Origin of the sequence: Streptomyces sp. NPDC050625 (assembly GCF_040654755.1) — a bacterium.
In the GTDB taxonomy this organism is placed as follows: domain Bacteria; phylum Actinomycetota; class Actinomycetes; order Streptomycetales; family Streptomycetaceae; genus Streptomyces.
Genome location: NZ_JBFAIQ010000002.1, coordinates 305,559 through 361,152, shown reverse-complemented (window position 1 = coordinate 361,152; position 55,594 = coordinate 305,559). Strand labels below are relative to the sequence as shown.

The 55,594-nt window shown below is 71.9% G+C and carries 52 protein-coding genes and 2 pseudogenes (1 of these 54 running past the window's edge); 12 read left to right on the top strand and 42 right to left on the bottom strand.

Going from position 1 to position 55,594, the window contains the following annotated elements; genetic code table 11:
* The 9 genes from AB0I54_RS05895 to AB0I54_RS05855 form a co-directional block, all read right to left on the bottom strand.
* On the bottom strand, positions 1 to 885 hold the 5' portion of the coding sequence (locus tag AB0I54_RS05895) for a lanthionine synthetase C family protein (protein ID WP_363294653.1). 453 nt of this gene lie to the left of the window's left edge; 885 of the gene's 1,338 nt are visible here — the first part of the coding sequence; it begins with the start codon at positions 883 to 885; the stop codon falls past the left edge of the window.
* Positions 886 to 1,020: 135 nt separating this feature from the next.
* Positions 1,021 to 1,206 carry an FDLD family class I lanthipeptide gene (locus AB0I54_RS05890; RefSeq protein WP_363294652.1) on the bottom strand — a complete coding sequence of 62 codons (186 nt, stop codon included), beginning with the start codon at positions 1,204 to 1,206 and terminating at the stop codon, positions 1,021 to 1,023.
* Between the two features lie 69 nt (positions 1,207 to 1,275).
* Entirely contained in the window at positions 1,276 to 1,584 is a 309-nt protein-coding gene (locus AB0I54_RS05885) for a LuxR C-terminal-related transcriptional regulator (RefSeq protein WP_363294651.1), read from the bottom strand.
* Positions 1,581 to 3,368, bottom strand: a complete 1,788-nt coding sequence (locus AB0I54_RS05880) for an ABC transporter ATP-binding protein (protein ID WP_363294650.1) — start codon at positions 3,366 to 3,368, stop codon at positions 1,581 to 1,583. The genes AB0I54_RS05885 and AB0I54_RS05880 overlap by 4 nt, the downstream gene beginning before the upstream one ends.
* Positions 3,346 to 3,813 carry a lasso peptide biosynthesis B2 protein gene (locus AB0I54_RS05875; protein WP_363294649.1) on the bottom strand — a complete coding sequence of 156 codons (468 nt, stop codon included), beginning with the start codon at positions 3,811 to 3,813 and terminating at the stop codon, positions 3,346 to 3,348. Before AB0I54_RS05875 ends, AB0I54_RS05880 begins: the two co-directional genes overlap by 23 nt.
* Positions 3,810 to 4,061 carry a lasso peptide biosynthesis PqqD family chaperone gene (locus tag AB0I54_RS05870; RefSeq protein ID WP_363294648.1) on the bottom strand — a complete coding sequence of 84 codons (252 nt, stop codon included), beginning with the start codon at positions 4,059 to 4,061 and terminating at the stop codon, positions 3,810 to 3,812. The genes AB0I54_RS05875 and AB0I54_RS05870 overlap by 4 nt, the downstream gene beginning before the upstream one ends.
* A gap of 62 nt (positions 4,062 to 4,123) precedes the next feature.
* Positions 4,124 to 5,854 (bottom strand): asparagine synthase-related protein, encoded by a 1,731-nt coding sequence (locus AB0I54_RS05865; protein WP_363294647.1) that lies wholly within the window; start codon positions 5,852 to 5,854, stop codon positions 4,124 to 4,126.
* 90 nt (positions 5,855 to 5,944) lie between these two features.
* Positions 5,945 to 6,064 (bottom strand): keywimysin-related RiPP, encoded by a 120-nt coding sequence (locus AB0I54_RS05860; RefSeq protein WP_363294646.1) that lies wholly within the window; start codon positions 6,062 to 6,064, stop codon positions 5,945 to 5,947.
* Between the two features lie 269 nt (positions 6,065 to 6,333).
* On the bottom strand, positions 6,334 to 6,777 hold the full coding sequence (locus AB0I54_RS05855) for a GntR family transcriptional regulator (protein WP_363294645.1): 444 nt from the start codon (positions 6,775 to 6,777) through the stop codon (positions 6,334 to 6,336).
* Between the two features lie 278 nt (positions 6,778 to 7,055).
* Here AB0I54_RS05855 and AB0I54_RS05850 point away from each other — a divergent pair, with 278 nt between their 5' ends.
* The 3 genes from AB0I54_RS05850 (at position 7,056) to AB0I54_RS05840 (ending at position 9,208) form a co-directional block, all read left to right on the top strand.
* On the top strand, positions 7,056 to 7,508 hold the full coding sequence (locus tag AB0I54_RS05850) for a hypothetical protein (protein WP_363294644.1): 453 nt from the start codon (positions 7,056 to 7,058) through the stop codon (positions 7,506 to 7,508).
* A gap of 115 nt (positions 7,509 to 7,623) precedes the next feature.
* Positions 7,624 to 8,079, top strand: coding sequence for a regulator component (locus AB0I54_RS05845; RefSeq protein ID WP_363294643.1), 456 nt, complete (start codon positions 7,624 to 7,626; stop codon positions 8,077 to 8,079).
* Positions 8,072 to 9,208: an MAB_1171c family putative transporter gene (locus AB0I54_RS05840; protein ID WP_363294642.1), complete on the top strand. Its 1,137-nt coding sequence runs from the start codon at positions 8,072 to 8,074 to the stop codon at positions 9,206 to 9,208. The genes AB0I54_RS05845 and AB0I54_RS05840 overlap by 8 nt, the downstream gene beginning before the upstream one ends.
* Here AB0I54_RS05840 and AB0I54_RS05835 read toward each other — a convergent pair.
* From AB0I54_RS05835 to AB0I54_RS05825, 3 genes are all read right to left on the bottom strand, one after another.
* The gene (locus AB0I54_RS05835) at positions 9,205 to 10,011 is read right to left on the bottom strand and encodes an SDR family oxidoreductase (RefSeq protein WP_363294641.1); all 807 of its coding nucleotides are present in this window, start codon (positions 10,009 to 10,011) and stop codon (positions 9,205 to 9,207) included. The genes AB0I54_RS05840 and AB0I54_RS05835 overlap by 4 nt on opposite strands.
* A gap of 89 nt (positions 10,012 to 10,100) precedes the next feature.
* The gene (locus AB0I54_RS05830) at positions 10,101 to 10,766 is read right to left on the bottom strand and encodes a response regulator transcription factor (RefSeq protein WP_363294983.1); all 666 of its coding nucleotides are present in this window, start codon (positions 10,764 to 10,766) and stop codon (positions 10,101 to 10,103) included.
* 5 nt (positions 10,767 to 10,771) lie between these two features.
* The gene (locus tag AB0I54_RS05825) at positions 10,772 to 11,878 is read right to left on the bottom strand and encodes a sensor histidine kinase (protein WP_363294640.1); all 1,107 of its coding nucleotides are present in this window, start codon (positions 11,876 to 11,878) and stop codon (positions 10,772 to 10,774) included.
* 167 nt (positions 11,879 to 12,045) lie between these two features.
* Between AB0I54_RS05825 and AB0I54_RS05820 the strand changes: the two genes are divergently transcribed.
* Together AB0I54_RS05820 and AB0I54_RS05815 are read left to right on the top strand one after the other, a co-directional pair.
* The gene (locus AB0I54_RS05820) at positions 12,046 to 13,038 is read left to right on the top strand and encodes a carboxymuconolactone decarboxylase family protein (protein ID WP_363294639.1); all 993 of its coding nucleotides are present in this window, start codon (positions 12,046 to 12,048) and stop codon (positions 13,036 to 13,038) included.
* A 160-nt stretch (positions 13,039 to 13,198) separates the two neighbouring features.
* Positions 13,199 to 13,867 (top strand): hypothetical protein, encoded by a 669-nt coding sequence (locus AB0I54_RS05815; RefSeq protein WP_363294638.1) that lies wholly within the window; start codon positions 13,199 to 13,201, stop codon positions 13,865 to 13,867.
* Positions 13,868 to 13,894: 27 nt separating this feature from the next.
* Here the strand turns inward: AB0I54_RS05815 and AB0I54_RS05810 are convergent, their stop codons facing one another.
* The 9 genes from AB0I54_RS05810 to AB0I54_RS05770 all read right to left on the bottom strand — a co-directional run bounded on the left by AB0I54_RS05810 (position 13,895) and on the right by AB0I54_RS05770 (position 25,051).
* The gene (locus AB0I54_RS05810; RefSeq protein ID WP_363294637.1) at positions 13,895 to 15,427 is read right to left on the bottom strand and encodes an NCS1 family nucleobase:cation symporter-1; all 1,533 of its coding nucleotides are present in this window, start codon (positions 15,425 to 15,427) and stop codon (positions 13,895 to 13,897) included.
* Positions 15,428 to 15,588: 161 nt separating this feature from the next.
* On the bottom strand, positions 15,589 to 16,608 hold the full coding sequence (locus AB0I54_RS05805) for a TIGR03842 family LLM class F420-dependent oxidoreductase (protein WP_363294636.1): 1,020 nt from the start codon (positions 16,606 to 16,608) through the stop codon (positions 15,589 to 15,591).
* Between the two features lie 11 nt (positions 16,609 to 16,619).
* The gene (gene hydA / locus AB0I54_RS05800) at positions 16,620 to 18,023 is read right to left on the bottom strand and encodes a dihydropyrimidinase (RefSeq protein WP_363294635.1); all 1,404 of its coding nucleotides are present in this window, start codon (positions 18,021 to 18,023) and stop codon (positions 16,620 to 16,622) included.
* 94 nt (positions 18,024 to 18,117) lie between these two features.
* On the bottom strand, positions 18,118 to 18,960 hold the full coding sequence (locus tag AB0I54_RS05795) for a nitrilase-related carbon-nitrogen hydrolase (protein ID WP_363294634.1): 843 nt from the start codon (positions 18,958 to 18,960) through the stop codon (positions 18,118 to 18,120).
* Positions 18,961 to 19,115: 155 nt separating this feature from the next.
* On the bottom strand, positions 19,116 to 20,699 hold the full coding sequence (locus tag AB0I54_RS05790; RefSeq protein WP_363294633.1) for a PucR family transcriptional regulator: 1,584 nt from the start codon (positions 20,697 to 20,699) through the stop codon (positions 19,116 to 19,118).
* Positions 20,700 to 20,725: 26 nt separating this feature from the next.
* On the bottom strand, positions 20,726 to 22,009 hold the full coding sequence (locus AB0I54_RS05785; protein WP_363294632.1) for an aspartate aminotransferase family protein: 1,284 nt from the start codon (positions 22,007 to 22,009) through the stop codon (positions 20,726 to 20,728).
* On the bottom strand, positions 22,006 to 22,848 hold the full coding sequence (locus tag AB0I54_RS05780; RefSeq protein ID WP_363294631.1) for a nitrilase-related carbon-nitrogen hydrolase: 843 nt from the start codon (positions 22,846 to 22,848) through the stop codon (positions 22,006 to 22,008). Before AB0I54_RS05780 ends, AB0I54_RS05785 begins: the two co-directional genes overlap by 4 nt.
* A gap of 157 nt (positions 22,849 to 23,005) precedes the next feature.
* On the bottom strand, positions 23,006 to 24,367 hold the full coding sequence (locus tag AB0I54_RS05775) for a hypothetical protein (protein WP_363294630.1): 1,362 nt from the start codon (positions 24,365 to 24,367) through the stop codon (positions 23,006 to 23,008).
* Between the two features lie 432 nt (positions 24,368 to 24,799).
* Positions 24,800 to 25,051: a helix-turn-helix transcriptional regulator gene (locus tag AB0I54_RS05770; RefSeq protein WP_363294629.1), complete on the bottom strand. Its 252-nt coding sequence runs from the start codon at positions 25,049 to 25,051 to the stop codon at positions 24,800 to 24,802.
* A gap of 32 nt (positions 25,052 to 25,083) precedes the next feature.
* Between AB0I54_RS05770 and map the strand changes: the two genes are divergently transcribed.
* A complete protein-coding gene (gene map, locus AB0I54_RS05765) occupies positions 25,084 to 25,875 on the top strand; it encodes a type I methionyl aminopeptidase (RefSeq protein WP_363294628.1) in 792 nt (263 codons plus the stop codon).
* Between the two features lie 62 nt (positions 25,876 to 25,937).
* Complete coding sequence (locus AB0I54_RS05760) at positions 25,938 to 28,607, top strand: ATP-dependent Clp protease ATP-binding subunit (RefSeq protein ID WP_363294627.1); 2,670 nt, start codon at positions 25,938 to 25,940, stop codon at positions 28,605 to 28,607.
* A gap of 296 nt (positions 28,608 to 28,903) precedes the next feature.
* Here AB0I54_RS05760 and ggt read toward each other — a convergent pair whose 3' ends face one another.
* The gene (ggt, locus tag AB0I54_RS05755) at positions 28,904 to 30,703 is read right to left on the bottom strand and encodes a gamma-glutamyltransferase (protein ID WP_363294626.1); all 1,800 of its coding nucleotides are present in this window, start codon (positions 30,701 to 30,703) and stop codon (positions 28,904 to 28,906) included.
* 144 nt (positions 30,704 to 30,847) lie between these two features.
* On the opposite strand from ggt, the gene AB0I54_RS05750 reads away from it, so the two are divergent.
* Together AB0I54_RS05750 and AB0I54_RS05745 are read left to right on the top strand one after the other, a co-directional pair.
* A complete protein-coding gene (locus AB0I54_RS05750) occupies positions 30,848 to 31,606 on the top strand; it encodes a hypothetical protein (protein WP_363294625.1) in 759 nt (252 codons plus the stop codon).
* Between the two features lie 117 nt (positions 31,607 to 31,723).
* Complete coding sequence (locus tag AB0I54_RS05745; protein ID WP_363294624.1) at positions 31,724 to 33,289, top strand: alpha/beta fold hydrolase; 1,566 nt, start codon at positions 31,724 to 31,726, stop codon at positions 33,287 to 33,289.
* Between the two features lie 76 nt (positions 33,290 to 33,365).
* Here the strand turns inward: AB0I54_RS05745 and AB0I54_RS05740 are convergent.
* The 11 genes and pseudogenes from AB0I54_RS05740 to AB0I54_RS05690 form a co-directional block, all read right to left on the bottom strand.
* Positions 33,366 to 33,485, bottom strand: a pseudogene (locus AB0I54_RS05740) (amino acid ABC transporter permease); the annotation flags it as partial.
* A 33-nt stretch (positions 33,486 to 33,518) separates the two neighbouring features.
* Positions 33,519 to 33,719 carry a hypothetical protein gene (locus AB0I54_RS05735; protein WP_363294623.1) on the bottom strand — a complete coding sequence of 67 codons (201 nt, stop codon included), beginning with the start codon at positions 33,717 to 33,719 and terminating at the stop codon, positions 33,519 to 33,521.
* Positions 33,720 to 33,930: 211 nt separating this feature from the next.
* The gene (locus AB0I54_RS05730) at positions 33,931 to 34,350 is read right to left on the bottom strand and encodes a DUF6278 family protein (protein ID WP_363294622.1); all 420 of its coding nucleotides are present in this window, start codon (positions 34,348 to 34,350) and stop codon (positions 33,931 to 33,933) included.
* Positions 34,351 to 34,410: 60 nt separating this feature from the next.
* Positions 34,411 to 35,190: an exodeoxyribonuclease III gene (locus tag AB0I54_RS05725; protein ID WP_363294621.1), complete on the bottom strand. Its 780-nt coding sequence runs from the start codon at positions 35,188 to 35,190 to the stop codon at positions 34,411 to 34,413.
* A 52-nt stretch (positions 35,191 to 35,242) separates the two neighbouring features.
* Positions 35,243 to 35,878 (bottom strand): MBL fold metallo-hydrolase, encoded by a 636-nt coding sequence (locus AB0I54_RS05720; RefSeq protein WP_363294620.1) that lies wholly within the window; start codon positions 35,876 to 35,878, stop codon positions 35,243 to 35,245.
* Between the two features lie 54 nt (positions 35,879 to 35,932).
* Entirely contained in the window at positions 35,933 to 37,240 is a 1,308-nt protein-coding gene (gene pcaC, locus AB0I54_RS05715) for a 4-carboxymuconolactone decarboxylase (protein ID WP_363294619.1), read from the bottom strand.
* Between the two features lie 147 nt (positions 37,241 to 37,387).
* Positions 37,388 to 39,340 (bottom strand): SWIM zinc finger family protein, encoded by a 1,953-nt coding sequence (locus AB0I54_RS05710; RefSeq protein WP_363294618.1) that lies wholly within the window; start codon positions 39,338 to 39,340, stop codon positions 37,388 to 37,390.
* On the bottom strand, positions 39,337 to 42,198 hold the full coding sequence (locus tag AB0I54_RS05705; protein WP_363294617.1) for a DEAD/DEAH box helicase: 2,862 nt from the start codon (positions 42,196 to 42,198) through the stop codon (positions 39,337 to 39,339). Before AB0I54_RS05705 ends, AB0I54_RS05710 begins: the two co-directional genes overlap by 4 nt.
* A gap of 97 nt (positions 42,199 to 42,295) precedes the next feature.
* Positions 42,296 to 42,877 (bottom strand): sugar kinase, encoded by a 582-nt coding sequence (locus AB0I54_RS05700; RefSeq protein WP_363294616.1) that lies wholly within the window; start codon positions 42,875 to 42,877, stop codon positions 42,296 to 42,298.
* A complete protein-coding gene (locus tag AB0I54_RS05695; protein WP_363294615.1) occupies positions 42,874 to 44,019 on the bottom strand; it encodes an ROK family glucokinase in 1,146 nt (381 codons plus the stop codon). Before AB0I54_RS05695 ends, AB0I54_RS05700 begins: the two co-directional genes overlap by 4 nt.
* Positions 44,020 to 44,139: 120 nt before the next feature.
* Positions 44,140 to 44,877, bottom strand: coding sequence for a GntR family transcriptional regulator (locus AB0I54_RS05690; protein WP_363294982.1), 738 nt, complete (start codon positions 44,875 to 44,877; stop codon positions 44,140 to 44,142).
* A 48-nt stretch (positions 44,878 to 44,925) separates the two neighbouring features.
* On the opposite strand from AB0I54_RS05690, the gene AB0I54_RS05685 reads away from it, so the two are divergent.
* Entirely contained in the window at positions 44,926 to 46,029 is a 1,104-nt protein-coding gene (locus AB0I54_RS05685; protein WP_363294614.1) for a Gfo/Idh/MocA family oxidoreductase, read from the top strand.
* A gap of 37 nt (positions 46,030 to 46,066) precedes the next feature.
* On the opposite strand, the pseudogene AB0I54_RS05680 reads toward AB0I54_RS05685, so the two are convergent.
* The 4 genes and pseudogenes from AB0I54_RS05680 to AB0I54_RS05665 form a co-directional block, all read right to left on the bottom strand.
* Positions 46,067 to 46,255: pseudogene (locus tag AB0I54_RS05680) on the bottom strand (cytochrome P450); the annotation flags it as partial.
* Positions 46,256 to 46,306: 51 nt separating this feature from the next.
* On the bottom strand, positions 46,307 to 47,491 hold the full coding sequence (locus AB0I54_RS05675; RefSeq protein WP_363294613.1) for a cytochrome P450: 1,185 nt from the start codon (positions 47,489 to 47,491) through the stop codon (positions 46,307 to 46,309).
* Positions 47,492 to 47,587: 96 nt separating this feature from the next.
* Entirely contained in the window at positions 47,588 to 48,295 is a 708-nt protein-coding gene (locus AB0I54_RS05670; protein ID WP_363294612.1) for a response regulator transcription factor, read from the bottom strand.
* 91 nt (positions 48,296 to 48,386) lie between these two features.
* Entirely contained in the window at positions 48,387 to 49,652 is a 1,266-nt protein-coding gene (locus AB0I54_RS05665) for a histidine kinase (protein ID WP_363294611.1), read from the bottom strand.
* 170 nt (positions 49,653 to 49,822) lie between these two features.
* Between AB0I54_RS05665 and AB0I54_RS05660 the strand changes: the two genes are divergently transcribed.
* Entirely contained in the window at positions 49,823 to 50,023 is a 201-nt protein-coding gene (locus AB0I54_RS05660) for a hypothetical protein (protein ID WP_363294610.1), read from the top strand.
* Positions 50,024 to 50,091: 68 nt separating this feature from the next.
* Here the strand turns inward: AB0I54_RS05660 and AB0I54_RS05655 are convergent, their stop codons facing one another.
* The 4 genes from AB0I54_RS05655 to allB all read right to left on the bottom strand — a co-directional run bounded on the left by AB0I54_RS05655 (position 50,092) and on the right by allB (position 53,853).
* Positions 50,092 to 50,487 (bottom strand): ribonuclease domain-containing protein, encoded by a 396-nt coding sequence (locus AB0I54_RS05655; RefSeq protein ID WP_363294609.1) that lies wholly within the window; start codon positions 50,485 to 50,487, stop codon positions 50,092 to 50,094.
* 128 nt (positions 50,488 to 50,615) lie between these two features.
* On the bottom strand, positions 50,616 to 51,242 hold the full coding sequence (locus tag AB0I54_RS05650) for a dihydrofolate reductase family protein (RefSeq protein WP_363294608.1): 627 nt from the start codon (positions 51,240 to 51,242) through the stop codon (positions 50,616 to 50,618).
* Between the two features lie 94 nt (positions 51,243 to 51,336).
* Positions 51,337 to 52,467 carry an allantoicase gene (gene alc, locus AB0I54_RS05645; RefSeq protein WP_363294607.1) on the bottom strand — a complete coding sequence of 377 codons (1,131 nt, stop codon included), beginning with the start codon at positions 52,465 to 52,467 and terminating at the stop codon, positions 51,337 to 51,339.
* A gap of 48 nt (positions 52,468 to 52,515) precedes the next feature.
* Positions 52,516 to 53,853, bottom strand: a complete 1,338-nt coding sequence (gene allB, locus AB0I54_RS05640) for an allantoinase AllB (protein ID WP_363294606.1) — start codon at positions 53,851 to 53,853, stop codon at positions 52,516 to 52,518.
* 275 nt (positions 53,854 to 54,128) lie between these two features.
* Here allB and AB0I54_RS05635 point away from each other — a divergent pair, with 275 nt between their 5' ends.
* Positions 54,129 to 54,911 carry an IclR family transcriptional regulator gene (locus tag AB0I54_RS05635; protein WP_363294605.1) on the top strand — a complete coding sequence of 261 codons (783 nt, stop codon included), beginning with the start codon at positions 54,129 to 54,131 and terminating at the stop codon, positions 54,909 to 54,911.
* 296 nt (positions 54,912 to 55,207) lie between these two features.
* Here AB0I54_RS05635 and AB0I54_RS05630 read toward each other — a convergent pair whose 3' ends face one another.
* A complete protein-coding gene (locus tag AB0I54_RS05630) occupies positions 55,208 to 55,339 on the bottom strand; it encodes a hypothetical protein (RefSeq protein ID WP_363294604.1) in 132 nt (43 codons plus the stop codon).
* Positions 55,340 to 55,594 lie beyond the last annotated feature (255 nt).

Sequence of the window (55,594 nt, the reverse complement as noted above, 5' to 3'; positions counted from 1 at the left end):
GCCGTGTTCGTCGACCGCCACGCCGTCGTGCCACAGCGGGCCGAACTCGTCGGCGGCCCGGTGCCTGAGGATCCAGGAGGTGAGGGTGGTCACGGCCGATTCGAGTCCCGGGTGCCGGTGGCCCGAGGCGGCGGCCGCCGCGAGCGCCGCGGCGACTGCGGGAACGCCGTGCGAGAAGCCCAGGTTGAGGTACCCGTGGGGATATTTGGCGTGGTAGTCGCCGACGGGTGGGTAGACGTCGGGGACGAGCAGCCAGCGGCGCGGGGTGCGCTCGGTGCGTGCCGGTTCGCTCAGCCACACCAGGTAGTCGAGGAGTCGGCGCACGGCCTCGCGGACGGCGGGGCTCGGGTCCTCGACCGTGGCGAGGTACGCGAGTACGCCGGCCGCGCCGCCGATCCAGTCGTAGTCGGCGTCGCTCAGGACGCGTTCGACGGCCGGGTAGTCGGTGTCGAGGACCTGGGCGGCGAGCTGCTCGTGCATGCGGTGCAGGCTCGGCAAGAAGCGCGGTTCGTCGGCGGCGCAGTCGGCCAGTGCCAGGGCAAGTCCACTGGTTCCGCCGAAGATCCCGGGGCTCTCCAGCGGTACGACCCGGGTGCTGAGCACGGCTTCCCGGATGTGTGCGAAGGCGGTCTCCCGGTCGCCGAGCCCGGCGCGGGCGGCGTACAGGTGCAGCAGCGCGGTTCCGGCCTGACCGTGACTGAGGCTCGGCGGGTACCAGCCCACGGGGTGCACCGCCTGTTCCGCGGCGGTCAGGGCCAGTTCGGCCACCTGGTCGGTGGTCGAGGTCCGTTCGGCGACGAGACGGACCGCGCGGTGTGCGCGTTCGGTGAGTGAGTCGTCGTCGCCCCGAACCGGCCCGCCGGCCGTCTCCCGGTTCTCCAGCATGTCCATCCCTCGTGTCGCGGCCGTTCGGCGTCGCGGTGGAAACGGGTGTTGCCGTGCTGAGCCCACGGCAACACCCGTTGTCGAACGTGGGCCCGTTCAGAGCGCCGGGCCCGGCCCGTTCAGGGCTTCGTCACGTCAGGGCTTCTTCACGCAGCCCGAGGTGCAGATGCTGGTGCAGACGCAGGTGCAGGTGCCTCGGCAGGTCACGCGCGTGCAGACCGAGCGCGTGAGAAGCGACGAGATGGACGCCGGTGCGCGGTCCACGCCGGCCGCGGACGGCGAGGTGACCCGGACGTCCAGATCGAATTCGTTGCCGGCCATGTCATTTCCTTTCCGGTGATGAATTCCACCCGAGGGCGGAATGACGCAGAAACGGCCTCTGCGTGATTCCTATTCTCCTCGCCGGCCGCACCGGCACATATTGTCGTCGGCGACAGTATTCCGAAAGACGTAGGACGCCAGACAGAGACTCAGACGTGAATGCAGTTCCAGCTTTTCGGTAATGGCCGACAGATGGGCGCGCACGGTCCGTTCGGTCAGATGGAGCCGGTTCGCCATTTCCTCGTTGGACAGCCCTTCCGCCATCATGACGAAGACCTCCGACTCCCGCGGAGTCAGCCGGTCCAGTCGCTGCAGGGCGGCCGTCCACCGGGGTTCGTTCCGACGGGCTTCCTGAAGGTCGCGGGCGGGTGAGGTCACAGCGCCCGCTCCTGCAAGGACCTCTGCGCCGACTCCTGCGCGGACTTCTCCGACTGGATCAGATGGCTTTCGACCAACTGCCCGTACATACGGTCACGAACGAGGAGTTCTTCATGGGTGCCCACTGAGCTGACCCGGCCGCCGTCCATGACGACGATCCGCGGCGCGGCACGGACCGTCGACAGCCGGTGGGCGATGACCAGCAGGGCACAGCGTTCGGACACCTTCAGCAGGGCTTCGGCGAGTTCGGCCTCGCTGATGGTGTCGAGGTGCGAGGTGGGCTCGTCGAGCACCAGCAGATCGGGCTCGGCGAGCAGGGCGCGGGCGATGGCCACGCGCTGGCGCTCGCCGCCCGACAGCCGCAGCCCCCGCTCCCCCACCTCGGTGTCGAGCCCGTCCGGCAGGCGCCGTACGAGCGGGCCCAGGTCGACGGTGTCGAGCACGTCGCGGACGGCGTCCTCGGACGCGTCCGGCGCGGCGTAGGTGAGGTTGTGGCGCAGTGATCCATAGAGCAGCGGCGTGTGCTGTTCCACGAGCGCCACGTGCCGCCGGTAGGCCCGGTGTTCCAGTCGTGCGAGGTCGGTGCCCCGGAAGAGCACCGTTCCCTCGTCCGGGTCGTGGAAGCGCTCGATGAGGGAGGTCACGGTGGTCTTGCCCGCGCCGGACCTGCCCACCATGGCGAGGTAGCCGCGCTCGGGGATCTGCAGCGACACCCCGCTCAGGACCTGGCGGTCGCCGTACGCGAAGGAGACGTCCCGCAGTTGGAGCAGCGGGCCGGAGCCCGGGGCGGGGACCTCGCAGGGGTCCGGGGTGGTCTCCACGGGCAGCTTCAGGGTTTCCTGAATGCGTTTCAGGGATCCGAGGCCGCGCTGGATGAGGCTGATCGCGCTGAAGAGGCCGGCCAACGGCATGACCAGGTAGGTCGCGTAGAGCAGGAAGGCGACCAGCTCGCTGATCGTCATGTCGCCGTTCGAGACCCGTACGGCGCCGATGAGCAGGACGAGCAGGAACGAGCCGTTGACCGCGACCTCCATCATCGGCGACACGAGGGAGCCGAGGCGCGCGGAGCGCACCCCGCTCGCACAGGCGGCCTCCGCGTCCGCCCCGATGCGTTCGGCCTCGCGGAGTTCGGCTCCGCAGGCGCGCACGGTGCGGATGTTGCCCAGCGCCTGTTCGAGATCGGCCGTCATGGTGCCGACGTCCGTGAGGGACTGCTCGGTGGCCCCGCGGATGCCGGTCATGACACCGGCGACGACGATCGCCGCGGCGACGATCGTGGCGATGACGACGGCGAACATGATGGGGTCGAGCCACAGCATCAGTCCCGCCGTTCCGACGGCGGTGAGCGCCACGGTGACGAGCTGGACGAAGCTGCCCGCCACCATGTCGCGCAGCACGGTCGTGTCCGTGCCCACGCGGGAGAGCAGATCGCCGACCCGGTGGCGGTCGAAGGCGTCGATACGGACGAGCAGCAGCCGGTTCGTCAGGTTCTTGCGCAGCCGCAGTACGACGCCCTCGCCGGCCACGTCGAGCAGGAACTGGCCCACGCCCTCGATGCAGGCCTGGGCGGCGAACAGCCCCGCGAGCAACAGGGCCGGGCCGAGCAGCGACTGCCCGGTCCCCACCCGGTCGATCAGCCGCATCGTCATCAGCGGCTGCAGCAGCCCGAGCGCGGTGCCGACGACCGTCAGCGCGAGCGCCCAGGCGACGGTCGTCCGACGCTGCAGGAGCAGCGCGAACAGGTCGCGGATGCCGACGCGTTCATCCTCGGCCGTGCCGGCCATCGGTTGCCTCCCTCGTGTGGTGCGGTGCCTGCGGTGGCACGCTGATCAGCACCCGGAAATAGCCCTCGGGGACGCCCTCGCCCACCATGCGTCCGTCGGCCTCCACCCAGGCGTGCGCGGCGAACGGCGGGGCGGTACGGACCCCGACGCACCAGGTCGGCCAGCTGCCCCGGGCGCGGCACAGCAGCGCGGTCGCGATCGACCGTTGCAGGCATCCCTCGCGTCCGGCGCACACCAGGCTGACGGTGGTCACCGCGTCCCGCGCGGCCGCCGCCCGCTCGAAGCCGGCCGGCCGGGCGCCACGGGCGAGCGCGGTCAGCAGCCGGCGGATGCGGTCCGGCGGAAGACGGGTGAGCGGCTTGGCGACCGCCACGGCCAGGCGCGCGGCGATCCGCGCCCGCCGGGGGACCTCGGAGCGGGCGCGCAGTACGGTCTGGAAGCTCACAGGTCGACCAGCCTCGCCTCGACCAGCGCCGCGACGAGCGCCTCGGCGTCGGACCGCGCCTGCTCCGCGCCGACCTCAAACTCGGCGGTGAGCCGGGTGATCACCGCGTCGAGGTCGCCGCCCGACATCAGTTCGTCCAGCACCAGGCTGCCGGTGGGGTTGAGCTCCCAGTACTTTCCGCTGCGCCCGTCCAGCAGGATCTTTCCGTAGTCGGTCTCCACCAGTGACACGTCGGCTCTCAGCCGCATGAGTTCCCCCTTCGGATGGCGCTCATGGCGCTCATGGCGCTTTCGGATGGCGCTCATGGCGCTCAGGTGGTGCGCAGCCAGATCTCGCAGGCGAGCGTCGAGTCGAGGCCCGCGTACCGGAGTTCGGGCGAGGAGGGCTGCAGTGTGGTTCTGACGAGCCGGTCCGCGTCGACCAGCCCCAGCCGGGCGAGACGGGAGTCGTGCCACAGCTCGGCGATCCGGGCGCGGTTCTCCCGCAGTCCGTTGGCCGCGTCGGTGGACGCCTCTCCCTTGGTCTCGCGTGCGAGTACGGCGGCCGGTACGACGCCGCGCAGCGCGGCCTTGAGCAGTGGCTTGTACCGCCAGGGCGACGACCGCTCCTCCGCCCGCACCGACCAGCACGCCTCGATGACGCGGTCGTCGAAGAACGGGCTGGCCATGGGCAGTCCGCCGTGCTCGGCCACCTGGTGCAGGATGCGCGTCACCCGCGTTCCGTGGCGCAGGACGTTCAGCTCGTTGTGCCGGGCACGGGTCCTGCCCAGCGGAACGGCCGACTGCGCCGCCCGCCGCATCCTGTCGCGCACCGCGGCGACGGCGTCCGGTGTCGCCCAGCCGGGCATCCGGGGCGGGACGTCCCAGGCGAGGACGTCCGCGCTGTGCGGCGCGGCCCGCGCGGCGGTGAGCCGGTCGGCGCTGTCGGCCAGCCACTGCCCGTAGGGCCTGCGGTCGGCGACCACCGACAGGGCGTCCCGCAACGGCCATCTGTTGTGCGCCCGGTAGCCGCGCAGGTGGCGCAGGGCACCGAGCGGGTCGGTGGTCAGCCGTTCCAGTGCATGCGCCGGGTGGCCCCACAGGACGTGGTCGCCGCCCATCCCGGTGAGGTGCAGCGCGGAGCCGCGGGCCAGCATCTCGTCGTGGCCGGCGAGTTGCCGGGGCTGGTCGAGGACGGTCGGCGCCGGTTCGTCGACCGGCCCGGTGACCTCCAGCAGGCCGCTGTAGAACAGCGGGATGCGGTCGACGGGAAGCACGACGTGCTCCGCGTGGTCGAGGTCTGCCGCGGCCAGCTTCGCCCAGTGGAGGTCGTCGTCCCCCGGATCGCGGCTGGACATGGTGAGGGCGACCGGGGCGGCCCCCGCGGCGGCGGCGAGGGCGCAGACGGCGGTGGAGTCGAGTCCTCCGGAGAGGTCGGAGCTGACGGTGGCCGCGGCCCGCGTACGCACCCGGACCGCCGCGTCGAGCTCTGTCCGCAGCAGTGCCGCGCCCTCCTCCAGCCCCAGCCGGGGCTCGGGGGGACTCCACCAGCGTGTGCGGAAGGCGCCGACCGGGCCCGCCTCCAGCTGGAAACCCGGGGGGACGGCGTGCACGCCCTGCCACAACGGCATGTCCCCGAGCGGATGGGGGACGGAGTCCAGCAGGCGGACGGCGAGGAGTTCCTCGTCGAGGGGCGCGTCGAGCAGCCGGGCGACGACGTCCGCGCGGTTGCTCGCCACCGTTGTGCCCTCGGTGTCGCCGTAAAAGACGCGCCTCATCCCCGACGCGGTGCCCCGGACCCGCAACCGCCCGCCCGCCGCGACGACGAGATGGAACTCGCCGTGCAGCGAGCGTGCGACGCGGGCGGCGGACTCGATGTCGCGCTGCTCGGCGAGGTGTTGCGCGACCTCGTGCTCGTCGGCGCAACCGCCCCCGATGAGCGCGATCCGCAGACCGTGCCGGGTGGTGGTGACGAACGCGGGGCCCCAGGAGCCGATCAGGAAGGGGCGACCGGAGGCGTGGAGCACCCGCTTGTCCGCCGTGCTCTTCAGTCGTGTTTCCACATGCGAGGCCACGGCGAGGCCGGCTTCGCAATCGGGCAGTACCACAAACCAGCTTTCGCCGTGGCTCGACATCGTTCTCCCAGAGATTCCCTAGGCTGCAAGCGGCAGACGGACCCTGGGCTCGTGCGGACCGCGCCGCAGGAATCCGGTGTCCAATCGGAAATCACCGGCAATGAACATCGCCGGCGCCTCATAGATCTTCCGACCCATGCTTGTCACCTCCTTTCCGTAAGGAGTGGAAGCGGTGACTCGACCGGTCGTCCGCTCACCGGCGAATCTAGGCGGAGGCGATTACGGCGATCAATGAAGGAACACTCCCGATACGCTGCGTGGCCGCCGGTCAGATCCACGTCCGCGCGACGCCGAGGCTCACCGCGACCTGGCCTTTCGACCGCGCGCGGAAGAGTCGGACCTAACCGTGGACGGGGCGGGAACACATGGCTTCCCTGGCTCCATCCTGACCCTGCGTATTAGCCTCATCAGGCGGCACCTCGGCCGCGCGGCCCGTACGAGCCGTGGGCCGCGGTTCCCCGTCGAATCGGCCCGGCGGGTCCGCCCATCGGGGTACGTGTGGCAGGCACCGGGGGAATCCGCTGTACGGCGGCCACGACGGCCGCCCGGGAGATCCCCGAGGCATCGGCACGGTTGACGACATGCCGGAGTTGCTCCGCTATCTCGGCGAGGTCCGCTTTTCCGGCGGAGTGCATCACGACCGTGCCGCGGCCCCGGCCGAAGTCGATCAGTCCTTCCGCGCGTAACATACGCAGCGCCCGCAGGACCGTGTTCTTGTTGGCGCCGTATCTTTTTCCGAGTTCGCCCGCCGAGGGCAGATACTCGCCCTCGGCGTAGACGCCTGTCAGTATCTCCTGCTTCAGTTTCCGCCTTATCCGGGCGTAGAGCGCCGATCCGGCACCACTGGTCATTCCTGCGATTCCCCCTTGTGCTTCTCCTTCACCGCACCGCCACGTCCGCCGGAGGTCAGCCGGCGTGAAGTTCGGACTACCGTGCGATTGCGCAAGCAATCGGGACCGTACTGAGCGGATGAAAGCGTGTCAACTGATCCGCTGGCGCCCGCCGATGCCGTCCTTTGGCCTGAATACATTGCCTCGGACGTGTTCAAGGTGGCGGTCGGCGGCTTAGGTTGACACCACACCCTGTCCGCTGGGGGCAGGAAGCGTTCTCTCGCCCGGGAGTTGGAGACTTGACGAGCAGCGGCAGCGCCGACAGCGGCACGACAGGCCCGTCGTCCCTGGCCCGACGGCTGGAGGACATCGTCAACGCGTACTACCGCGGCAACCGGCCTCCGTACAGCAAGATCGCGGAGGAGATCCGCGAGAGCACGGGGCGTACGTTCTCGGCCACCTACCTCTGGGAACTGGCGACGGGCCGGAAGCGGAACGTGACGCGCGACCATCTTCGGGTCCTGGCAGAGCATTTCGGGGTCACCCCGGACTACTTCACCGACGAGGAGGTCTCCGAGCGGGTGAGACGCCAGATGGAGTTCGCCGTTGCTCTGGGGAACAGCAAGGTGCGCACGCTGGCCTTCCGTGCCGACGGACTGTCGGAAGCGGGGCTGGACGCCCTGCTCGCCGTGGTGAACGCGATGTCCCCGGAGTCCGACCCGGGGGGACGTCCCCACCGTTCCGGCCGATAGGAACACCGCGGAAGCCGAGCGGCAACGACCAGTGAGAGTGACACAGCACGTGCGGCGAACGGGCGAGTATGCCGAGTTACAGCGGCGATGTACGGGGATTCTGCGCGATCTCGCAGTGCCCCGGTCGCTTTCCTTCGACGCGGTCTGCGAGCGGGTGGAGGCACTCAGAGGCCGCCCGCTCGTTCTGAAGGAGCTGCCGGAGCAGGCGGCGATCGCCGGTGCCTGCGGTCTCTGGCTGGGTACGGACGACGCCGACTACGTCTTCTACGAGGCCCGGACCGCGCCCCTGCACCGGGAGCACATCATCCTCCACGAGATCGGCCACGTGCTGTGCGACCACCACCGTGGGGTCACCGCCGGGGGCGACGAGCCGATCGCCGGGCTCCTCAGCGGTCTGCAGCCGCATCTCGTCAAACGGCTGATGGCCCGGACCAGTTACACGACCGCCGAGGAGCAGGAGGCCGAGATGATCGCCAGCCTGATACAGAGCGCCGGGACGGCCGGCCGGGCGGGCGGACGACTGGGCCGACTCGGCGCGTTCCTGGGAGTGACGGTCGATGTCGGTGAGTGAGCTGGCGGCCCTGGTCGGACTGTGGAGCGTCCTCACCCTGTGGTTCGCCCTGCTCTGGCGGGCCCGGCCCGCGCTGCTCCAGCCGCACCAACGGGGGCTGTGGCTCACGGTCCTGGCCGCGACCCTCGCCATCACCCTCTTTCAGCCCAGGGTCGCCGGATGGCTCACCGACGCCGGCGTCGAACTCCACACGGTTTCCCTGGCCCGCAATCTGATCGGCGTCCTCAGTGCCGGGCTGGTCCTGCTCTTCATGGTCGACCCCACCCGGACGCGCCGCCTGCGGCTGTCCGTGACGGTGGGGCTGCCGACGGCCCTGGCCGCGTTGCTCGTCCTGGACTTGTTGCAGCTCGAACCGCGTGCGGGAACGGCGTCCGTACAGGGCCCTGCCGATCCGGCGTCCGCCTACTGGCTGATCCTCATCGGCGCCCACCTCGTCGGCGACGCCGTCGCGCTCGTGGTCTGCTGGCTGTACAGCATGCGCACGGCGGACCGCGATCTCGTGTGGTCGCTACGGCTGTTCGCGGTGGGAAGCGTCCTCGCCGTCGTCTTCTGGTTCGGCTATCTCTGGCACCTCTACGGCCGCACACCGCGCATGCTCCCCTACCTGTCGGTGATCATCGGCGTCCACGGCTTCTTCCGGGCGGCATCACTGCTGGTCCCCACCGCGACCGCCCTCGTCCGGTCGGCGAACGCCCTGCGGACCACCTGGCGGTTGTGGCCGCTGTGGCGCGACCTGATGACGGCGGTGCCCCACGTCGCCCTCGCCAGACCGCAGCGCACCAGGCTGCGGGAGGTACTGCGGCCGCGCTCCCCGCTGGCGCTCCAGGCACACCGGCAGACCATCGAGACCTACGACGCGCTCCTGGATCTGCAGCGATGGGTCCGGCCGGACGCCTACGAGAAGGCGCACCGGCACGCCCGCCGGTCAGGGGTGCGGGAGGACCGCCTCACGTCGGCCGCACTCGCCGGCGCACTGGACCAGGCCCGGCGCGCCAAACTGGCCGGCGCACCGCCCGCCGACCCCTGCCCGCTGCCCGGTGTGGTCCATGGCAGCCCGGCGACACTGCTGGGGATCGCCCGGATGTGGCCCACGACGACGGAAGCGCTCACGGGGTCGGACCGGTCCTAGCCGCGCCGGGTGATCCGGAAGTCGAAGCCGAGGGTCCCCGGGTCGAGGGCCGTCGTGCCGCCGTCGACGGTGAGCACCGAGCCGTTGACGTAGGACGCCGCCGGGGACAGCAACCAGTCGATCGCCTCGGCGACTTCACGCGGTTCGCCCGGCCGGCCCATGGGCAGGAGCGCGGTCGCCGCGGCGTAGGCGGCGTCCACACCACCCTCAAGGCCCGCTTCCTCCGCGAAACGCGTCATGCGCCGGTCGGCCATCTCGGTGCGTACCCAGCCGGGGCACACGACGTTGGCCCGGACGCCCTGTCGCCCGTAGTCGACGGCGACGGAGCGGCAGAGCTGGAGCAGCGCCGCCTTGGAGGTGGCGTACGGGGCGTTGCTCGTGCCGTTGCGCAGCGCGGACACCGAAGCGACGGCGACCACGGCCCCGCCCGCCGCCAGCAGGTGCGGGAGCGCCGCGCGCAGGAGCATCAGCGGGCCGGTGAGGTTGGTGCGCATCACCTCGTCCCAGTCCGCCAACGACAGGTCGCCCACGGCTCCGCCGCGCCCGATGCCCGCGTTGAGCACCAGTCCGTCGAGTCGTCCATGGGCGGCCAGGGCTGCCTGGACGAGACCCTCGGCCGCCTCGGGGTCCCCCACGTCGGACGGATGGGCCAGTACCCCGGTCTCGGCTTCCAGGCGTCGCAGGGGCTCGCCGCGCCGACCGGAGACGACCACGTGGTGGCCGCCCTCGCTCAGCAGGCGGGCCGTCGCCTCCCCGATGCCCGAACCTCCGCCGGTCACGATGACCACTCGCTTGTCCGTCACTGCTGTTCAGCGCCCTCCGCCGGGATCACAAAGCACGTCCGAGCCTAGATCCCGGTGATCCGTCCCTGACGACTTTGAGACAGCGCCGGTCAGGTCCGGCCGCGTGCCGTCACCAGGCCCGACTCGTAGGCGAACACGACCAGTTGGGCCCGGTCCCGGGCGCCCAGCTTTGTCATCGCGCGGCTGATGTGGGTCTTCGCGGTGAAGGGGCTGATGACCATGTGGGCGGCGATCTCCTCGTTGCTGAGGCCGCGGGCGGCCAGCGCGGTGACCTCGCGTTCCCGGCGGGTGAGGTGTTCCAGGCCGGGGGCACTGGCGCGGTCCGGCGGACGGGAGACGAACTCGCCGATAAGGGTGCGGGTGATCGACGGGGAGAGCAGCGCCTCGCCGCGGGCGACCACCTCGATGGCCTGGAGCAGGTCCGCCGGTTCGGTGTCCTTGAGGAGGAAGCCGCCGGCGCCCGCGCGCAGGGCCTCGAAGACGTACTCGTCGAGGCCGTAGTTGGTGAGGATGATCACCCGGACGGCGGACAGCGCCGGGTCGGCGGCGATGTGCCGGGTCGCCTCGATGCCCGTCATCACCGGCATCTGGACGTCGATCAGGGCGACGTCGGGCACCTGTGCCCGGATCAGCTCCAGGCCCTGGTGTCCGTCGGCCGCCTCGCCCACCACCTCGATGCCCTCCTCGGCGTCCAGGAGGGCCCGGAATCCGGCGCGCATCAGTGCCTGGTCGTCCACCAGGGCCACTCTGATCATCGGGTTCATCCCGGCTCCCCCAGCGGCAGACGCGCGCACACCGAGAAGCCGCCCTCCGCGCGCGGGGCGGCGTGCAGGGTGCCGCCGAGGGCCGTGACACGTTCCCGCATGCCCGTGAGACCGGTGCCCGGTGGAGGTGGGCCGGCCGGGTCGCAGTTCTTGCCGTCGTCGTCCACGCGCACCGTCAACTCCCGCTCCCCGTGGTCGAGTCCGACCCGGATCCGGGCCGGTCCGGCGTGCCGTGCCGCGTTGGTGAGGGCCTCCTGGACGATCCGGTACACGGCGCGGTCGACGGCCGTCGGCAGGGGGCGTTCGTCGCCGGTCACCGTCAGGTCGACGGCGAGGCCGGCCGCCCGGGCGCGCTCCACGAGCAGCGCGGGCGTGCCGGTCGGCTCGTCGGTGCGCAGCACCTCCAGCGTGGCGCGCAGCTCGCGCATGGCCTCACCGCTCGCCTCCTGGATGGCGAGCAGCGCGGGCGGCACCTCCTCGCCGCGCTTGCGTGCCAGGTGCACCGCGACGCCCGCCTGGAGCTTGACGATGGAGATGCTGTGGGTGAGCGAGTCGTGCAACTCCCGTGCGATGCGCAGGCGTTCCTCTCCGGCCCGACGCAGCGCCACTTCCTCCCTGGTGCGCTCGGCCTCCTGGGCGCGCTGTTCCGTCTGGCGCAGATAGGCCTGCCAGTTGCGGTCGGCCAGGCCCGTCACCACCGCGCACAGGAACCAGCCGGTGAGCAGCGCGGCCCGCTCGACGACGGCCCGGGTCCCGGGCTCCGTCGCCACGTACCCGGCGAGGAACACCGCGCTGGCCACTCCGGCGAGGCCCCGGTGCCCGGCCCGTGCGGCCGTGTGCACGGCGCCGAGGACGGGCAGGGCCGCGAGCGGCCCCGGGTGGGCGTGCAGGACGTACGCCGTGCCGGTCGCCGTCGTCACGGCCAGCACCGCGCGCGGTGCGGCGCGATAGCAGGCCAGAGCGGCGCAACCGACCGCGAGCAGCGCGTAGTCGACGGCCGTCGTGCCCGGGTCGAAGGCGGCCGTGGTCACGACGAGAACGCCGACCACGACCGCGAGGGCCGCGTCGGCGAGACGCCTGCGTGTGACCAGTGGCCCGCCCATGTCCGCACCCTAGACGTCCCCGCCGACAGCCGCGTCGGCCCTGTGGACGGAACCCGGACTACTCCCCCGGCAGTAGTCCACCGCGCGACCGCGCCCCGGTGGCGCAGCGCAGGCTGTCTTCGGACGTACGACGACTTCAGCCGCCCCCGCGTCGCACTCTGCTGCCCATGTCCACAGCCTTCCGTTTCACCCAGCCGCCACCGCCCAGGTCCGCCACCGGCCGCGTCGCCGAGGTGTACGCGCAACTCGCCTTGGAGTTCGGCATCGACAAACCGGTCACCTTCGTCGTCCTGTCCTCCGCACCCGAACTCCTCGCCCCGGCCTGGGCGCTGTTGCGCGAGTCGCTCATCGCCGGTCCCGGCAGCCGTACCGGCAAGGAGCTGGCCGCCCTCGGGGTGTCGCTCGCCAACCGCTGCCCCTTCTGCGTGGACGCGCACACCGTGCTGCTGCACGCCACCGGCGACCACGCGCTCGCCGAGCAACTGGCGCGCGGGCGGACACCGGAGAACGAGGAGCACGCGCGTGTGCTGGACTGGGGGCAGCGCAGCCGTGTCCCGGGCGCCGACCTGGAGCCGTTCCCGTTCCCGCGCGAGCACGCCCCCGCCTATCTGGGCACGGCGCTGGCGTTCCACTTCATCAATCGCATCGTGTCGGCCCTGCTGACCGAGAATCTGCTGCCGGCCGGCGCCCAACGGCTGCGCCCGGTACGGAGTCTGGCGGGCCGCACGATGGCCAGGACCGTGCGCCGCACCGCGCGTCCCGGTGCTGCGCTCCCGCTGCTCGACGACCCCGGCCCCGGCCCCGACTGGGCGGCGGGGACGGCCGTGGGCCCCGCCTACTCCGCCCTGCGCACGGCCGCCGCCGCGGGCGCGGGCCTGCTCGACGCCGAGGACCGGGCCCTCGTACGTGACACCGTGCGCGCCTGGGACGGCTCGCACCCATCGCCGGCCTGGCCCGCCCTGCCGGACCGTGCCGAGCGTCCGGCCGCGCGCCTGGCGCTGCTTGCGGCCCTGGCGCCGTACCGGGTCACGGGCGAGGACGTGGCGGCCTGGCGCCGTCCGGAGCACACCGACCACTGTCTGGTGCATCTCGTCGCATACGGCGCGTTCGCCGCCGTCGACCGCATCGAGAGCGCCCTTGCTCTCGAACGCCATCCATGAACTCGCCGGCGCTCGGTCACACGGCCCGTCAACACTCCAGCGTCACCACGCAGGCACGGAGCGAGTTTTCACTACCGCCTCACAGAGAGTCGTGTGACACTGGCGTCCCGTCCGCAGTGTGGACTCCCTCCGCACCCCCTCCCCCACGAGAAGTGCGCCCGTGCGTGATCTTCCTCTGCCGCTCGCTCTGACCGCACGTCTGTCGCCGGTCGCCGTGCTCGCCACGGCGGGCTGGGCGCTGGCATCCGGTCCGTTCGCCGCGACACCGGCGGCCGAGCACCGGTCGGACCAGCAGACGGCCACCCAGTCGCCCACCGCCCCGTCGTCGAAGGCGGTGTCGAAGAGCTTCGCCGGGGCGCCGGCGCCCTGCACCAGCGTGGCGGTCAAGACCATCACCTCCCTGGTGCCGGGCGCCAAGACGGCCGGCAAGGAGATCCCGTCGACGGACACGAAGCTGCGCCGCACCTGCTCCTGGAACGCGCTCAAGGGGTACGACTACCGCTGGCTCGATGTCTCCTACGAGATAGCCGACTCCGATGAAACAGCACAGAAGCAGTACAAGAATCGCATCGGGGAGAAAAGCGGCGGAGGAGATGTTCCGGGCCTGGGCGACTCCGCCTACTCCGTGGTGAACGTGACGACGGAGGACAAACAGCAGACGCGCGAGGGCGTGGTGATCGCCCGTGTCTCCAACGCGCTCGTCGTCGTCACGTACAACGGCAGTGACTTCGAGACGAAGAAGGCACCCGACTCGGACGTGATCAACAAGGGCGCCATCAAGGCCGCCAAGGACGCGGTCGCGGCACTGGAGGGCGGCCAGAAGAACTGACCGCCCTCCGCGCCCGAGCGTCCGCCGTCAGACGGCGGCCTCCTCCTTCCGGCCGCCGGTCAGCAGCATCAGCGTCAGATACAGCACGAGTGACGTGCCGAGGCCGACCGCCCAGCCGTAGTCGGCCAGGGAGGAGAGCGCCGGAATGGGTCTGCCGTCGATCAGCGGCTTGAAGCTGGCGCCACCGACGGCCAGCACGCCACCGGCCAGGAAGGCCACGACCGCCCGCCAGTTCCAGCCGCTCGCGTACCAGTAGCGCCCGCCGGATCGGTACAGGTCGGTGAGGTCGAGGCGGGTGCGGCGCAGGATCCAGTAGTCGGCGACCAGGATGCCCGCGACCGTGCCGAGCAGACCGCCCACCAGTCCGAGCCAGGTGAAGATGTAGCCCTGCGGGTCGGAGTACAGCTTCCAGGGGAAGATCAGCACACCGAGGACACAGGTGGCGAGGGCGCCGGTGCGGAAACTGATCCTGCGGGGCGCGATGTTGGAGAAGTCGAAGGCGGGCGAGACCAGGTTGGCCGCGACGTTCACGGACAGCGTCGCCACCAGGACGGTGACCAGGGCGTACAGCAGACCCACCACGTTGTCGGTCTTGGCGGCCAGCTGGACCGGGTCCCACACCGGCTTGCCGTACACGGCCTGCGAGCCGGACGTGACCAGCACGGAGAGGAAGGCGAACAGGGTCATCGTCGTCGGCAGACCGAGGGCCTGACCCCATGTCTGCGCCTTCTGGCTCTTGCCGTAGCGGGTGAAGTCCGGGATGTTCAGGGACAGGGTGGACCAGAAGCCGATCATGCCCATCAGGGACGGCCAGAACAGCTTCCAGAAGTCCCCGCCCCAGCCGAGCCGGGAGGGCTGGTCGAAGAGGGGGCCGACGCCGCCCGCCTTGTTGCTCATCCAGACCAGCATCACGAGCGCGCCGACCAGCACGAAGGGCGCGGCCCAGTTCTCGAAGCGGCGGATCGTCTCCATGCCCCGGTAGATGATCGCGACCTGGATCACCCAGAAGATCGCGAACGACAGCCACATGGTCCAGGCGTAGCCGCCGACCGTCGAGGCGCCCGTCCAGCTGTCGCCGATCAGCTTCCCGGCCAGGAAGTAGATCGCCTCGCCGCCGATCCAGGTCTGGATGCCGAACCAGCCGCACGCCACCAACGCCCTTACGACAGCGGGGAGGTTGGCGCCGCGGACGCCGAAGCTGGCGCGGGCGAAGACCGGGAAGGGGATGCCGTACTTCGGCCCCGCGTGCCCGGTCAGCAGCATCGGGACCAGCACGATCACATTGGCCAGGGCGATGGTGAACACGGCCTGCTTCCAGTCCATGCCCACCGCGATGAGCCCGGAGGCCAGGGTCCAGGAGGCCGTGTTGTGGGCCATGCCGACCCACAGCGCGGAGAAGTTGTACGTGGTCCAGGTGCGCCCCGAGACGGGGACCGGGAGCAGGTCCTCGTTGGCGTACGGGCCGCTGGGCTGCGGCGCATCGGGGGCGATCTCCACCCGGCCGTCGGCGAGGGTGACTTGAGCGGTCAACGGTATCGCTGTGGGAGCGGTGTCGGTCATGGGCAGGCCAATCGGAGAAGGTGGGACGGGAGAGGCCGTGCGGGTCCGAGGGGGGTGCGCGCCCGATGACGCAGGAACAGGGAGCGCCCTTGGCCCCCTTCCCGGGAGAGCGAGAAGGGGGAGATCGCGGGGAAGGGGGACGGTCGGCCGCTGAGGGCCGGTCAGCCGTTGAGGGCCGGGATCACCTGCGCGCCGTAGGCGTCGATGGTGGTTTCCTGTGCGTCGTGCATGTCGTACACCGCGAACTGGTCGACGCCCAGCTCGCGCAGTGCCTCAAGCTTCTCGATGTGCTTCTCGGCCGGCCCGATCAGGCAGAACCGGTCGACGATCTCGTCGGGCACGAACTCCGTGTCGGGGTTGCCGCTGCGCCCGTGGTGCGCGTAGTCGTACCCCTCGCGTGACTTGATGTAGTCGGTGAGTTCGTCGGGCACCTGGGCGGAGTGCTCGCCGTACTTGGAGACCAGGTCGGCCACGTGGTTGCCGACCATTCCGCCGAACCAGCGGCACTGGTCGCGGGCGTGGGCGAGCGCCTCGGGCGAGTCGTCCTCGGTGACGTACGCCGGGGCGGCGACGCAGATCCTCACCTCGGACGGGTCGCGCCCGGCGGCCGCCGCCGCGTCCTTCACGGCCTTGACCATGTACTCGGTCAGATAGAGGTCCGCCAGCTGGAGGATGAACCCGTCGGCCTCCTCACCGGTCATCTTCAGCGCCTTGGGGCCGTACGCGGCCATCCACACGGGGACTTCGGCGCCCGGCTTGATCCACGGGAACCTCACCACCGCGCCGCCGAGGTCGGCCTCGTCGCCGCGGCCCAGCGCCCGGATGACCTTCATGGCCTCGCTGATCCGGGCCAGGGTGTTGGGCTTGCGGCCCGCGACCCGCATCGCCGAGTCGCCGCGGCCGATGCCGCAGACCGTGCGGTTGCCGAACATGTCGTTGAGCGTGGCGAAGGTGGAGGCGGTGACCTCCCAGGTCCGGGTGCCCGGGTTGGTGACCATCGGGCCGACCGTCAGCTTCGAGGTGCTGGAGAGGATCTGGCTGTAGATCACGAACGGCTCCTGCCACAGCACGGCGGAGTCGAAGGTCCAGCCGTAGGTGAAGCCGTTGCGCTCGGCCCGCTGCATCAGGCTGATGACACGGGAGGCCGGCGGGTCGGTCTGCAGGACGAGTCCGAAGTCCATGGGCGCCACTCCTAGTTGAGGTACTGACAGGTGGAGCGGGGCGTGTAGACGCCGTGACCGGCGTGACCGGTGTACTCCCGCTCGGTGATGACGAGTTCGCCGCGCGAGAGCACGCTCTCCACTCGGCCGGTGAGGCGCCTGCCCTCGTAGGCCGAGTAGTCGACGTTCATGTGGTGCGTCTCGGCGGACACGATCTGCTCGGCGTGCGGGTCGTAGATGACGACGTCGGCGTCGGCGCCCGGCGTGATGGTGCCCTTCTTCGGATACATGCCGAACATCCGGGCCGGGGCGGCACAGGCGATCTCGATCCAGCGGCGGCGCGAGATGTGCCCGTCGACGACGGCCTGGTGGAGCAGGTCCATACGGTTCTCCACGCCCGGAAGACCGTTGGGGATCTTGGAGAAGTCGCCGCGGCCCAGCTCCTTCTGGCCCACGAAGCAGAAGGGGCAGTGGTCGGTGGAGACCACCTGCAGATCGTTGGTGCGCAGGCCCTTCCAGAGCTGGGCCTGGTGCTCCTTGGGCCGCAGCGGGGTGCTGCACACGTACTTGGCGCCCTCGAAGTCGGGCTCGGCCAGGTTGTCCGTGGACAGGAACAGATACTGCGGGCAGGTCTCGCCGAAGACGTTCAGCCCCTCGTCACGCGCCCGCGCCAGCTCGGCGACCGCCTCCGTCGCCGAGACGTGCACGACGTACAGGGGCGCTCCGGCGACCTGGGCGAGCCGGATCGCACGGTGGGTGGCCTCCGCCTCCAGCAGCGCCTTGCGCACCTCGCCGTGGTAGCGCGGGTCGGTCTCGCCCCGGGCCAGGGCCTGTTCGACCAGGACGTCGATCGCGATGCCGTTCTCGGCGTGCATCATGATCAGTCCGCCGTTCTCGGCGGAGCGCTGCATGGCGCGCAGGATCTGGCCGTCGTCGGAGTAGAAGACGCCCGGGTAGGCCATGAACTGCTTGAAGCTGGTCACCCCCTCCTCGACGAGGAGGTCCAACTCCTTGAGCGTGTCCTGGTTCACATCGGAGACGATCATGTGGAAGCCGTAGTCGATCGCGCAGTTGCCCTCGGCCTTGGCGTGCCAGGTGTCGAGGCCCTCGCGCAGGGTGTGGCCGACGCTCTGCACGGCGAAGTCGACGATCGTGGTCGTACCGCCCCAGGCGGCCGCCCGGGTGCCGGTCTCGAAGGTGTCGGAGGCGAAGGTGCCGCCGAACGGCAGCTCCATATGGGTGTGGGCGTCGACACCGCCCGGGATCACATACTTCCCGGTGGCGTCGATGACCCTCTCGGCGCCGAACGCCTCGGCGGCCGGGGTGCCGGAGGCGGCGAGGGCGGCGATGCGGCCGTCCTCGATCAGGACGTCGGCGTGGATCTCGTCGGACGCGGTGATGACGAGACCGCCTCGGATGACGGTACGGCTGCTCATACTCCCTCTCCCTGCCGTGTTCAACACTGGTGTGGTGCAGGTCGGTGCCGCCGGTCCGGCCCCCGTGCACCGGACCGACGGCCGTGCGGGCCGGTTACGGAGCGGTCAGCGGGCCGTACGCGTCGGGACGGCGGTCCCGGTAGAACTGCCAGCGGTCGCGGACCTCGCGGAGTTTGGCCAGGTCCAGGTCGCGGACGACGAGTTCGGTCTCCTTGTCGCTCGCCACCTCGCCGACGAACTGGGCCTCCGGGTCGACGAAGTAGGTCGTGCCGTAGAAGTCGTTGTCGCCCAGGTCCTCCACACCGACCCGGTTGATCGCGCCGACGAAGTACTCGTTGGCGACGGCCGCCGCCGGCTGCTCCAGCTGCCACAGATAGCGGGAGAGTCCGCGCGAGGTGGCCGACGGGTTGAAGACGATCTCGGCGCCCGCGAGGCCCAGGGCGCGCCAGCCCTCCGGGAAGTGGCGGTCGTAGCAGATGTAGACGCCGATCCGGCCGACGGCGGTGTCGAAGACGGGCCAGCCGCTGTTGCCGGGACGGAAGTAGAACTTCTCCCAGAAGCCGGGGACCTGCGGGATGTGGTGCTTGCGGTACTTGCCGAGGTACGAGCCGTCCGCGTCGATCACGGCCGCGGTGTTGTAGAGGACGCCCGGCTGCTCCTCCTCGTACATGGGCAGGACGAGGACGATGCCCAGTTCCCTGGCCAGTGCCTGGAAACGCTTGACGATCGGCCCGTCGGGGATCTGCTCGGCGTACTCGTAGAAGGCCTTGTCCTGCACCTGGCAGAAGTACGGTCCGTAGAACAGCTCCTGGAAGCACAGGACCTGGGCACCCTGCGCGGCCGCGTCGCGGGCCGCCTGCTCGTGTACCTGGATCATCGATTCCTTGTCGCCGGTCCAGGCGGTCTGGAAGAGGGCGGCACGGATCACTCTGCTCATCGGGACCTCCGGTCGCTCGGTGTCTGAGGAGCGTAGAAAGACCGGAAGCAGGCTTTGAGTTGCAGCGTGTCACGTCTGCGGGCGTTCGGCGTGTCACGGTGTCACGACTTCGTCGACCCATGTTTCACCGCCGTTTTCCCAGGTCATCGTTTGTTTCAGCCCTGTTGCGCATCATGCGCGAGCAGCGCGATGTGCACCGACGCCGCCTGCTCGAAGTCGTCGAGGTCGACGCCCAGCCGCGTCTGTATCGCCTCAAGGCGGCGGTAGAGCGCCGGCCGGGAGACATGGTGGAGCTGGGCGGTGCGGGACTTGTTGCGGCCCGTGGCGAGGTACGTCCGCAGCACGTCGAGCAGATCCTGGCCGGGATCGCACAGCAGCCCGTCCAGCTCCCGCTCGGCGAAGGACTGCACATGCGGGTCGTCGCGCAGCAGCCGGATCAGACCGCGCAGATGGACGTCCCTGAGGCGTACGACGGCCGGGAGGTCCAGGGCGTCCGAGGAGTCGGCGACGGCGTCGGCGACGTGCTGGGCCTCGCGCAGCCCGGCGGGGACGTCGTCCCAGACGGTGCGCGGGCCGGCCGCGGCGACGACCGTACGGGCCGCCGCGGACTCGGTGCGCAGCCGCGCCGCGAAGTGCGCCGCGAGGGCCTGGGCGTCCTGGTCCCGGGCGAGGCTGAGCAGCACGGCGGTGACGCCGTCGGCGAGTTCGGCGACGAGCCCCGGAAGACCCAGCATCCGCAGCACGCGGTCGAGTTGGGCCGGTTCGCAGTCCCGTACGACCAGGGGCACGAAGGCCCGCCGGTTGACCGGCAGTCCGGCGGCGCGGGCCCGGGGCAGCAGCTGCCGGGCCGGTACGACACCGGAGACCAGGTCGGTCAGCAGGCTCTGCGCCGACTGCTCCTCCCAGGTGTGGGCGGAACCGTCGCCGAGCATGCGGTGCAGGACGAGCGCCTCGGCGGCCCGGTCGGCGAGCAGCCGCCCGGTGGCCGTGTCGCCCCGGTACCCGCACAGCACGATCCACCCCCAGCGTTCCCCGCGTCCGCCCAGCTCGGCGCGGATCCAGCCGTCGCCCTCGCTGCCGCCCGCCTGCCGGGCGATGCGTTCCCAGTCGCGCAGCACATCGTCCACCGCGGACCGCTCGCCCGCGGTGGCCAGGACCCGATGGGCGAGGTTGGTGGCGACGACGGGACAGCCGCTGTGCTGGACCACCTCGTCGAGGAGGTGCTGCAGCGGGGCGCCCGCGGTGATGAGCCCGGTCAGGGCCGTCCGTACGGACTCCGAGAGGCTGACGGCCGCGAACTTCCGGCGGACCAGCCGGGACTGGACCTCCTCCGTCAGCTCGGCGAAGGGGAAGGGCCGGTGCAGGACGATCATGGGCAGCCCGCACCGCTCGGCGGCCCGGCGCATCACGTCCGGCGGGGCCGGGAACGCCCGGCCGAGGCCCAGCACCACGGCCGCGGCCTCCGCGCGGTACAGCGACTGGATGTACTCGGCCTGCTTGGCCTCGTCACCGGCGAGCAGCACCCCGGTGGTGAGCACCATCTCGCCACCGGTGAGCATCACGCCGACATCGGCGGCCTCGGCCACGTGCACCCAGCGCACGGGCCGGTCCAGCTGACCGGCGCCGGCCACCACCTCGGGCTCTCCGGCCAGTACCCGTTCCAGGCCGAGGACCTGACGGACCGACAGGGCGGGTTCGGGGGCCTCTGCGATTCCCCAGGGCTCCAAGGTGGTGGTCATGCCGGTCTTCCCTTGTCCTGGTCGGGCTAGAAGGTGCTCCTCAGAGCGCGTTCGAGGATCGTGGCGCCCTCCTCGGCCTCCGCGACGGTCAGCGACAGCGGCGGTGCGATGCGCAGCGCGCTGGTGTTGTGCCCACCGCCCTTGCCGATGAGCAGCCCTCCCTCACGGGCGGCCTCCAGGACCGTGGAGGCGGCCCGCGGGTCGGCCTCGTCGGTACCCGGCCGCACCAGCTCGACGCCGATCATCAGTCCTCGTCCGCGCACCTCCCGTACGCCGGGGAGCTGCGCGGCGACGCCCCGCAGCCGCTCGATGAGCAGTCCGCCGACGCGCCGGGCGTTGCCCTGGAGGTCGTGTTCCAGGAGGTAGTTGAGGTTGGCGAGCCCGGCGGCCATGGTGATCTGGGTGCCGCCGAAGGTGGAGATGCTGTTGGCGTCGAGGCAGTTCATGATCTCGGCGCGGGCGACGACCCCGCCGATGGAAGCGCCGTTGCCGATGCCCTTGGCGAAGGTGAGCATGTCCGGCGGGCCGCTCTGGCCGTGTGCCTGCCAGCCCCAGAAGTGCTCGCCGGTGCGTCCCCAGCCGGTCTGCACCTCATCGGCGATCCACAGGATGCCCTGCTCCTGGAGCACCTGCCGGAAGGCCGCGTACAGCCCGTCGGGCGGTGAGGTGAAGCCGCCGACGCCCTGGATGGGCTCGGCGATCAGCGCCGCCGGCGCACGGGTGTGGCCGAGCAGGTCCTTGAGGTCCGCCACACAGGCCGCGACGAACTCCGGGTCGCTCAGCTCGGCGAACGGGCCGCGCGTGCGCACGCCCCCGTGGACGTACAGCGTCTGGAGCGGGGACAGCGAGGTCGGGGACCAGCCGCGGTTGCCGGTGATGCCGACCGCGCTGAAGGAGCGGCCGTGGTAGCTGTTGCGCATCGCCAGGACCGTGTTGCTACGCCGGTAGGTGGTGGCGAGCAGCAGGGCGGTGTCATTGGCCTCGGTGCCGGAGGTGGTGAAGAAGACGCGGGCGTTCGGGATTCCGCTCAACTGGGCGATGCGCTCGGCGAGTTCGACCATCGGCCGGTTGAGGTAGAGGGTCGAGGAGTGCAGGATCCGCCCGGCCTGCTCGCTCACCGCCTTGGTCACTTCGGGCAGTGCGTGCGCGGTCATCGTGGTGAGGATGCCGCCGAAGAAGTCGAGGTACCGGTTGCCGTCGGCGTCCCAGACGTACCGGCCCTCGCCGTGGGTGAGTTCGAGCGGGTCCTCGTAGTAGAGGGCCAGCCAGTCGGGCAGGACGTTGCGATGGCGGTCGTAGAGGTCGCTCATGGCCGCACCAGCCCTTCGTACGCGTCGGGGCGCCGGTCGCGGTAGAACGCCCACTGCTGCCGGACTTCCTCGATCAGGTCGAAGTCGAGGTCGCGGACGACGAGTTCCTCAGCCTTGTCGCTGGCCGTCTCGCCGACGAACTGCCCGCGCGGGTCGACGAAGTAGCTCGTGCCGTAGAAGTCGTTGTCCCCGTACTCCTCCTGGCCGACCCGGTTGATCGCTGCCACGAAGTACTCGTTGGCGACGGCGGCCGCGGGCTGCTCCAGCTGCCACAGATAGGCGGACAGACCGCGCGAGGTGGCGGACGGGTTGTAGACCAACTGCGCGCCGTTGAGACCGAGTTGCCGCCAGCCCTCCGGGAAGTGCCGGTCGTAGCAGATGTAGACGCCGACCTTGCCCACGGCGGTGTCGAAGACGGGCCAGCCGACGTTGCCCGGCTTGAAGTAGTACTTCTCCCAGAAGCCCTTGACCTGCGGGATGTGGTGCTTGCGGTACTTGCCGAGGAAGGTTCCGTCGGCGTCGATCACGGCCGCGGTGTTGTAGTAGAACCCGGACTGCTCGACCTCGAAGACGGGGACCACGATCACCATGCCGGTCTCGCGGGCGAGCTCCCGCATACGGCGCACGGTCGGGCCGTCGGGCACCGGCTCGGCCCAGCGGTAGTGCTCCGGCTCCTGGACCTGGCAGAAGTAGGGGGCGTTGAAGACTTCCTGGAATCCGATGATCTTCGCACCCCGGCGGGCCGCCTCGCGGGCGTGCTCCTCGTGTTTCGCCACCATGGACTCGGTGTCGCCGGTCCAGGTGGCCTGGACCAGGGCGGCACGTACGACGTTGGCCATGAGCTGCTCCTTCGGCGGGTCGTCAGAGCCTCTACGCCCGTAGACGCAGGCCGTAGAGGGACGAACGTAAGCCTCGGGGAGAGCCTTGCCAAGACCATTGCCATTAACCCGCGGAGTCGATCACGTTTCACACTCCAGTGGGTGAGTCGCGGGCCGTTCAGGCGGACCGACCGGCCACACGGAGGGCGTGGACCAGGTCCCAGTGGCGTTCGTCGGAGACGCCCCGGGCGGCCTCCAGCAGGAGCGGTACGAGCCGCTGCGGGTCGGGGGCGACGCTGCGGACCGCCTCCTCCGGGGTGCGCATACGGACGTACGCGTCGAGCAGGGCACGCACCTCGCGGGTCCGCCCCTCGGCGGCCAGCGCCAGCACGGCCTCGCCTATCTCCGTGGCGGGCCGTACGACGCCCTGGCGCAGGATCTGCTGACCGTCTTCGCCGCGACCGGCCGCGACCAGTGCGTCGGCGGCCGCGACCAGTCGGCCGGCGGGCAGCGAGGCGGCCTCCCAGAGCAGGGTCGCCCAGTCGGCGCCGAGCCCGGTGCGCTGCAGTTCCGCGGCGAGCAGGGGGAGGCGGGCGGCGGGCCAGTGGGCGATCTCGGCCAGCAGGGCGTGCGCCTCGCCGGTACGGCCCTCGCCGCGCAGCCGCTCGATCGTCGCCACGGCCCCGGCGACGGCCCGCATTGCCTCCGCGTCCGGCGACTCCGCCTTCGGCCGCCTCCGGTCCACCGGCTCCGGAGCCCCGGCGAACCGGGCGCCTCGCGGGGTCCGGCCCCCGGCGGCGTCCGGTGCGGGCGGCGACGGCACGGGGGTCTGCGGTACGACGGCCGGTGCCGTCCCGTCCTCGGCCATCCCGGCGAAGCGGGCACTGCCGCGGCGGCGTTTGCGCTGCTTGGCGGGGGCAGGAGCCGGGGCGGGGGTGGGGACGGGCGTCGGCACGGGCGTCGGCACGGTCTCCGGGGGCGGGGTGGGTGCGGGGGCCGCGTCGCCGTACGGGGCTGGGCCCCCGTCGGCTCCCCGCCGGTCCGACTCGGCCATGCGGGACCGGAGTTCGGCGCACCGGGCCGTCGCCCGTTCATGGTCGTCGCGGGCCCAGGCCAGGTCGATCCGGATGGCGTCGGCCTCCTCCGCGGTGCTCACGGACGCGAGCAACCGGCCCAGCTCCGCCTGCCGTTCGGCCGCGTACCGCTGCTCGCGGAGCATGACGTCGAGCCGGTCCCCGAGGGCGTCACGGCCGCCCGGCCGGGCGTCGTACGCGGTGAGCGCTGCCCCGTGCAACGCCCGGGCCCGCTCCGCCTCCACCCCGGCCGCCCCGCTGCCGTACACCGCCGCGAGGTCCCGCAGCAGCGCGTCCACCACGTCCCACGGGGGCACCTCGCGCCCTTCGAGACAGGCCTGCATGCCGTCCGGATCACGCTGCCAGAACACCCCGCACCAGCCGTCACGCTGATCCAGACGCGCCAGCAGACCGTCCAGGTAGTTCACGAACTCCCCTACCCGCCGGGGGAGTTGATCCACATCCATCGCCCAACTCCCGCCAGACCGGAGCCACTCCGACTCCGTAGAAAACACGAGCCGTGTTACGGCACGGCTACAGGGAGTTTTCCGCGCGAGTGCACCGATCTCTCTCCCCGGCGACACTTCGGTGATGACGACAGGCACCGCGACGGCCGCGCGGGGTGCCTGTCAGGCGCCTTTCCCCAACCTTGACCCAGGGCAGGCGATCCCTTCGCGGAACGGGCCGCGCGATCGATCCAGCCCGACCCTTCCGGGCTTCTTCCGCCGATCGTGACACCGGCCGTGCCGCGGGAGGGGTACGCCGCCTGCCTGCGCGGTCTCGTCGGCCCGGGGCCTGCCCGACTGGTTCCGGACGGTCTGCGACCGGATGACGCCAAGCCACGGGCGGACCGGCCCGAGTGTCGGTGCCGACGGCCGGCGAGGTGGGCAGGGCCCCGCTCACACCTCCAGTGGGACGCACCGGTCCGCCAGCTCGTCCATGGACAGGCCGAGCGTGCGGGCGAGGGCGGCGATGGTGAAGAACGCCGGGGTCGGAGCCCGGCCCGTCTCGATCTTGCGGAGGGTCTCCGCCGAGATGCCCGCCTCGGCCGCGACGTCCGCCATGCTCCGGTCGCCGCGGGCCTCGCGCAGCAGCCGTCCGAACCGCTCGCCGCGTTCGCGTTCTTCGGGGGTGAGAGGGGTGCGCACCATGCCGTCATTCTAATACCGGTATAGTAATTGGCATGGTGGAGCTGAAGACGGACACGTCGATCAACGCGATGCACGAGGCGGGCCGGGTCGTCGGGCGGGCCCTGACAGCCGTACGGGCGGCCGCGGCCGTCGGCGTCTCACTGAAGGAGCTGGACGACGTGGCGCACGAGGTGCTGCGCGAGGCCGGTGCCTCCTCGCCGTTCCTCGGCTACCGCCCCTCCTTCGCCCCCACCCCCTTCCCCGCCGTGATCTGCGCCTCCGTCAACGACGCGATCGTCCACGGCATCCCGGGCCGCTACCGGCTGCGCGACGGCGACCTCGTCTCCATCGACTGCGGCGCGGAACTGGACGGCTGGGCCGGCGACTCGGCGATCAGCTTCGCCGTGGGCAGGCCGCGCCCGGCGGACGTACGGCTGATCGACACCGCCGAGCGGGCGCTGGCCGCGGGCATCGCGGCGGCCGTCGTCGGCAACCGCATCGGCGACATCGCCCACGCCGTCGGCTCGGTGTGCCGGGCGGCGGGATACGGCGTGCCGCAGGGCTTCGGGGGCCACGGCGTGGGCCGCCGTATGCACGAGGACCCCGAGGTGCCGAACGAGGGCCGGCCCGGCCGGGGCCTGCCGCTGCGGCACGGCATGGTCCTGGCGATCGAGCCCATGCTGATCGCGAGCGGCCGGGACGGCTACTTCACGGCATCGGACGGCTGGACGCTGCGCACGAACGACGGCTCGCGCGCGGCACACGTGGAACACACGGTCGCGATCACCCGGACAGGCCCCCGGATTCTCACCGAGCGGCGGGCCGGCGGAAGGCCCCGCCCGTAAGGTGCCCTCCGTCCCCATCCGTGCCAAGGTGTTATGAACGAGCACCAAAGGAACGGAACGTCATGACCGACGGCTACCCTCCCGACCCCTTCGGTGAGTTCCTGTCCCGGTTCTTCGGCGGAGGCGGCCCCCAGCAGGGCCCCCGCCACATCGACATAGGCCGGCTGCTGAGCCAGCCGGCCAGGGAACTCGTGCGCGGCGCGGCCCTGTACGCCGCCGAGCACGGCAGCCGGGACCTGGACACCCAGCACCTGCTGCGCGCGGCCCTCTCCACCGAGCCCACCCGCAGTCTGCTCAGCCGCGCGGGCGCGGACCCGGACGGCCTCGCGACGGAGATCGACCAGCGCTCCGGCCCGGTGCAGCACCCGCCGGGCGAGGTCCCGCCGCCCACCTCGCTCTCGCTCACCCCGGCCGTCAAACGCGCCCTGCTCGACGCACACGACCTGGCACGGGCGAGCGGTGCCGGGTACATCGGCCCGGAGCATGTGCTCAGCGCGCTCGCCGCGAACCCGGACTCGGCCGCCGGGCACATCCTGGGCGCCGCCCGCTTCGCGGCCACCGGCAGGTCGGCCGACGCGCCCGAGACCGACCGGACCCGCACCGGAACCGACCGGCAGCGGCCCGCGTCGACGCCGACCCTCGACAAGTACGGCCGCGACCTGACCGAGCTGGCCGCGCAGAGCAGCATCGACCCGGTCATCGGGCGGGGCGAGGAGATCGAGCAGACGATCGAGGTGCTCTCCCGGCGCGGCAAGAACAACCCGGTGCTGATCGGCGACGCGGGCGTCGGCAAGACCGCGATCGTGGAGGGGCTCGCCCAGCGGATCGCCGACGGGGACGTGCCCGACATACTCATCGGCCGCCGTGTGGTCTCCCTGGACCTGACCGGTGTGGTCGCCGGGACCCGGTTCCGCGGGGACTTCGAGGAGCGGCTGAACAACATCGTGGGCGAGATCCGCGCCCACTCCGACCAGCTGATCGTCTTCATCGACGAACTGCACACCGTGGTCGGCGCCGGGACGGGCGGCGAGAGCGGGGCGATGGACGCGGGCAACATCCTCAAGCCCGCCCTGGCCCGCGGCGAGCTGCACATCGTGGGCGCGACCACGCTGGAGGAGTTCCGCCGGATCGAGAAGGACGCGGCGCTGGCCCGCCGCTTCCAGCCGATCCTGGTGCCCGAGCCGACGGTCGAGGACACGATCGAGATCCTGCGCGGGCTGCGCGACCGCTACGAGGCCCATCACCAGGTCCGCTACACCGACGAGGCCCTGGTGGCCGCCGTGGAGCTGTCCGACCGGTATCTCACCGACCGCCGTCTGCCGGACAAGGCCATCGACCTGATCGACCAGGCGGGGGCGCGGGTACGCCTGGGTGCCCGGACCAAGGGCACGGATGTGCGCACGATGGAGCGCGAGGTCGAGCAGCTCGTCCGGGACAAGGACCAGGCGGTCGCCGACGAGCAGTACGAGCAGGCCACCCAGCTGCGCGACCGCATCGCCGGGCTGAAGGAGCGGATCTCCGAGACCAGCGGCGACGAGGAGGCCGACGAGGGGCAGAACCTGGAGGTGACGGCCGAGGCCGTGGCCGAGGTGGTGTCCCGGCTGACCCACATCCCGGTCAGCCGTCTCACCCAGGAGGAGAAGGAGCGGCTGCTCGGCCTTGAGCAGCATCTGCACCAGCGGGTGATCGGGCAGGACGAGGCGGTCGCCGCGGTGTCCGAGGCGGTCCTGCGCTCCCGGGCCGGGCTGGCCAGTCCGGACCGGCCGATCGGCAGCTTCCTGTTCCTCGGTCCGACCGGCGTCGGCAAGACCGAGCTGGCCCGCGCGCTGGCCGAGGCGCTGTTCGGCAGCGAGGACCGCATGGTGCGCCTCGACATGAGCGAGTACCAGGAGCGGCACACGGTCTCCCGGCTGGTGGGCGCCCCGCCCGGGTACGTCGGGCACGAGGAGGCCGGTCAGCTCACCGAGGTGGTGCGCAGGCACCCGTACTCGCTGCTGCTGCTCGACGAGGTGGAGAAGGCGCACCCCGACGTCTTCAACATCCTGCTGCAGGTCCTGGACGACGGCCGGCTCACCGACTCCCAGGGCCGCACGGTGGACTTCACCAACACGGTCATCGTGATGACCAGCAATCTCGGCTCCGAGGCGATCACCAGGCGGGGTGCCGGCATCGGGTTCGGGAGCACCGGGGAGCAGGCCGACGAGGAGGCGCGGCGCGAGCGGATCCTGCGGCCGCTGCGCGAGCACTTCCGGCCGGAGTTCCTCAACCGCATCGACGAGATCGTCGTCTTCCACCAGCTCACCGCCGAGCAGCTGCGGCAGATCACCGACCTGCTCCTGGAGCGCACCCGCCGGCTGCTGCACGCCCAGGGCATCACGGTCGCGTTCTCCGACGCGTCCGTGGGCTGGATCGCGGAACGCGGCCACCAGCCGGAGTACGGCGCCCGGCCGCTGCGCCGCACCATCCAGCGCGAGGTCGACAACCAGCTCTCCCGCCTCCTGCTCGACGGCACGATCGCCGAGGGCAGCCGGGTGACGGTGGACGTGGCGGACAACCGGCTGACGTTCCACGCCCGGCCGACCGAGGAGCCGACGCCGGCTCCGACCGCGGAGCCGGGCGGGGCGACCGCGGATGCGCAGTCAACCCGAGAATCACCCGAGGCGCCGACCGGCCCCGCGGCGGCAGACACGCAGGCGGACCCACCTGCGCCGGGGGACCAGGACGGCCGGTGACCGCGCGGGGCGCAGCCGCCTCGGGTCCACCGCACACCGACCCGGCCCTGGCCTGCGGGTGACAGGACCCCGGCCGGAGCAGACGCCAGGCACGCAAGCCGTGCCGCACGCGCTGGATCCCGGCCGAGCCGCGGGCGCCGGCTACCCCCAAGGTGCGTGCGCCCGGCGCGAGCCAGGCCATACGCGCCCGACGCGTGAGCCGGGGTGTCCGCGACGGACGCGCACGCGGAACGTACCCCGCAGCCGCCCGTGCTTCCCGGGCCCCGCATACCGCCCGTGCTTCCCGGATCTGGCCCCTACCCCGCCGGTCGCACCACCATCGCCGAGCCGCCGCCCCGGCGTACCTTCTCCGCCGCGGCCAGCCACCTGCCGTCGGGGAGGCGCTGGACGCCGGTGGCCGCGCCGATTTCGGGGTTCAGCTTGAAGCTGTGGCCGATGGCCTCCAACCGGGTCCTCAGGTCACTGTCGTAGAGGCCGGGTTCGAGTTCGGTCTGGGCCGCGTTGCGCTGGCTGGCGCGGGGCGCGGCGATCGCGTCGACCAGCGGCAGCCGGCGGTCGAGGAACTCCGTGAGGGTCTGCAGCACGGTGGTGATGATGGTCGCGCCGCCGGGTGAGCCCAGGGCCACGACGGGCCGGTCGTGCCGGTCGAGCACGATCGTCGGGGAGATCGAGGAGCGCGGCCGCTTGCCGGGACCGGGCAGGTTCGGGTCGTGCACGGCCGGGTTGGCCGGGGCGAAGGAGAAGTCCGTCAGCTCGTTGTTGAGCAGGAAGCCACGGCCGGGGACGGTGATCGCGCTGCCGCCGGTCTGCTCGATGGTGAGGGTGTAGGAGACGACGTTGCCCCACTTGTCGGCGACCGTGAGGTGGGTGGTGTTCTCGCCCTCGTAGGTCGTCGGCGCCGCCGTGCCCGCGGTGGTGCAGGCCGCCGGGTGGCGCGGGTCGCCGGGCGCGAGCGGGCTGGTGAGGACGGCGTCGTCCTTGATCAGGCAGGCGCGCGAGTCGGCGTACTTCTGCGAGAGCAGTTCCTTCGTCGGTACGTCCTCGAAGGCCGGGTCGCCGACCCAGCGCCCGCGGTCCGCGAAGGCGATCCGGCTCGCCTCGATGAAGTGGTGCAGGTACTGCGTCTCGGAGGCCTTCGAAAGGTCGGTCTTCTCAAGGATGTTGAGGGCTTCGCCGACGGTGGTGCCGCCCGAGGAGGAGGGCGCGATCGAGTAGACCTTCAGCCCGCGGTACGACGTCTTCGTGGGTGCCTGCGGCTTGGCGCGGTAGGCGGCCAGGTCCGCGGCGGAGAGCTTGCCGGGGCGGGCGTTCCAGCCGGAACCCGGGTCCACCGGGGGGTTGTTCACGGTGTGGACGATGTCCTCGCCGAGCGCGCCGTCGTAGATCGCGCCGACTCCCTTTCTGGCCAGCTCCTCGTAGGTGCGGGCGAGATCGGGGTTCTTGAAGGTCGAGCCGACGACGGGGAGCCGGCCGCCGGGCAGGAACAGCTGCGCGGTGGCCGGAAAGTAACGGAAGCGGGTCTCGTTGGACGCGGTCTGGCTGCGGAAAGTGTCGTCCACCGTGAAGCCGTCGCGGGCGATGCGCTCGGCGGGCTTGAGGACCGTACCGAGTTGTCTGCTGCCCCACTCGTCCAGGGCCGTCTGCCAGGTGGCGGGCGTGCCCGGGGTGCCGACGCTCAGGCCGCTGCTGACGGCGTCGGCGAAGGCGAGGGGCTTGCCGTTCTCCAGGAACAGGTCGGAGCCGGCGCTCAGCGGCGCGGTCTCCCGGCCGTCGATGGTGTGGACCGTGCGGGACTTGGCGTCGTAGTAGACGAAGTAGCCGCCTCCGCCGATACCGGAGGAGTAGGGCTCGGTGACGCCGAGCGCGGCGGCCGTGGCGACGGCCGCGTCCACGGCGTTGCCGCCCTTCTTCAGGACCTCGATGCCCGCGGCGGAGGCGTCCGCGTCGACGCTGGCGACCGCGCCGCCGTAGCCGACGGCCACCGGAACCTTCGCCGCCGTCCCGGCCGCCGGAGCCGGTGGCGCCGCCGCCCCCACCGACACCACGGCGGCCGAAACCGCCAGAACCGTCAGTTTCCGCGTGGCAGAGCGACGCATCCGTACCTCCAGTCCAGGACAGTCCGCGCAGCGTAGCCACACGGGCCCTGCCTCGACAGGCTCATTCAAGGCAATTGTCACGCGAACATCACACATCGAACACGGGTACGTTCCCGCCACCCGGGCCCGCTACCATGCGCGCCCATGAATGACGACGTCCGCAACATCGTCCTGGGCCTGATAGCCGCCGGTGTCAGCGCCGGTCTCGGCTGGCTGGCCCGCACCTACCTGTGGAAGCGCAAGCTTCGGCGGAAGCAGGCCTTCTTCGGTCTGCCCGACAACTCCGAGTCGCTGCTCGTGGTGAACCGCGAGGCGGGCGGGCCCGAGCTGACGGTCATGCGGCACGACGTGTTCGCGCTCCTGGAGCTCGCCGCCCTCATCAAGGACTGCAATGCCAACGCGCAGGTCATCGCTCACGACACGGCCCAGCAGGGGTTCGGCGAGCGCACCGAGTTCTGTGTGGGCGGACCCGCCTCCAACCGCCGTATGGCCGCACACCTCGCCTCCCTGCTGCCCGGTGTGCGCGTCAACGTGAACGCGGAGCCCGGCCCGGACCGCGGCGCCTTCCAGATCGGCAGCGAGCGCTACCGGCTGGAGTCCGGCAAGAGCGAGTACGTGCTGCTCGCGCGGCTCACCGCGGGCCAGCGGCGCGACGCCCGCCCCGTCTTCCTCTTCTGCGGCCAGCGCGCCATCACCAACCAGGCCGCGACCCGCTATCTCGCCCGCAACCACGAGCGGCTGGCCCGCAAGCACGGTGACAACACCTTCGTGCTCCTGCTGAAGGTGGTCAATTCGCAGGCGTACGGCCCCGACGTGGTCGAGCTGGTCGCGGACGTGACGCGGACCTCGCAGGCGCCGCTGCCGAAGACGGAGGCTCCACGCGCCTCACACCGGGCCTCCTAGGGAACAGCACACTCCAAATAACTTTACCCGCACGTAACTTACCGACGGGTTACTTACGGTAAGGCGTCACGGTTACCGTCGGGTCACTTTGCACTGACACGAGTGAGGAGTGACCCCATGGGACACGGTCGCACCACCTTGCGCACCTCCGCCGTCGGAGCCGTCTCCGCGGCGCTGATCGCCGGCAGCGTCGTGGGCCTGGCTCCGGCCGCGCAGGCCGCCGCCGCCATCCGCTTCGTCGACATCACCGGCGACGGCGGCACGACGCTCAAGGCGAACGTCGTCACCCCGGCGGACGCCGACGCCTCGCACAGCTACCCGCTCATCGTGCTGCCCACGAGCTGGGGCCTGCCCCAGGCCGAGTATCTGGCCCAGGCCCAGAAGCTCGCGAACTCCGGGTACATCGTGCTCACTTACAACGTGCGCGGCTTCTGGCAGTCGGGCGGACAGATAGAAGTGGCCGGTCCGCCCGACATAGCGGACGCCTCCAAAGTGATCGACTGGGCCCTCGCCAACACCCCCGCCGACCCCCGGCACATCGGCATGGCGGGCGTCTCCTACGGCGCGGGGATCAGCCTGCTCGCCGCCGCCCACGACAAGCGGATCAAGGCGGTCGCCGCGCTCAGCGGCTGGGCGGACCTGATCAGCTCCATCTACTCCGGCCGCACCCAGCACGTCCAGGCGGCCGCCCTGCTGGACGGCGCGGGCGTCGTCACGGGCCGCGAGAGCCCCGAAGTACGGCAGATTTTCGACGACTTCTACGCCTCCAACCTCGCCAAGGAACAGGAGATGATCGACTGGGGGAAGAAACGTTCGGTCGCGACCTATGTCGACCAGCTCAACAAGAACGCCCCGGCCGTGATGATGGCCAACGCCTGGGGTGACACGATCTTCCCGGCCAACTCGTACGCCGACTTCTACGACAGGCTCACCGTCCCGAAGCGCCTGGAGTTCCGCCCCGGCGACCACGCGACCGCCGAACTGACCGGCCTGTTCGGGCTGCCCAACGACGTGTGGACCGACACCGAGCGCTGGTTCGACCACTACCTCAAGGGCTCGGACAACGGCATCGACCACGAGCAGCCCGTACAGCTCAAGTCCCGTACCTCCGGCGGCTACGAGGCGTACCCGGACTGGAAGTCGGTCGGCGCCACCCGCAGGAAGGTCGACCTCGCCGGCTCCACCACGATCCACGCGAACGTGGACTCGGGCGCCGACGGCGGGATCGTCTTCCTCTCCAGCATCCTCGACCAGGTCGCGCGGATCCCACCGATCGCCTCGATCCCGCTGCTGCCCCGCCGCTGGGCCGCGGTCTGGCAGTCGGAGAAGTACGGCTCCGCCCAGCAGGTGCGCGGGACCGCGAAGTTGCACACCACGCTCACCCCGACCCGGGAGAGCGGCACGCTCGTCGCCTATCTCTACGACGTGGGCCCGCTCGGCTTCGGCAAGCTGGTCACGAACGCGCCGTACACCTGGTACGACCGCACGCCCGGCCGGCCGTTCGACGTCGACCTGGACCTGTTCTCGACCGCCTACGACGTCCCGGCCGGACACCGGCTCGCCCTGGTCGTCGACACGGTCGACCCGCTCTACATCGAGCACAACCCGTCCGGCGCGCAGCTGACCTTCTCCTCGCCGGCGGACGACCCGTCATACGTGTCCGTTCCGCTGCGCGAGCAGTGATCTCCGGCTGCCGCCGGCCGGGCCTGGCCCTGTGAACTGCCGCCCCCCTTATGGTCTCGGGGCCGTGAGGGGGGTTACCACCCGGCAGCAGCGCCCCTGGTTCGGCCGCGGCGACCACCACGGCCCGGGTCTCGGGACTGCGTTGCTCACGGTGGGACACCCGGCCGGTGAACCACGAAAGCAGCGCGCTCATCCCGCTGCGGGATGAACGGCCCATCGTAGTCGACGTTCATGAGCCGGCCCGGCCGAGCGTCGCCTCAAGGGAATTCGGGGGGTCCGGCGGCCGGAAGCCCTGCGCCACCCGGTGGTTGGGGCGTCCGTCGGGCGCCGGGCCCCCGGCGGGCGGACCGCCGTGACTGCCGCAGGCGGCCGCGACGAGCGCGATGGCGAGCGCCACCGGGGCGATGGACACACGTGTGGTACGGATCATGGTCGCGCCCCCCGCTCAGTACGCGGGCTCGATGACGCGGCCGCATTTGTCGACGTCACGCAGTTCGATCAAAGGATCGATGGCCATCCGCAGCCCTACTCACTCTCTGCTGTGTCATGGTTGCCGCAAACTATCCAGACGGCAGGGGACTCGACACACGACACGCACTTATCGGGCATAAGCCGTATTTACTCCGTCTTTAGGTCGCGCGTCAGGTCTCGGCGACCTCGGCATAGAGCTGCGACAGCTCGGGCGCACCGCTCGCGGCCCACTCCCGGCCCGTCTCGACGACGTCGAACTCACGGCCCGACGCCAGCCGTACGACGGCCTGCCCGCCGGGTCTGAGGTCCCAGCGCGCGCCCTGCACGGTGCGCACGATGACCGTGCCCAGGTACAGCCCCGCGTCGTTGCCCAGCCAGGGCAGGCTCTCCTCGTCGTCGCGCCAGCGCGGCAGCAGCTGGTCGAGCGCCTCCAGCGAGGCCGCGGAGTCGTCGAGCAGGACGCCCTCCTGGGACGCCTGCGCGCGCAACAGCTCACACTCGGAGAGGAGCTCCGCGACGCCCTCGGGGTCGAGGGCGAGCACCGCCTCATCGCGTTTCTTGTGCCGACTGCCCAGGAACGGGATGTTCATACGCCCAGCGTGACATTCGCACCACCGTGCGCACCACAGCCCGGGCGCGGGTGTCGCGCCCTACACGTCCAGATCGACGACCACCGGAGCGTGGTCCGAGGCGCCCTTGCCCTTGCGCTCCTCGCGGTCGACGTAGGCGTCCTTGACGGCCTTGGCGAACGGCTCGTTGCCGTACACCAGGTCGATGCGCATGCCGCGGTTCTTCGGGAAGCAGAGCTGGCGGTAGTCCCAGTACGTGAAGGGGTGGTCGTACTTCAGCGGGCGCGGGACGACGTCGGACAGGCCCGCCTCGCGCAGGGAGGCCAGGGCGGCGCGCTCGGCGGGGGTGACATGGGTGAGGCCCTCGAAGGCGGCCACGTCGTAGACGTCGTCGTCCGTCGGTGCCACGTTGTAGTCGCCCAGGACCGCGAAGGGGCGGGAGCCGGTCGCGTCGCCCGCGACGGCGGCCTTCAGGGCCTCGAACCACTGGAGCTTGTAGGCGTAGTGCGGGTGGTCCACCTCGCGCCCGTTCGGCACGTACACCGACCAGACGCGGACCGGGCCGCAGGTCGCGGAGATCGCGCGGGGCTCCTCCAGGCCCTCGTAGCCGGGGTCGCCGGGCAGGCCCTTGACGACGTCCGCCAGGCCGACGCGGGAGAGCACCGCCACGCCGTTCCACCGGCCCGTGGCGTTCACCGCCGCCTCGTAGCCCAGCTCGCGCAGCTGGTCGAACGGGAACTGCTCCTCGGCGAGCTTGGCCTCCTGCAGGCACAGCACGTCCGTGCCGCTGCTCTCCAGCCAGGCGAGCAGCCTCGGCAGGCGGGCGGTGATCGAGTTCACGTTCCAGGTCGCGATGCGCATGCCTCACAACCTACCGGGCGGCACCGACAACGCCGCCCGCCCGGTTCCGGCCTCAGACGTCGGCGGAGTCCCCCGGCGCCAGCCGCAGGTGCTCCGAGCCGCCCAGGGCGCCGATCTGGCGGTCGTAGATCGGGCGGGCGAGGTCGGTGAGCAGGGCGTCGTGGATGTCGTAGGCGCGCTGCGGCTTGACCTCACGGACGTAGTCGATGACCTCGGCGATCTTGTTCCAGGGGGCCATCACCGGGAGCATCAGCGTCTCGACCGGCCGGTCGGGGACGGTGAGGGCGTCGCCCGGGTGGAAGACCCGGCCGCCGTCGATCAGATAGCCGACGTTGGTGATGCGCGGGATGTCCGGGTGGATGACCGCGTGCAGTTCGCCGTGGACCTGGACGTCGAAGCCCGCCGCGGTGAAGGTGTCGCCGTGGCCGACGGTGTGCACGCGGCCCGGGAAGGCGGCCGTGAGCTGCTCGGCGACCGACCTCAGGGTCCAGATCTCGGCGGCCGAGTCGGCCTCCAGAGCCGCCCGCAGCCGCCCCTCGTCGAAGTGGTCCGGGTGCTCGTGCGTGACCAGGATCGCGTCCGCGCCGACCGCGGCGTCCCGCTCGCTGAACCCTCCGGGGTCGAGGACGAGCGTCCGCCCGTCCTTCTCCAGCCGGACACAGGAATGCGACTTCTTCGTGAGCTTCATGACTCCCATCCTCTCCCCCGCCGCACTCGGTCGCTCTCCGTCGCTCTTCGTCGCTCACTCCGCGAGCGTGGTCTCCTCGCGGATGACCTGCTGGGCCACCCGGAAGGCGCTGTTCGCCGCGGGCATCCCGCAGTACACGGCCGCCTGGAGCAGCACTTCCTTGATCTCGTCCGGGGTCAGCCCGTTGCGCAGCGCGGCCCGGGTGTGGACGGCGAGTTCCTCCAGGTGGCCGCCCACGACCAGCGCGGTGAGGGTGACACAGCTGCGCGAGCGCCGGTCGAGACCCGGCCGGCTCCAGATCTCGCCCCACGCGTACCGGGTGAGGAACTCCTGGAACTCCCCGGAGAAGTCGTCGGCCTCGGTGAGCTCCCGGTCGACGTGCGCGTCGCCGAGCACCTCCCGGCGGATCTTGAGCCCCGCGTCGTACTGGTCCGGCCACCCCGGGGGCTGCGGCGGTACGACGGCGGGGGCGATCTCGGCGATGGGCCCGGCCTGCGGAGCGACGAGCGGCGCCGCGGCCAGGACCGGCTTCGCCGGGGCCGTCACGATGGCCATCTGGCCGGTGGACGAGTCGAAGCCGGGCTGCCAGGCGGTGGAGAAGTGCCGGACCAGCAGCTCGGTGACGGCGGCGGGCTGCTCGACCGGCACGAGGTGGGAGGCGCCGGGGACGACCGCGAGCCGGGCGTCCGGGATGCCGGCGACCAGGGTGCGGGCCTCGGCCGGACCGGTGACCTGGTCCTCCGAGCCGACCAGCACGAGGGTCGGCACACCGACACGGGCCAGCTCGCCCCGTACGTCGAACCCGGCCAGCGCCTCACAGGCGGCGATGTAGCAGCCGGGGTCGGTGGTGCGCACCATCTGCACGGCCCACTCGGTGATCGCGGGCTGCGCGGACGCGAATCCGTCGGTGAACCAGCGGTCCGGCGCGGTCCGGGCGATCGGGTCGAGCCCGTTCGTGCGCACTATCACCCCGCGCTGCCGGAACTCGTCCGCTGACCCGAACCGCGGGGAGGTGGCGACCAGCGCGAGCGAGGCGACCCGCTCGGGCCGGCGCAGGGCCAGCTCGATGCCGAGCGCTCCGCCGAACGCACAGCCCGCGTAGCCGAACCGCTGCACACCGAGCCCGTCGAGCGTGACGAGCAGCCTGGCGGCCAGCTCGGTCACCGAGCCGGCCGGGTACGCGAGGGCGCCGCCGTGCCCCGGCAGATCGAACCGGAAGACCCGCCACTGCTTGGTCAGTTCCGGGATCTGCCGGTCCCACATGTGCCATGTCGTCCCGAGCGAGGGGCCGAGAATGAGGACCGGGGCGTCTTCCGGGCCGTCGAAGCGGTATTGCAGGGTATTCGTCGGTGTCTCACTCACGCCCTGCACGCTCTCACATCTCACGATCTCTCACCCGCCGGGGTCCGAATGCGTGCAAGCCGTCCCATGTCGCGGGGGCCGCGTGAAGATTCTCCACGTCCGCTTCACGGAGCGTTTCTCATCGGGTGCGGCGGCGTGGCGTGCGCCTCAGAGGTCGCCCGGTGTCCCCAGCCCGGTCAGCGCGCCCACCGGGTCCAGGTCCGGGGTGCCCCGGGGCCACCAGTCGTCCCGACCCGGTTCGGATTCGTAGGCGTACCACAAGCCGTCGCGGCCCAGGCGGAGTTGGACATGGCCGTGGGGGTGGGTGAGGTGGTTGCGCCAGGGGCGGAACGCCGGGAGGTCGGCGGCCAGGAGCAGGGGCCGGGCGCGGTCGAAGCGGCCCGCCGGGGGGTCCCAGGGCTCCTCCAGGGCGGCGAGCCCGTCGAGGCCGCCCTGCCGCCAGGCGGCGACCGCGCGCGCCAGCTCGGCCGGGGTGCGGCCGGCGGCGGAGGCGAGTGAGGAGTAGAGGGCGCGGGTGCCCGCGGTCAGACCGGAACCGGGGCGGGCCGCCGCGAGACGCACCGCGTCCTGCCACAGCGTCAGCTCGCCGACCGGGTCACGTCCGGTGCCGAGCAGCGCGTGCGCGCGGGCGGCGGCGTCCGTCGCCAGCTGGTCCAGGGCGAAGGGGTCGGGGCCGCCCGGGGACGCCGGATACACCGGGGGCTGCTCCGGGTGCGGGGGCACCAGCAACGGGGGTGGGAGAGGCGGGAGTTCGCGCGGGGTCAGGGCGTCGGCCGCGCGTACGCCGGGCAGGGGCGCGGGTCCCTGTTCCTGCGCGGCTCGGGCCGCCCGGGCGGCGTTGCGGCGGGACAGCGCGTCCAGGAGCTCTCGCTCGCCGCGGCCGCGCAGCAGAAGCAGCACGAAGGGGTCGGCGTCGAGCAGGCGTGCCGATTGGTAGCAGAGCGCGGCGGCGTGCTTGCAGGGGTGGCCCGAGTCGGGGCAGCTGCAGTGCGGTTCCAGATCGCCGGGGCCGGGCAGGAGCGGGACTCCGCAGTCGGCGAGGGACTGCGGCAGCTCCTTGTCGAGCAGGGCGGCGATATGGCCGGGCCGGTCGGCGGCCGCGTCCAGGAACCGCTCCCAGTCGGCCTCGGCGAGCGTACGCAGCCGCACCTGTACGCGGTACGGCCGCGGGCGGCTGCCCTGCACATAGGCGAGGAGGAGGCCGGGCGTCACGGTGATGGCGTCGACGTGTCCCTGCGCCGCGTACCCGCGTCCGCGCGCCAGCCGCTTCACGTCCAGCGCGCCCCGCTCCAGCGCGTCCACCCAGGCGTTGCCCCACCAGGTCTCGGCGAACCCGGCGCCCTCCGGCGACGTGCGGGGAGGGAAGGCGGGGAAGGTCCGGCGGAGTTCGCCGTCGCGGTGGGGGGTGGCCATCGTCCGGGGGACGGGCGGGGGCATGGGGGTGGTGGTGGGGGGCGAGGTCGGTCTGTCGGGGCGCGAGTCGTCGTCGGCGGCCGACCGGGCGGCCCCGGTGGAGGGCTCCGGGTCGGCCGCCGACGGCATCCGGAACCCGTTCGCGAGCAACTGTCGTACGTCTCGCGCCACCCGCGCACGGTCGACGTGGCCGGTCCCACCGCTTCGGGGCGGGGAGGATGCTCGGCGTGGCGCATCGGGTGCCGGTGCCTCGGCCTGCGCCGCGGTCTGTGCCGCCTCCTTGCGTGCGGCGCGCAGCGCCTCCCGGGCTACGTCACCGGGGCGCCCGGGGTGAGCGGTGGGCCGGTCGCCGCCGGCTTCTTCCGCGTCGGCGTACGCGGTGCCGTCGCCGTCATCGGCGTCCGTCCCCCAGTCCCGCCGGGCGGAGATCGCCTGCCGAAGCGCCGAGCGCGCGACGTCGCCGGGCCGCGTCTCGTCGGCGACGGCAGGCGCTTGCCGCGAACCGGCCGTGCCCTCGGTCTCGGCTCCCGTCGGCTGCGCCCCGCTCACGGGCGCGGTCGAGTTCTCAGGTGTCTCTGCCGTATCCGCGGTGGTGCCCTCCCGGAGCGCGCTCGCCCGGTCCCGGGCCTCTCGCAGTGCCCGGCGTGCCTCGTCACCGGGACGCGGCTGCCCGCTCGCCGACGTCACGACGACCTCCGCAGCGACACCAGGTCGGACAGCTCCCGGTCCGTCAGTTCCGTGAGGGCGGACTCGCCGGAGCCGAGGATCGCGTCGGCCAGGGCGCGCTTGGACTCCAGCATCTGGGCGATGCGGTCCTCGACGGTGCCCTCGGTGACGAGCCGGTGGACCTGGACCGGCTGGGTCTGGCCGATGCGGTAGGCGCGGTCGGTGGCCTGCTCCTCGACGGCCGGGTTCCACCAGCGGTCGAAGTGGATGACATGGCCCGCGCGGGTGAGGTTCAGTCCGGTGCCCGCGGCCTTCAGGGACAGGATGAGCACCGGGATCCGCCCGCTCTGGAAGCGGTCCACCATGTGTTCGCGCTCCGGGACCGGCGTGCCGCCGTGCAGGAGGTCGACGGGGACGGCGCGGGCGGAGAGATGGGAGGCGATGAGGCGGGCCATCCCGACGTACTGGGTGAACACGAGCGCCGAGCCGTCCTCGGCGAGCAGGGTGTCCAACAGCTCGTCGAGCAGGGCGAGTTTGCCCGAGCGGGCGGACAGGCCGTCGCCGTGCGCCTCCTCCTTCAGATACAGCGCGGGGTGGTCGCAGATCTGCTTGAGCGCGCCGAGCAGTTTCAGCACCAGGCCCCGGCGGGCCATGCCCTCCGCGGTCTCGATGGCCAGCAGCGACTCGCGCACCACCGCCTCGTACAGCGCGGCCTGTTCGCGGGTGAGAGGGACCGGGTGATCGGTCTCCGTCTTGGGCGGCAGCTCCGGGACGATGCCCGGGTCGGACTTCTTGCGGCGCAACAGGAAGGGGCGCACCAGGCGGGCGAGACGGGTGACCGCCTCTTCGTCCTCGCCGTTCTCCACGGCGCGCGCGTGCCGGGCGCGGAAGGATTTCAGGGGGCCGAGGAGTCCGGGGGTCGTCCAGTCGAGCAGCGCCCACAGTTCGGAGAGGTTGTTCTCCACCGGGGTGCCGGTGAGGGCCACCCGCGCGGGGGACGGGATCGTGCGCAGCGCCTTGGCCGTCGCCGAGTACGGGTTCTTGACGTGCTGTGCCTCGTCCGCGACCACCATGCCCCAGGGCTGCCCGGCCAGTTGAGCGGCGGTCGACCGCATCGTCCCGTACGTCGTGAGGACGAAGCCGCCGTCCAGGCCGTCCAGGGTGCGGTCCGGGCCGTGGAAGCGGCGCACGGGGACGCCGGGGGCGAAGCGGGCGATCTCCCGCTGCCAGTTGCCGAGCAGGGACGCCGGGCAGACCACCAGCGTCGGCTCGGTGCGGGCCCGCTTCAGATGCAGGGCGATGACCGTGATCGTCTTGCCGAGGCCCATGTCGTCGGCGAGGCAGCCGCCCAGGCCGAGGGAGGTCATGAGGTCGAGCCAGGCCAGACCCCTGAGCTGGTAGTCGCGCAGGGTGGCGCGCAGAGCGGTGGGCGGTTCGGCGGGCCGGAGTCCGGCCGTCAGGCGGTCGCGCAGGTCGGCCAGCGCGCCGACCGGCACCGCCGGCACGGTCTCGCCGTCGACCTCCGCGCTGCCGGTGAGCGCCACGGAGAGCGCGTCGACCGGGTCGAGCAGGCCCAGTTCGCGCTTGCGGGCCTTGCGGACGAGGGCCGGGTCGACGAGCACCCAGCGGTCCCGGAGCCGGACGACCGGGCGGTGGGCCTCGGCGAGCTCGTCCATCTCCGCCTCGGTGAGCGGGTCGCCGCCGAGGGCCAGCTGCCAGCGGAACTGGAGCAGTTCCTCGCTCTCGAAGAAGCCGGTGCCGTCGGTCGCCGAGCCGGGTGCGGCCCGTACCACCGCGGCCGCGCTCAGGTCGTGTGCCAGGTCCCTGGGCCAGTGCACAGCGACCCCGGCCGCGGCGAGCCGGGTGGCCGCCACGCCCAGCAGTTCGCCGAGCTCGTCCTCGGACAGGGCCAGTACGTCGGGCACGTCCTGCTCGGCGAGCCGGTCCAGCGGTGCCCACACGCGGGCGGCGCGGCGCACGGCCAGGGCCGCGTCCACGCGCGCGCGTGGCCCGAACGCCGCGTCGGCCTCCCCCGCCCACAGGGCCGCCGCGTCGGTCACGAGGGTGGGGTCGGCGAGGCTGTGCACCTGGACGATCGCCGCACCCGCGCCGCGCGCCCCGTCGCCGCCGGGCGTGGCGTCGAACAGGTGGTACGCGGAGAGGTCCAGGCGGAGCGAGATCCGCACGCCCGCGTCCATCCCGGCGGCGACCTCCGCGGCCCACTCGTGGGCATGGGGCAGATGCTGGGGGTCGCGGGCGGCGAAGGGCCTGCCGGAGGTGTACGGCGCGGCCGGGGTGCGGGGCAGGGTGTCCGCGACCGCGTCGAGGAAGGAGCGCAGCAGCGCTTCCGGCTCGGGCAGCCGCAGCGGGCCGGGGCCGGGCAGGGGCACGGCGTGTCCCTCGGCGGGCAGGGCCGCCGCCACCGCGCGCAGATGGGCGATGTCGTCGGGCTCCAGGGGGCCGGCGCGCCAGGCGTCGTGCCCGGTCGGGGTCAGGCCGGGGAGCAGCCGGCCGCGGGCGGCGAGGCGCAGCGCGTGCAGGGCGGCCGCGCCCCAGCAGGCCGTGGCCGGGTGGGCGGCGGGGTCGCGGCGGGCCCGCACGAGCACCGGGAGGGCCTCGTCGAGCGGCAGGGACAGCGCGGGCACCTTCCTGCGGCGCACGCCCGCTCCGTGCCGTCGTACGACGGTCAGTTCCTCGCCGTCGGCGGCGGGCACCTCCGCGTCGGCGGCCAGTGCTTCCCCGTCGGGGTCCCAGAAGGCGACGCGGCCCTCGCGGGGCAGGGGGGCGGGCAGATAGACGGCCGCGAGACGCACCGGGACCGGCTCCCGCGGTGTCCCGGTGCCCCGCGCGCTCCCTGCCACCGCGGCCGTGCCGCTCATACGTCCTGCCACCTCCCGCCCCTGTGTCGGATCAGACGTCTTCGACTGTACGGGCGGGGTCTGACAATCGGCTCCGGCGGCCGTCGGAGTCCACCCGTCAAGGCACCGTGCGCGAGACGACGTACACCATCGGGAAGTTCGGATCGGCCAGGTTCACGATCACGTCCTGGGTCGGCGCCGGGTTCTTCTGCTTGTGGGAGATGCCCCACCACGGGCCGGGTCCGGTGAAGTTCCAGCCGGTGATCTTCTGGTCGCGGGCGCCGATGGCGATGTCGTCCTTCTTCAGGTCGTTCCGGTCGACGCGCATGCCCTGCAGGAAGCTGTCCAGTCCGGCGCTGTTGGTGCGGAACTGGACGTAGAGACGGCTGGTCTTCCAGTTGTTCGTCTCGTAGTAGGCGATCTCGTCGGCGGGGTGCGGGACCGGCACCTGGTAGAGCCGGCGCTGCACCTTCGAGGGCCAGCCCGCGGTGAGGCCGGTCGCCGAGTACCTCTGTTCCTTGTCCTTGCCGCTGTTGCGGCTCTGGTTGGCGGAGATCACCAGGTAGCCCGCCGGGACCCCGATGAGCAGCACGATGATCAGCAGGGTGAGGGCCCGGCGGCGGGCCTTGTGGCGCGGGTCCTCGGGCGGGCGGTGCGGTTCGTCCGGCGGCGTGGCCTGGCGGGGCAGGGAGGCGGTCATGCCGTGTCCTGGGTACGGCGGGCCGCCGCGTACCGCTCGTAGCGTTCGTAGCGCTCCACCCTGCGCCGCTTGGCGCGCCGGAAGCGGCGGGCGACCAGGCGGGCGAGGTCGGCGGCGCCGACCATGCCGGCCTCGGGGCCGAGCTGGGCACGGGTGATGCGGGCCTCGGGGCGGTAGCCGCGGCCGGTGAGGTGGCGCTTGAAGGCGTCCCGCGCGGGGCCGATCAGCAGGTCGTCGGCCGCGCTGACGCCGCCGCCGATGACGAAGCAGGACGGGTCGAGGGCGGCCGCGAGGTTGGCGATGCCGACGCCGAGCCACTGGCCGATGTCCTGGAGCAGCTCGATGCACATGGCGTCGCCCTCGCGGGCCAGCTCGGTGATCATCGGGCCGGTGATGTCGGCGATGTTGCCCTTGACGTGCTCGATGATCCCGTAGGCCACCGGCGAGTCGGCGGCGGCCAGCTCCTTGGCCTCGCGGACCAGGGCGTTGCCGGAGCTGTACTGCTCCCAGCAGCCGCGGTTGCCGCACGGGCAGCGGTGGCCGCCGGGCACGACCTGCATATGGCCGAATTCACCCGCGACGCCGTACTTGCCGCGCTTGACCTGGCCGTCCTCCAGGATCGCGCCGCCGATGCCGGTGCCGAGCGTGATCATGACGAGGTGGTCCTCGCCGCGCCCCGCACCGAACCGCCACTCCGCCCAGGCGGCCGCGTTGGCGTCGTTGTCCACGAGGACGGGCACCGACAGGCGCCCGGAGAGGCGGTCGCGCAGCGGTTCGTTGCGCCATGACAGGTGGGGCGCGAAGAGCACGCGGTTGCGGTCGGCGTCGACCCAGCCGGCCGCGCCGATGCCGACGGCGTGCACGTCGTGCCGGTCGGAGAGGTCCAGGACCAGTTCGACGATGGTGTCCTCGACGACCCTGGGACTCTTCGACTTGTCCGGGGTCTCGGCGCGGACCTTCTCCAGGATGTTGCCGTCGGCGTCCACTACGCCCGCCATGACCTTGGTGCCGCCGATGTCGATCCCCACGGTGGGGACCCGGGGTGCGGTCAGGTGAGAGCGGCGTTCCCGGGTGCCCACGGTGCGCAGCACCGGGGCCCGGCGGGAGCCGATGGGGGCGGTGAGGTCGCGGTAGGTGCTCATCGGGGCCGATTCTGCCTCACCGTCGCCCCGAGTGCCGTACGGGGGAGCGACGGCCCGCGAGGCCGTATGCGTCTTATTGTCCGGACATTGCGACGAATGCCGTCATCGGCCGGGCGGGCGTCAGGACCGTACGAGCAGCTGGAACTCGAAGGAGTAGCGCGAGGGGCGGTAGGTGTGGTCGCCGAACTCGACCGCGCGGCCGGTGTCGTCGAAGGTGGTGCGCTGCATGGTGAGCAGCGGGGCGCCCTCCTCCTCGGCGAGCCGCTCGGCCTCGGGGGCCGTGGCGCCGCGGGCGCCGATGGACTGCCGGGCGCTGTGCAGGGTGATGCCGGCGGAGCGCATCAGCCGGTACAGGCCGGTGGCCTCCAGCTGCGCGGTGTCCAGGTCGAGCAGCCCGGGCGGCAGATGGTTGATCAGGTACGCCATCGGCTCGCCGTGCGCCAGCCGCAGCCGCTCGATGCGGTGCACGTCGCTGCCCTCGGCGACGCCGAGCGCGGCGGCGACCTCGGCGGAGGCCGGGACGACGGTGTTGACCAGGACCTTGGTCGCGGGGCGCTGACCGGCCGCCTCCAGGTCGTCGTAGAGGCTGCTGAGCTCCAGCGGTCGCTTGACCTGGCTGTGCACGACCTGTGTGCCGACGCCGCGACGGCGTACGAGGAGGCCCTTGTCGACGAGGGACTGGATGGCCTGGCGGACCGTGGGCCGGGACAGGCCGAGCCGTGCGGCGAGCTCGATCTCGTTGCCCAGGAGGCTGCCGGGAGTGAGGTCTCCGTGCTCGATCGCGGCCTCCAGCTGCTGGGACAGCTGGAAGTACAGGGGCACCGGCGAGCTCCGGTCCACGGTGAGGGCGAGCGACACGGTCGGGTCCACTTCTGGTTTCGGCACGGGCCGAGCGTAGCTCTGTGAATGGTTGACGGGAAGTTGTGTAGTTTGATTGTCCGGACATACGCATTGACAGCGTGCCGGGTCGCCCCTCACTTTGTTTCCATGCGCATCGGGGTCATCGGCACGGGCCGCATCGGAGCCATTCATGCGAACACGCTCAGCCGCCATCGCGATGTCGGATCGCTGATCCTCACGGACCGGGATCCGGCGCGGGCCCAGGCCCTGGCGCACCGTCTGGGAGAGACGGCCGCGCCGGGTGTGGACGAGATCTTCAAGTGGGGCGTGGACGCGGTGGTGATCACCACGGCGACCTCGGCGCACGCCGAACTGATCGGTCGGGCAGCACGTTCCGGCCTCCCGGTCTTCTGCGAGAAGCCCATCGCCCTCGACCTGCCGGGCACGCTGCAGGCGCTCGGCGAGGTCGACGCGGCCGGGACGGTTCTGCAGATGGGCTTCCAGCGGCGCTTCGACGCGGGCTACATGGGCGCGCGGGAGGCGGTGCGCGCGGGGCGGCTCGGGCGGCTGCACACGGTCCGGGCGATGACCTGCGACCAGTCCCCTCCCCCGGTCGAGTGGCTGCCGCTGTCCGGCGGGCTGTTCCGGGACACCCTGATCCACGACTTCGACGTGGTGCGCTGGGTGACGGGGCGCGAGATCGTCGACGTCTACGCGACCGGGTCGGACGCCGGGCCCGCGATGTTCCGCGAGGCGGGGGACGTCGACACGGGCGCGGCCGTCCTCACCCTGGACGACGGCACCCTGGTCACGGCGACGGCGACCCGGCTGAACGGGGCGGGCTACGACGTCCGGATGGAGCTCGCCGGCGAACGGGACACGGTCGTGGTGGGCCTGGACGACCGTACGCCGGTCGCCTCGATCGAGCCGACCGGGCCGCCCGCCGCGGACAAGCCGTGGACGGGGTTCCTGGAGCGCTTCGGCCCCGCCTACGAGGCCGAACTGTGCGCCTTCGTGGACGTACTGCACGGCGCTCGGGCCAACCCCTGCGACGGACGGGAGGCCCTACAGGCCCTGCGGGTCGCCGAGGCCTGCGAGCGGTCCCGCCGGGAGCACAGACCCGTGCGCCTGATGGAGATCCCCGGCGACGCCGCGTCCGCGCTCGGATGAGACCCATACGCCGACAACAGCCGCCGGGCCGAGACCGCTACCAGCGCACCGGCAGACTCCGCACCCCGCGCATCAGCATCCCCGGCAACCAGTCACCGGGCGGCCCGTCCAAGGTCAGCGCCGGGGCACGGTCCAGGAGCGAACGGACGGCCGTGCGCGCCTCCAGGCGGGCCAGGGGTGCGCCCAGGCAGTAGTGGATGCCGTGGCCGAAGGCGAGGTGGCCGCGCTCGGATGAGGCCGGTACGCGGACAACGGCCGCCCCGCCGGGCCGAGACCGCTACCAGCGCACCGGCAGACTCCGCACCCCGCGCATCAGCATCCCCGGCAACCAGTCGCCGGGCGGCCCGTCCAAGGTCAGCGCCGGGGCACGGTCCAGGAGCGAACGGACGGCCGTGCGCGCCTCCAGGCGGGCCAGGGGTGCGCCCAGGCAGTAGTGGATGCCGTGGCCGAAGGCGAGGTGGCCGCGGTTGTCGCGGCGGATGTCGAAGCGGTCGGGGTCGGGGCAGCGGGCCGGGTCCCGGTCGGCGGCGCTGAGACCGATCAGCACGGTGTCGCCGTGGGCGATGGGCGTCCCGGCGATCTCCAGGGGCTCCGCGGCGAATCGGTACGTCGCGTTCTCCACCGGTCCCTCGTACCGCAGTGTCTCCTCGATCGCGCCGTCGAGGAGCGTCATGTCGGCGCGCAGGGCGGCGAGTTGGCCGGGGTGCTCCAGCAGGGCGAGGACGGTGTTGGCGATCAGGTTGACCGTGGTCTCGTGGCCCGCGATCAGCAGGACGAAGGCCATGCCGCGCAGCTCCCGGGGGGAGAGCCGGTCGCCGTCCTCGGCGGTGGTGCGGATCAGGTCGCCGAGCAGATCGCCGCTCGGTCCGGCACACCGTTTGTCGTCGATCAGCTCGGTCAGGTACTCGGCGAGCCGGACGAAGGCGTCGTACTCGCTCTGTGCGCTGGTCGGCGCCACCACCTCCGTGGACAGTTTCCGGAACTGTGTGCGGTCCATCTCGGGGACGCCGAGCAGCTCGCAGATGACGGTGATCGGCAGCGGATAGGCGAGGGCGTCCACCAGGTCGGCACGGCCGTGCGGCAGCATCTCGTCCAGCAGCCGGTCGGTGATCTCCTGGATCCTCGGCCGCAGTTCCTCCACCCGGCGCATGGTGAACGCGCGCGTGATGAGCCCGCGCAGCCGCGTGTGCTGCGGCGGGTCGGCGACCAGCAGATACTTGCCGATCAGCTCCTCGTCGAGGAAGGTCACCCCGATCCTGCTGCCGTCCTTGGACAGCCGGGGGTCGGCGAGGGCCGCACGCGCCTCCTCGTACCCCACGATGAGCCAGGTCTCGTGGTACTGGTCGGGTGCCGGGAGCCGGACGCGGTGCACGGGACCCCGCTCCCGCAGGCGCGCGTAGACCGGATGCGGGTCCCTGCGGAACCCGTCCCCGAAGTCACCCAGGTCGATCACTTGGCCCATGGTCTCCCCCATCTCGGACAACCCCCGAAGTCCTCCGGGCGGGTCCCGGTGCACTGACAACGCGCGACCGGCCCGACCAGTGCCCGACGTGCTCGCCTAGTGTCCGGCGTGCTCGCCCGCGTGCCCCTCGTTTCCTTCCTCCCCCTCTTCCAGCAGCCCCGCGTCGTAGGCCAACAGGGCGATCTGCACGCGGTTGTTGAGGCCGAGTTTGGCCAGGATGCGGGACACGTGGGTCTTGACGGTGGCGACGCTCATGAAGAGGCCGGCGGCGATCTGGGCGTTGGCGAGCCCGCGGCCGACCGCGACGGCGACCTCCCGTTCGCGCTCGTTCAGGCCGGCGAGCCGTTCCCGCGCGCGGGAGCGCCGGGTGTCGGCCGGGGTGCCGGCCGCGTGCTCCATCAACTGGCGGGTGACGGTGGGCGACAGGACGGGATCACCGGCCGCGACCCTCCGCACCGCCTCGACGATCTCGGCGGGCGGGGTGTCCTTCAGGACGAATCCGGCCGCACCCGCGCGCAGGGCGCGCAGCACCTGCTCGTCGGCATGGAAGGTGGTGAGGACGACGACCTGAGGGGCGTCCTCGCGGCCGCGCAGCCGCTCGGTGGCCGTGAGCCCGTCCACCGACGGCATACGGATGTCCATCAGGACGACGTCCGGCCGGGTGCGGTCGACGACCGCCTCGACCTCACTGCCGTCCGCGGCCTCCCCGACGATCTCGATGTCGTCGGCCCCGCCCAGCATGAAGGACAGGCCCGCCCGCACCAGGGGATCGTCGTCGACGAGGAGCAGTCTGATCGCAGTCATGGGCCATACGTAATCACGGTTGTAGGACGGCGAATCACGCTTATAAGAGGGCTGATCACGGTTGCAGGACGGCGCATCACGCCCCGCGGTGTCACGCCCCGCCCCACGGTAGTCGGCCCCGCACCTCGAAGCCGCCGTCCGCCGTGGGCCCGTGCTCCAGCCGGCCCCCGGCCAGCGTCGCGCGCTCGGTCAGGCCGATGAGGCCCTGGCCGGAGCCGGGGACCGGGCGGGGCACGGACGCGGGGGCGGGGTTGTGGACCGAGACGGCCAGACCGTCGCCGGGGGCGCCCGTGACGGTGACCGTGACCTCGGCGCCGGGGGCGTGCTTGCGGGCGTTGGTCAGTGCCTCCTGGGCGATGCGGTACGCGGTGCGGCCCACGGAGGCGGGGACACCGGCGGGGTCGGTGACGCGGTTGTCGAGGCTGACCTTCATGCCGGCCTCGCGGGACTCGGCGACCAGGGCGTCCAGCGCGGCGAGCGTCGGCTGGGGGCGGCCGGTGTCGTCGGAGTCGCCCGCCCGCAGCACGCCGATGATCTCCCGCAGGTCCTGCAGGGCCTCGTGCGCGCTCTCCCGGATCACACCGGCGGCCCTGGCGATCTCCTCGCGGGGCGCGTCCGGCCGGAACTCCAGGGCTCCCGCGTGCACGCTCAGCAGGGTGAGCCGGTGGGCGAGCACATCGTGCATCTCCCGGGCGATGGCCTCACGCGCGAGGCGCTGTGCCTGCTCGGCGCGCAGCCGCGCCTCCGTCTCGGCGCGCCGGGCGCGGTCGCGCAGGCTCAGCATGAGCTGCCGCTTGGAGCGGACGAACAGGCCCCAGCTGATGACCGAGACGGTCATCAGCGTGGTGAGCGTGACGACGGCCGCGTACGGCAGGTCGGGGTCGGGGCGCAGCCAGTAGTAGCCCGGCATCAGGGCGAGGCCGATCCCGCCGACCCAGGCCACGTACCGCAAGGGGCGGTGCACGGCGAGCGTGAACAGGGTGACCAGAGCGGCGCCGCCCGAGGCGTTCGAGAGGAAGCCGACGGGGATCATGGCGACGGCGAGCCCGAACGGCCACCGGCGGCGCAGCCAGACCGCGGCACAGGCGAGCACGCCGAGCAGCTGGTCCACGACGGCCAGCGCATGCGGGGTGTGGGGGTCGTGCTGCAGGGTGTCCGCGGCGGCCAGGCCGAGGGCGACGGCCAGCAGGAAGCAGGAGAAGTCGACGACCCAGTCGCGCGCGGTGCGCCGCGGCGGCCGCCCCAAGGCCCCGGCGTCCGGGTCGAGTTCGTGCACCACGGCGGACGGGAACAGCCATCGGCGTCCCGCGAACTCCTGCGGCGCCTGCGCCTGCTCGTCACCCCTCACGGTCGACAAATCTACGCAGCGCGAGTCCGCGCGGTCTCCCCTCGCGCCGGATCGCCGACCAAAGTCGCGACGCCATGGACTTTCGGTGATCCGCCGCGGCGCGAGGACCGTCCTCCGGCGGGACGGGACTCGCCCCGCGGCCGATGCGTGGGGGGAGACCGCGGGGCGAGAGTCGTGCCATGAAGAAGCTGCTGGAGCTGATCGGATTCCTCGCCCTGGCGCAGGGCGTGCTGGGCCTGGTGCACGAGTTCACCCACTGGCACGTGGGTCTCGTGCAGCGGCTCGGCTTCCTCGACGGCTACGAGGTGTACGCGAGCGCCGCCCTGGTGGTGCTGGGGTGCGCGCTGTTCGCCGCCGCGGAGAGCCGGAGGCCGGACTGAGCGCCGGCCCGGCCTCCGGCTGGTCGCACCGTTCTCCTGGAACCGGCTACCGGCTACCGGCTACCGGCTCAGCAGCCGAAGTCGATCAGGTCGAACGTGGCGTAGTGGTCCGCGGTGTAGTAGTCCTCCTGGTACTCCTCACCGGTGACGATGCGCCGCGCACCGCGGGTGGAGGAGCCGGGGGTCTTCACCGTGTACTCGTGGTAGTAGCCGGTCGTCTGCTTGGGCAGGACGCCTTCGCGGTTCTGGAAGACCACCCCGTCCTGCGAGTACGGGAACGGGCCACCCTGGTCGATGAGCCGCAGGGTGGTGTACGCCTGCGAGGGCAGGTCGCCGTAGCAGATGCTGCCGACGGACGAGGCAGCCGCGTCCGCCGTGGTGGCGGAGACCGTACCGCCGACGAGGAGGGCGGACAGGACGGCGCCCGCGGCGCCGATGCGAGTGATTCGTGGGGGGAATCTCATGGGCCCATGATGACGCGCGTAGACACTGGCATGTCAATGACAAAGTTGAAGATTTTCCCTTCAAGTCAGATGAGTTTTCAGGGAGTTAACCTGCGGCCCGCGGTCCCCACGCAGCCCCCACAGGTGCGCTAGGCGTTGTCCGGGAGCTCGTACGAGCCGTAGTCGGGGCGACCCGCGAAGTCGTACGTCTGGATGGAGACGCCCGCCGCGGTGACCCGCCCGCCTGCGTGCCGGAACTTGGTGGGCCGGGCGCCCTCCTCGAAGAAGCGGCGGCCGGCACCGAGGACGACCGGGAAGGTCAGCAGGTGGAGCGAGTCGACGAGGTCGAGGGCCAGCAGGGAGCGGACCAGGGCTCCGCTGCCGTGGACCTGGAGCTCGCCGTCCGTCCGTTCCTTGAGGGCGGTGACCTCCTTGGCGAGGTCACCGCCGATGACGGTGGTGCCGGACCAGTCGGGCGCGGTCAGGGTCGAGGAGACGACGTACTTGGGGAGTGCGTTGAGCCTGGACGCGATCGGGTCGGCGGGGTCGGTCATCTTCGGCCAGTACGAGGCGAAGATGTCGTACGTACGGCGCCCGAGCAGAAAGGCGCCGACGCGGTCGAAGACCTCGGTGACGAACCGGCCGAAGTCGTCGTCGCCGTACGGAAAGCTCCAGCCGCCCTGCTCGAAGCCGCCGCTGGTGTCTTCCTGGGGGCCGCCCGGCGCCTGGTAGACGCCGTCGAGGGTGACGAACATGGTGGAGACGAGCTTGCCCATGTCGGGTGCCTTCTTCCTGGCGTGGGGTCTGTTGCCATCAGTGCAGACCCCGGGCGCACCCGCAACTCATCGGTCCGCCCGCCCGGGGGCGGGATCAGCCGCCCAGTTCCTGGTGGCGGGCGGCCAGGGCGGCGGTTCCTTCCTCCGTCAGGGAGCCGAACAGGCGCAGGCGGGAGATGCCGCCGTCGGGGAAGATGTCCACGCGCGCGTGCGTGCCGACGGCGGGGTCCGGCAGGACGAACCGGTGGTCGGTGTCGGGCTGGAGTCGGGTGCGCGGGAGGATCTCGCGCCAGTCTCCGCTCTCGCCGTCGCGCACGGACACCGACGCCCAGCCGGCGCTGTTGCCCTTCAGGTAGGCCGTGTCGATCTCGATCGCGCGGATCAGGGACTGGGCGGCGAGCCGGTAGCTGATCCAGTCGTTGCCCCGGTCGCGGCGGCGGCGCGTCTCCCAGCCGTCGTCCATCTTGCGTGAGCGGCCGGGCTGGATGGTGTTCGTCGCCGGGGAGTAGAAGAGGTCGGAGGCGTCCTCGACCCGGCCGCCGTGCTCCAGGGCGACCACGTCGAAGGTGCCGAGCGCCTCCAGCCACCCGGGATCGGGCACGACCTCGCCGTACACGCGCAGGCGCGCGATGCCTCCGTCGGGGTGCTGGTTGACGCGCAGATGCGTGAAGCGCTGTTCGACCGAGACGGCGAAGCCGTTCGCCGCGTGGCCGCCGACGGGCGTGCGGGGGACGAGGGTCGTCCACTTCACGTCGTCGCCGAGCAGTTCCGCCGGGGACGGGGCGCCCGGTACGGACGTGCCCTCGACCGACACCGCCTGCGGGTAGTTGCCGCGGAAGTGGGCCGTGTCGACGACGACGCCCCGTACGACACCGGGCGCGCCGAGGCGGATCAGCGCCCAGTCGTGGTCCTCCGCGGTGGGCCAGGGGTGCTCCGCGGAGGCCCCGCGGCGGCGGCGCGTCTCCCAGCCGTCCATGATCTTGCCCTTGTGCCCGAAGTGCTCGGGGTCGAACTCGGCCCGCTCGGGCACCAGCAGGTTCTCCCGCTGGGCGAAGAACTCGTCGTTGGCGGCGATGACCCCGGCGCCGAGCTGCCGGTCGGCGAGGTTGGCGTGGTGGGTGAAGGGGAAGTCGGCGGTGCGGTAGTCCGCGTACGGGTCACCGCCTCCGTAGGGGTTCGCGTCGCCGGTGAAGCCGGCCGGATCGGATGGACGCTGTGCCGTCACGGTGATCAGGTGTTCCTCTCGGGAGTGGGCCGCCGCGGATGCGGGGGATCAGGGGGTACGGGTCAGCAGTCGGCCCTTCGGCTCGGTGAACCCGCCGTCCGCGACGATGCGTTCGCCGCGCAGCCAGGTGGACTTCACGACCCCGTACAGGGTCTTGCCCGCGTACGCCGTCACGCGGTTGCGGTGCTGGAGGGCCGCCGGGTCGACCGTGAACGTCTCGTCGGGGGCGAGGACGGCGAAGTCCGCGTCGCGGCCGGCCTCGATGGCGCCCTTCTCGGCCAGGCCCACCAGGGCCGCCGTACGCGTCGACATCCAGCGGACGACGTCCTCCAGGCCGTGGCCGCGCCGGCGTGCCTCGGTCCACACGGCGGCCAGGCTGAGCTGGAGGCCGGAGATGCCTCCCCAGGCGGTGGCGAAGTCGTCGGTCTTGAGGTCGGCCGTCGACGGCGAGTGGTCGGTGACCACGCAGTCGATGGTGCCGTCCGCCAGCGCCTGCCAGAGCAGGTCCTGGTTGGCCGCCTCGCGGATGGGCGGGCAGCACTTGAACTCGCTGGCGCCGTCCGGGACTTCCTCGGCGGTCAGGGTCAGATAGTGCGGGCAGGTCTCCACCGTGACGCGGACGCCCTCGGCCCGGGCGGCGGCGATGAGGGGCAGTGCGTCGCCGGAGGACAGGTGCAGCACGTGCACGCGCGCGTGGAGGCGCTTCGCCTGGGCCAGCAGGCTCGCGACGGCGGTGTCCTCAGCGTCGCGCGGGCGGGAGGCGAGGAAGTCGGCATACCTGGGGCCGCCGTGCTGCGGGGCCGCGTCCAGGTGGTGCGGGTCCTCGGCGTGCACGATCAGCAGGCCGTCGAAACCGGCGATCTCGGCCAGCGACCGGGCCAGTTGCTCCTGGTCGAGGTGCGGGAACTCGTCCACGCCGGACGGCGACAGGAACGCCTTGAAGCCGAAGACGCCGGCGTCGTGCAGCGGGCGCAGGTCCTTGACGTTGTCGGGCAGGGCGCCGCCCCAGAAGCCGACGTCGACATGGGCCTTGTCGGCGGCCACCCGCCGCTTGGTACGCAGGTGGTCGACCGTCGTGGTCGGCGGGAGGGAGTTGAGGGGCATGTCGACGAGGGTGGTGATGCCGCCGGCCGCCGCGGCGCGGGTGGCGGTCCAGAAGCCCTCCCACTCGGTGCGGCCGGGGTCGTTGACGTGCACGTGGGTGTCGACCAGGCCGGGCAGCAGGACGTCGTCGCCGAGGTCCTCCAGACGGGCCGCGGACGGCACGTCGGCGTCGTACGGCAGTACGGCCGTGATCTTCCCGGCGGAGACCGTGACCGAGGCGGCCCGCGTCCCTTCCGGGGTGATGACGCGTGTCGAGCGCAGCACCAGTTCAGCGTCGGACACCCGGACCCCTCTCTTTGCCGCCGTCTCGCTTCCCGGAAACGGGATGTACTGCCACGTAAGGGAATTCAACGTTCTGTTGAAGGAGTCTTCACTCCCGCTCCTGTGCCGTCAAGAGGCACACTTCTACCCAGTACGCCCGGCGCCGCCGCTCTGGACGTTTCCACCAAGCGGAATTAGAATTCCAGCAAGCAGAACGTAGCTACGTACGAGCAGGTGAGTCAACCGACTGCCGGGTAGGCTTCTGCCCTTCCTGCCAGTCCCGAAAGGAACGCGCCGTGCCGACGTCCAGCGCCAGCACCAACGACTCCGCCAAGTCCGCCGGTGGCGGGGTCCAGTCCCTGGAGCGCGCCTTCGATCTGCTGGAGCGGATGGCCGACGCGGGCGGCGAGGTCGGTCTGAGCGAGCTGTCCGCGAGCAGCGGGCTGCCGTTGCCCACGATCCATCGGCTGATGCGCACGCTGGTCGTCTGCGGCTATGTACGTCAGCAGCCCAACCGGCGGTACGCCCTCGGCCCGCGCCTGATCCGCCTGGGCGAGTCGGCGTCCCGGCTGCTCGGCACGTGGGCCCGGCCCTATCTCGCGCGGCTCGTCGAGGAGACCGGGGAGACCGCGAACATGGCGCTGCTGGACGGCGACGAGGTCGTCTATGTCGCCCAGGTGCCGTCGAAGCACTCGATGCGCATGTTCACCGAGGTCGGCCGACGGGTTCTGCCGCACTCCACGGGCGTCGGCAAGGCGCTGCTCGCCCATGTCCCCGACCACGAGGTGCGCGCCCTCCTGTCCCGCACCGGCATGCCTGCCGCGACGGAGAAGACGATCACCACGCCGGACGCGTTCCTGACCGCCCTGGAGGAGGTGCGCCGCCTCGGGTACGCCGTGGACGACAACGAGCAGGAGATCGGCGTCCGCTGCCTCGCGGTGCCGGTGCCGGACTCCCCCACGGCCGCCGCCATCTCCATCTCCGGCCCGGCCGGCCGCGTCACGGAATCGGCAACGGACAAGATCGTGCCGGTACTCCAGCAGATCGCGACGGAGCTGTCCCAGACCTTGGCAGGCTGAGCCCTCCGGGGGTTCGGCAGCCTTCAGGGGGAACGTCCGGTTCCTCGCTTCCCGGTGACGCGGACGAGCGAAGCGACCGGCGTCGACGAGATCGTGAACCCGAGCCCCCGACCTCCCGTCCGGGCCGGGCCCCGGCGCCAGCCGGTCTCCCCGGGGTCGGCGGCACGACCGACGACGGTTCCCGTTCTCGGTTCCTGGCCCGGCAGCCGGCGCGCCCGGTCGCCTGCCGACGTCGACGGAGCCACCCGCAGAAGGAGGACTCCGTGAGCGTTCTCCACAGGCGCCCGGGGCCGTAATCACCGCGCCCTGGTCGCCGAGTCGAGCGACCAGTCGCACGCGCCCCCCTTCAAAGGCGTGGCGAGCTCCGCGCCCGACTCGGGGGCGCCGCCGCTGAGGATGTTCTCGGCGCGGCTCCCGAACAGGTCCACCGACAGCCCCGCGCCGGCGCACCGAGCGAACCGATCGCGCCCGCGATCAGGATCAGCGAACGGGGCAGATGAGATACCCCGGGAATGCCGCCCGAGGCCGCGTCCCCAGCCCTGCCGCCGGCGCCAGGGACGACGCACACCCCTCAGCGGCGCGGCGGCTCCCCGAACAAGTCCACCGCCTCCCGGACCTCCGACAACCCCCTCGCCCAGTGCACCACCCGAACCCGACCGCGCCGGGGCCGGCGGCTCGCCCTC

Excerpts from the sequence above, each read along its gene's own strand:
- AB0I54_RS05890 (WP_363294652.1), bottom strand. The coding sequence starts at position 1,206 with ATGGCCGGCAACGAATTCGATCTGGACGTCCGGGTCACCTCGCCGTCC.
- AB0I54_RS05880 (WP_363294650.1), bottom strand. The coding sequence starts at position 3,368 with ATGGCCGGCACGGCCGAGGATGAACGCGTCGGCATCCGCGACCTGTTC.
- AB0I54_RS05870 (WP_363294648.1), bottom strand. The coding sequence starts at position 4,061 with ATGCGGCTGAGAGCCGACGTGTCACTGGTGGAGACCGACTACGGAAAG.
- AB0I54_RS05860 (WP_363294646.1), bottom strand. The coding sequence starts at position 6,064 with ATGGGTCGGAAGATCTATGAGGCGCCGGCGATGTTCATTGCCGGTGAT.
- AB0I54_RS05855 (WP_363294645.1), bottom strand. The coding sequence starts at position 6,777 with ATGACCAGTGGTGCCGGATCGGCGCTCTACGCCCGGATAAGGCGGAAA.
- AB0I54_RS05830 (WP_363294983.1), bottom strand. The coding sequence starts at position 10,766 with ATGATCAGAGTGGCCCTGGTGGACGACCAGGCACTGATGCGCGCCGGA.
- AB0I54_RS05825 (WP_363294640.1), bottom strand. The coding sequence starts at position 11,878 with ATGGGCGGGCCACTGGTCACACGCAGGCGTCTCGCCGACGCGGCCCTC.
- AB0I54_RS05820 (WP_363294639.1), top strand. The coding sequence starts at position 12,046 with ATGTCCACAGCCTTCCGTTTCACCCAGCCGCCACCGCCCAGGTCCGCC.
- AB0I54_RS05810 (WP_363294637.1), bottom strand. The coding sequence starts at position 15,427 with ATGACCGACACCGCTCCCACAGCGATACCGTTGACCGCTCAAGTCACC.
- AB0I54_RS05805 (WP_363294636.1), bottom strand. The coding sequence starts at position 16,608 with ATGGACTTCGGACTCGTCCTGCAGACCGACCCGCCGGCCTCCCGTGTC.
- hydA (WP_363294635.1), bottom strand. The coding sequence starts at position 18,023 with ATGAGCAGCCGTACCGTCATCCGAGGCGGTCTCGTCATCACCGCGTCC.
- AB0I54_RS05795 (WP_363294634.1), bottom strand. The coding sequence starts at position 18,960 with ATGAGCAGAGTGATCCGTGCCGCCCTCTTCCAGACCGCCTGGACCGGC.
- AB0I54_RS05790 (WP_363294633.1), bottom strand. The coding sequence starts at position 20,699 with ATGACCACCACCTTGGAGCCCTGGGGAATCGCAGAGGCCCCCGAACCC.
- AB0I54_RS05785 (WP_363294632.1), bottom strand. The coding sequence starts at position 22,009 with ATGAGCGACCTCTACGACCGCCATCGCAACGTCCTGCCCGACTGGCTG.
- AB0I54_RS05780 (WP_363294631.1), bottom strand. The coding sequence starts at position 22,848 with ATGGCCAACGTCGTACGTGCCGCCCTGGTCCAGGCCACCTGGACCGGC.
- AB0I54_RS05775 (WP_363294630.1), bottom strand. The coding sequence starts at position 24,367 with ATGGATGTGGATCAACTCCCCCGGCGGGTAGGGGAGTTCGTGAACTAC.
- AB0I54_RS05770 (WP_363294629.1), bottom strand. The coding sequence starts at position 25,051 with ATGGTGCGCACCCCTCTCACCCCCGAAGAACGCGAACGCGGCGAGCGG.
- map (WP_363294628.1), top strand. The coding sequence starts at position 25,084 with ATGGTGGAGCTGAAGACGGACACGTCGATCAACGCGATGCACGAGGCG.
- AB0I54_RS05760 (WP_363294627.1), top strand. The coding sequence starts at position 25,938 with ATGACCGACGGCTACCCTCCCGACCCCTTCGGTGAGTTCCTGTCCCGG.
- ggt (WP_363294626.1), bottom strand. The coding sequence starts at position 30,703 with ATGCGTCGCTCTGCCACGCGGAAACTGACGGTTCTGGCGGTTTCGGCC.
- AB0I54_RS05750 (WP_363294625.1), top strand. The coding sequence starts at position 30,848 with ATGAATGACGACGTCCGCAACATCGTCCTGGGCCTGATAGCCGCCGGT.
- AB0I54_RS05745 (WP_363294624.1), top strand. The coding sequence starts at position 31,724 with ATGGGACACGGTCGCACCACCTTGCGCACCTCCGCCGTCGGAGCCGTC.
- AB0I54_RS05735 (WP_363294623.1), bottom strand. The coding sequence starts at position 33,719 with ATGATCCGTACCACACGTGTGTCCATCGCCCCGGTGGCGCTCGCCATC.
- AB0I54_RS05730 (WP_363294622.1), bottom strand. The coding sequence starts at position 34,350 with ATGAACATCCCGTTCCTGGGCAGTCGGCACAAGAAACGCGATGAGGCG.
- AB0I54_RS05725 (WP_363294621.1), bottom strand. The coding sequence starts at position 35,190 with ATGCGCATCGCGACCTGGAACGTGAACTCGATCACCGCCCGCCTGCCG.
- AB0I54_RS05720 (WP_363294620.1), bottom strand. The coding sequence starts at position 35,878 with ATGAAGCTCACGAAGAAGTCGCATTCCTGTGTCCGGCTGGAGAAGGAC.
- AB0I54_RS05705 (WP_363294617.1), bottom strand. The coding sequence starts at position 42,198 with ATGAGCGGCACGGCCGCGGTGGCAGGGAGCGCGCGGGGCACCGGGACA.
- AB0I54_RS05700 (WP_363294616.1), bottom strand. The coding sequence starts at position 42,877 with ATGACCGCCTCCCTGCCCCGCCAGGCCACGCCGCCGGACGAACCGCAC.
- AB0I54_RS05695 (WP_363294615.1), bottom strand. The coding sequence starts at position 44,019 with ATGAGCACCTACCGCGACCTCACCGCCCCCATCGGCTCCCGCCGGGCC.
- AB0I54_RS05685 (WP_363294614.1), top strand. The coding sequence starts at position 44,926 with ATGGTTGACGGGAAGTTGTGTAGTTTGATTGTCCGGACATACGCATTG.
- AB0I54_RS05675 (WP_363294613.1), bottom strand. The coding sequence starts at position 47,491 with ATGGGCCAAGTGATCGACCTGGGTGACTTCGGGGACGGGTTCCGCAGG.
- AB0I54_RS05670 (WP_363294612.1), bottom strand. The coding sequence starts at position 48,295 with ATGACTGCGATCAGACTGCTCCTCGTCGACGACGATCCCCTGGTGCGG.
- AB0I54_RS05660 (WP_363294610.1), top strand. The coding sequence starts at position 49,823 with ATGAAGAAGCTGCTGGAGCTGATCGGATTCCTCGCCCTGGCGCAGGGC.
- AB0I54_RS05655 (WP_363294609.1), bottom strand. The coding sequence starts at position 50,487 with ATGAGATTCCCCCCACGAATCACTCGCATCGGCGCCGCGGGCGCCGTC.
- AB0I54_RS05650 (WP_363294608.1), bottom strand. The coding sequence starts at position 51,242 with ATGGGCAAGCTCGTCTCCACCATGTTCGTCACCCTCGACGGCGTCTAC.